General features: G+C 71.2%; 44 protein-coding genes (2 of these 44 only partly in view). 35 read left to right on the plus strand and 9 right to left on the minus strand.

Annotation, left to right across the window (positions count from 1 at the left end):
• The 13 genes from DDE18_RS12130 to DDE18_RS12190 form a co-directional block, all read left to right on the plus strand.
• Window positions 1-808 carry the 3' portion of a sugar ABC transporter ATP-binding protein gene (locus DDE18_RS12130; RefSeq protein ID WP_245916648.1) on the plus strand. Its footprint begins 773 nt before the window's first position, so 808 of the gene's 1,581 nt are visible here — the last part of the coding sequence; the start codon falls outside the window, past its left edge; it ends in the stop codon at window positions 806-808.
• Window positions 801-1,823, plus strand: a complete 1,023-nt coding sequence (locus tag DDE18_RS12135; RefSeq protein ID WP_116572544.1) for an ABC transporter permease — start codon at window positions 801-803, stop codon at window positions 1,821-1,823. Before DDE18_RS12130 ends, DDE18_RS12135 begins: the two co-directional genes overlap by 8 nt.
• On the plus strand, window positions 1,820-2,830 hold the full coding sequence (gene yjfF, locus DDE18_RS12140; RefSeq protein ID WP_116572545.1) for a galactofuranose ABC transporter, permease protein YjfF: 1,011 nt from the start codon (window positions 1,820-1,822) through the stop codon (window positions 2,828-2,830). Before DDE18_RS12135 ends, yjfF begins: the two co-directional genes overlap by 4 nt.
• Window positions 2,827-3,858, plus strand: coding sequence for a LacI family DNA-binding transcriptional regulator (locus DDE18_RS12145; RefSeq protein WP_211754532.1), 1,032 nt, complete (start codon window positions 2,827-2,829; stop codon window positions 3,856-3,858). Before yjfF ends, DDE18_RS12145 begins: the two co-directional genes overlap by 4 nt.
• Before the next feature lie 4 nt (window positions 3,859-3,862).
• On the plus strand, window positions 3,863-5,569 hold the full coding sequence (gene araB / locus DDE18_RS12150; RefSeq protein WP_116572547.1) for a ribulokinase: 1,707 nt from the start codon (window positions 3,863-3,865) through the stop codon (window positions 5,567-5,569).
• Between the two features lies 1 nt (window position 5,570).
• Complete coding sequence (locus tag DDE18_RS12155) at window positions 5,571-6,248, plus strand: L-ribulose-5-phosphate 4-epimerase (protein WP_116572548.1); 678 nt, start codon at window positions 5,571-5,573, stop codon at window positions 6,246-6,248.
• Window positions 6,249-6,309: 61 nt separating this feature from the next.
• Complete coding sequence (gene araA, locus DDE18_RS12160; RefSeq protein ID WP_425437566.1) at window positions 6,310-7,821, plus strand: L-arabinose isomerase; 1,512 nt, start codon at window positions 6,310-6,312, stop codon at window positions 7,819-7,821.
• A gap of 11 nt (window positions 7,822-7,832) precedes the next feature.
• A complete protein-coding gene (locus tag DDE18_RS12165; protein ID WP_116572550.1) occupies window positions 7,833-8,828 on the plus strand; it encodes an aldo/keto reductase in 996 nt (331 codons plus the stop codon).
• Window positions 8,829-9,007: 179 nt separating this feature from the next.
• Window positions 9,008-10,096 (plus strand): multiple monosaccharide ABC transporter substrate-binding protein, encoded by a 1,089-nt coding sequence (chvE, locus tag DDE18_RS12170; protein ID WP_116572551.1) that lies wholly within the window; start codon window positions 9,008-9,010, stop codon window positions 10,094-10,096.
• Between the two features lie 73 nt (window positions 10,097-10,169).
• On the plus strand, window positions 10,170-11,699 hold the full coding sequence (mmsA, locus tag DDE18_RS12175; protein ID WP_116572552.1) for a multiple monosaccharide ABC transporter ATP-binding protein: 1,530 nt from the start codon (window positions 10,170-10,172) through the stop codon (window positions 11,697-11,699).
• Window positions 11,700-11,702: 3 nt separating this feature from the next.
• Entirely contained in the window at window positions 11,703-12,992 is a 1,290-nt protein-coding gene (mmsB, locus tag DDE18_RS12180; protein WP_116572553.1) for a multiple monosaccharide ABC transporter permease, read from the plus strand.
• A gap of 137 nt (window positions 12,993-13,129) precedes the next feature.
• Window positions 13,130-13,591 carry a MerR family transcriptional regulator gene (locus DDE18_RS12185; RefSeq protein ID WP_116572554.1) on the plus strand — a complete coding sequence of 154 codons (462 nt, stop codon included), beginning with the start codon at window positions 13,130-13,132 and terminating at the stop codon, window positions 13,589-13,591.
• Window positions 13,592-13,683: 92 nt separating this feature from the next.
• The gene (locus DDE18_RS12190; RefSeq protein ID WP_116572555.1) at window positions 13,684-14,724 is read left to right on the plus strand and encodes an NAD(P)-dependent alcohol dehydrogenase; all 1,041 of its coding nucleotides are present in this window, start codon (window positions 13,684-13,686) and stop codon (window positions 14,722-14,724) included.
• 64 nt (window positions 14,725-14,788) lie between these two features.
• On the opposite strand, the gene DDE18_RS12195 is transcribed toward DDE18_RS12190, so the two are convergent.
• Complete coding sequence (locus DDE18_RS12195; protein WP_116572556.1) at window positions 14,789-19,921, minus strand: family 43 glycosylhydrolase; 5,133 nt, start codon at window positions 19,919-19,921, stop codon at window positions 14,789-14,791.
• Window positions 19,922-20,093: 172 nt separating this feature from the next.
• On the opposite strand from DDE18_RS12195, the gene DDE18_RS12200 reads away from it, so the two are divergent.
• The 3 genes from DDE18_RS12200 (at window position 20,094) to DDE18_RS12210 (ending at window position 29,572) form a co-directional block, all read left to right on the plus strand.
• On the plus strand, window positions 20,094-24,716 hold the full coding sequence (locus DDE18_RS12200) for an alpha-L-arabinofuranosidase C-terminal domain-containing protein (RefSeq protein WP_116572557.1): 4,623 nt from the start codon (window positions 20,094-20,096) through the stop codon (window positions 24,714-24,716).
• 32 nt (window positions 24,717-24,748) lie between these two features.
• Window positions 24,749-28,441: an immunoglobulin-like domain-containing protein gene (locus tag DDE18_RS12205; protein WP_165821137.1), complete on the plus strand. Its 3,693-nt coding sequence runs from the start codon at window positions 24,749-24,751 to the stop codon at window positions 28,439-28,441.
• Between the two features lie 84 nt (window positions 28,442-28,525).
• On the plus strand, window positions 28,526-29,572 hold the full coding sequence (locus DDE18_RS12210; RefSeq protein ID WP_116572559.1) for an aldose epimerase family protein: 1,047 nt from the start codon (window positions 28,526-28,528) through the stop codon (window positions 29,570-29,572).
• A gap of 44 nt (window positions 29,573-29,616) precedes the next feature.
• Here DDE18_RS12210 and DDE18_RS12215 read toward each other — a convergent pair whose 3' ends face one another.
• Window positions 29,617-30,243, minus strand: coding sequence for an SRPBCC family protein (locus tag DDE18_RS12215; RefSeq protein WP_116572560.1), 627 nt, complete (start codon window positions 30,241-30,243; stop codon window positions 29,617-29,619).
• A gap of 96 nt (window positions 30,244-30,339) precedes the next feature.
• The gene (locus DDE18_RS12220; RefSeq protein WP_116572561.1) at window positions 30,340-30,618 is read right to left on the minus strand and encodes a GNAT family N-acetyltransferase; all 279 of its coding nucleotides are present in this window, start codon (window positions 30,616-30,618) and stop codon (window positions 30,340-30,342) included.
• Between the two features lie 65 nt (window positions 30,619-30,683).
• Here DDE18_RS12220 and DDE18_RS12225 point away from each other — a divergent pair, with 65 nt between their 5' ends.
• Window positions 30,684-32,069, plus strand: a complete 1,386-nt coding sequence (locus DDE18_RS12225; protein WP_116572562.1) for an NAD-dependent malic enzyme — start codon at window positions 30,684-30,686, stop codon at window positions 32,067-32,069.
• A 3-nt stretch (window positions 32,070-32,072) separates the two neighbouring features.
• On the opposite strand, the gene ppgK is transcribed toward DDE18_RS12225, so the two are convergent.
• Entirely contained in the window at window positions 32,073-32,822 is a 750-nt protein-coding gene (gene ppgK, locus DDE18_RS12230; protein WP_116572563.1) for a polyphosphate--glucose phosphotransferase, read from the minus strand.
• A gap of 128 nt (window positions 32,823-32,950) precedes the next feature.
• Between ppgK and DDE18_RS12235 the strand changes: the two genes are divergently transcribed.
• The 9 genes from DDE18_RS12235 to DDE18_RS12275 all read left to right on the plus strand — a co-directional run bounded on the left by DDE18_RS12235 (window position 32,951) and on the right by DDE18_RS12275 (window position 41,620).
• On the plus strand, window positions 32,951-33,577 hold the full coding sequence (locus tag DDE18_RS12235; protein WP_245916650.1) for a PadR family transcriptional regulator: 627 nt from the start codon (window positions 32,951-32,953) through the stop codon (window positions 33,575-33,577).
• A gap of 17 nt (window positions 33,578-33,594) precedes the next feature.
• Window positions 33,595-34,374, plus strand: coding sequence for a maleylpyruvate isomerase family mycothiol-dependent enzyme (locus DDE18_RS12240; protein ID WP_116572565.1), 780 nt, complete (start codon window positions 33,595-33,597; stop codon window positions 34,372-34,374).
• Between the two features lie 145 nt (window positions 34,375-34,519).
• A complete protein-coding gene (locus DDE18_RS12245; RefSeq protein ID WP_116572566.1) occupies window positions 34,520-35,581 on the plus strand; it encodes an ATP-binding cassette domain-containing protein in 1,062 nt (353 codons plus the stop codon).
• The gene (locus DDE18_RS12250; RefSeq protein WP_116572567.1) at window positions 35,578-36,339 is read left to right on the plus strand and encodes an ABC transporter permease; all 762 of its coding nucleotides are present in this window, start codon (window positions 35,578-35,580) and stop codon (window positions 36,337-36,339) included. Before DDE18_RS12245 ends, DDE18_RS12250 begins: the two co-directional genes overlap by 4 nt.
• Window positions 36,340-36,600: 261 nt before the next feature.
• Window positions 36,601-38,109: a fatty acid desaturase gene (locus tag DDE18_RS12255; protein ID WP_116572568.1), complete on the plus strand. Its 1,509-nt coding sequence runs from the start codon at window positions 36,601-36,603 to the stop codon at window positions 38,107-38,109.
• Between the two features lies 1 nt (window position 38,110).
• Window positions 38,111-38,302 carry a ferredoxin gene (locus tag DDE18_RS12260; RefSeq protein ID WP_116572569.1) on the plus strand — a complete coding sequence of 64 codons (192 nt, stop codon included), beginning with the start codon at window positions 38,111-38,113 and terminating at the stop codon, window positions 38,300-38,302.
• A gap of 39 nt (window positions 38,303-38,341) precedes the next feature.
• Entirely contained in the window at window positions 38,342-38,911 is a 570-nt protein-coding gene (locus DDE18_RS12265; RefSeq protein ID WP_116572856.1) for a TetR/AcrR family transcriptional regulator, read from the plus strand.
• 36 nt (window positions 38,912-38,947) lie between these two features.
• Entirely contained in the window at window positions 38,948-40,315 is a 1,368-nt protein-coding gene (locus DDE18_RS12270) for an MFS transporter (RefSeq protein ID WP_116572570.1), read from the plus strand.
• Window positions 40,316-40,390: 75 nt separating this feature from the next.
• The gene (locus tag DDE18_RS12275; RefSeq protein ID WP_116572571.1) at window positions 40,391-41,620 is read left to right on the plus strand and encodes a M15 family metallopeptidase; all 1,230 of its coding nucleotides are present in this window, start codon (window positions 40,391-40,393) and stop codon (window positions 41,618-41,620) included.
• Between the two features lie 4 nt (window positions 41,621-41,624).
• On the opposite strand, the gene DDE18_RS12280 is transcribed toward DDE18_RS12275, so the two are convergent.
• On the minus strand, window positions 41,625-42,941 hold the full coding sequence (locus DDE18_RS12280) for an MFS transporter (RefSeq protein ID WP_116572572.1): 1,317 nt from the start codon (window positions 42,939-42,941) through the stop codon (window positions 41,625-41,627).
• Window positions 42,942-43,124: 183 nt separating this feature from the next.
• On the opposite strand from DDE18_RS12280, the gene DDE18_RS12285 reads away from it, so the two are divergent.
• Genes DDE18_RS12285 through DDE18_RS12300 form a run of 4 tightly spaced genes read left to right on the plus strand, consistent with a single transcriptional unit; the run spans window position 43,125 to window position 49,642 of the window.
• Complete coding sequence (locus tag DDE18_RS12285) at window positions 43,125-45,062, plus strand: M13 family metallopeptidase (RefSeq protein WP_116572573.1); 1,938 nt, start codon at window positions 43,125-43,127, stop codon at window positions 45,060-45,062.
• 9 nt (window positions 45,063-45,071) lie between these two features.
• Window positions 45,072-45,812: a 2-phosphosulfolactate phosphatase gene (locus DDE18_RS12290; RefSeq protein ID WP_116572574.1), complete on the plus strand. Its 741-nt coding sequence runs from the start codon at window positions 45,072-45,074 to the stop codon at window positions 45,810-45,812.
• A 9-nt stretch (window positions 45,813-45,821) separates the two neighbouring features.
• Window positions 45,822-47,486: an NAD(P)/FAD-dependent oxidoreductase gene (locus DDE18_RS12295; protein ID WP_116572575.1), complete on the plus strand. Its 1,665-nt coding sequence runs from the start codon at window positions 45,822-45,824 to the stop codon at window positions 47,484-47,486.
• 44 nt (window positions 47,487-47,530) lie between these two features.
• Entirely contained in the window at window positions 47,531-49,642 is a 2,112-nt protein-coding gene (locus DDE18_RS12300; protein ID WP_170313279.1) for a RecQ family ATP-dependent DNA helicase, read from the plus strand.
• 7 nt (window positions 49,643-49,649) lie between these two features.
• Here the strand turns inward: DDE18_RS12300 and DDE18_RS12305 are convergent, their stop codons facing one another.
• Complete coding sequence (locus tag DDE18_RS12305) at window positions 49,650-50,060, minus strand: hypothetical protein (RefSeq protein ID WP_116572577.1); 411 nt, start codon at window positions 50,058-50,060, stop codon at window positions 49,650-49,652.
• 53 nt (window positions 50,061-50,113) lie between these two features.
• On the opposite strand from DDE18_RS12305, the gene DDE18_RS12310 reads away from it, so the two are divergent.
• The 3 genes from DDE18_RS12310 to DDE18_RS12320 are packed head-to-tail and all read left to right on the plus strand — an operon-like array spanning window position 50,114 to window position 51,472.
• Window positions 50,114-50,449 carry a hypothetical protein gene (locus DDE18_RS12310; protein ID WP_116572578.1) on the plus strand — a complete coding sequence of 112 codons (336 nt, stop codon included), beginning with the start codon at window positions 50,114-50,116 and terminating at the stop codon, window positions 50,447-50,449.
• Between the two features lies 1 nt (window position 50,450).
• Window positions 50,451-51,167 carry a WXG100 family type VII secretion target gene (locus tag DDE18_RS12315; protein WP_116572579.1) on the plus strand — a complete coding sequence of 239 codons (717 nt, stop codon included), beginning with the start codon at window positions 50,451-50,453 and terminating at the stop codon, window positions 51,165-51,167.
• A complete protein-coding gene (locus tag DDE18_RS12320) occupies window positions 51,167-51,472 on the plus strand; it encodes a hypothetical protein (RefSeq protein ID WP_116572580.1) in 306 nt (101 codons plus the stop codon). Before DDE18_RS12315 ends, DDE18_RS12320 begins: the two co-directional genes overlap by 1 nt.
• Window positions 51,473-51,580: 108 nt before the next feature.
• Here the strand turns inward: DDE18_RS12320 and DDE18_RS12325 are convergent, their stop codons facing one another.
• Together DDE18_RS12325 and DDE18_RS12330 are read right to left on the minus strand one after the other, a co-directional pair.
• The gene (locus DDE18_RS12325; protein ID WP_116572857.1) at window positions 51,581-53,167 is read right to left on the minus strand and encodes a DHA2 family efflux MFS transporter permease subunit; all 1,587 of its coding nucleotides are present in this window, start codon (window positions 53,165-53,167) and stop codon (window positions 51,581-51,583) included.
• A 99-nt stretch (window positions 53,168-53,266) separates the two neighbouring features.
• Window positions 53,267-53,755: a glutathione peroxidase gene (locus DDE18_RS12330; protein ID WP_116572581.1), complete on the minus strand. Its 489-nt coding sequence runs from the start codon at window positions 53,753-53,755 to the stop codon at window positions 53,267-53,269.
• 82 nt (window positions 53,756-53,837) lie between these two features.
• Here DDE18_RS12330 and DDE18_RS12335 point away from each other — a divergent pair, with 82 nt between their 5' ends.
• Together DDE18_RS12335 and DDE18_RS12340 are read left to right on the plus strand one after the other, a co-directional pair.
• Entirely contained in the window at window positions 53,838-56,579 is a 2,742-nt protein-coding gene (locus tag DDE18_RS12335) for a DEAD/DEAH box helicase (RefSeq protein WP_116572582.1), read from the plus strand.
• Complete coding sequence (locus DDE18_RS12340; RefSeq protein WP_116572583.1) at window positions 56,576-57,253, plus strand: SWIM zinc finger family protein; 678 nt, start codon at window positions 56,576-56,578, stop codon at window positions 57,251-57,253. Before DDE18_RS12335 ends, DDE18_RS12340 begins: the two co-directional genes overlap by 4 nt.
• On the opposite strand, the gene DDE18_RS12345 is transcribed toward DDE18_RS12340, so the two are convergent.
• On the minus strand, window positions 57,250-57,671 hold the 3' portion of the coding sequence (locus DDE18_RS12345) for a ferritin (protein ID WP_116572584.1). Its footprint extends 91 nt past the window's final position; 422 of the gene's 513 nt are visible here — the last part of the coding sequence; the start codon falls outside the window, past its right edge; its stop codon occupies window positions 57,250-57,252. The two genes, DDE18_RS12340 and DDE18_RS12345, sit on opposite strands and share 4 nt — an antisense overlap.

Raw genomic sequence — 57,671 nt, forward strand, 5'->3', positions numbered from 1 at the left:
CGAGGTGCTCGAGCGGATCGACCGTGAGGTGGCGGCCACCGAGGCGATCAAGTCGGGGCAGCCGGTGATGAAGGCCCTCGGCCTGAGCCGCAAGGGCGCGTTGCAGGCGGTGGACCTCGAGCTCTACGAGGGCGAGGTCATCGGGCTCGCCGGCCTCCTCGGCTCCGGTCGCACCGAGCTCGCCCGACTGCTCTTCGGTGCGGACACCGCCGACGCCGGCGAGCTGCAGGTCGGCTCGAAGACCCGGCGCCTGCGCAGCCCCCGCCATGCCATCGACCGCCGGATCGCGTTCTCCAGCGAGAACCGGCGCTCCGAGGGGGTGATCGAGGACCTCACCGTCGCCGACAACATGCTGCTGGCGCTGCAGGCCTCCCGCGGCTGGCTGCGGCCGATCCCGCGGGCCGAGCGGAGCAGGCTCGTCAGCAAGTACATCGAGACCCTCGACATCCGCCCGGCCAACCCGCAGGCGCTGATGCGCAACCTCTCCGGGGGCAACCAGCAGAAGGTCCTGCTCGCCAGGTGGCTCATCACCCAGCCGAGGATCCTGATCCTCGACGAGCCGACGCGAGGCATCGACATCGGCGCCAAGGCCCAGATCCAGCAGGTCGTCGCAGACCTGGCTCGCGACGGCATGTCCGTCGTCTTCATCTCCTCAGAGCTCGAGGAGGTGCTGCGCCTCAGCGACCGGCTCGTCGTGATGCGCGACCGCCGGAAGATCGACGAACGCCCCAACCAGGACGTGAGCGTGAGCGACGTCCTCGAGATCATCGCGGGCTCGGCTCGCGCCGAGGAGGCAACCCGTGCGTAAGGTCCTCGCCCACCAGCTCGTCTGGCCGACCACCGCGCTCGCCGTCCTGCTGTTGGTCAACGTCATCGCCACACCGACCTTCTTCGACATCCGGATGCAGGACGGCCACCTCTACGGCAGCCTCATCGACATCCTGCGCAACGGTGCTCCCGTGCTCCTCGTCGCCCTCGGCATGACGTTGGTCATTGCGACGCGAGGCATCGACCTGTCGGTCGGAGCGGTTGCTGCGATCTCCGGAGCGGTCGCCTGTGTCTACATCGCCGGCAGCCCGGAGCAGGGCGCTGCCTCGACCGCGATCGTCGCCTGCTCGATCGCCCTCGCCGTCTGCGTGGGCCTCGGTCTCTGGAACGGGTTCCTCGTCAGCGTCCTCGGCATCCAGCCGATCATCGCCACCCTGGTCCTGATGACCGCGGGCCGCGGCCTGGCGATGCTCGTCACCGACGGCCAGATCACGACGGTCAACAACGACGCGTTCAAGCGGATCGGCGCCGGGTTCGTCCTGACGGTGCCGCTGTCGATCGTCATCGCGCTTGGTGTCTTCTGCCTGGCGGCCCTCGTCACGCGTCGTACGGCGCTCGGGATGCTCATCGAGTCGGTGGGCATCAACCCGGAGGCCAGCCGCCTCGCCGGCGTGCGCTCGCGGACGATCATCTGGACCGTCTACGTCTTCGGGGCCTTCTGCGCTGGCGTCGCGGGGCTCATGATCGCCTCCAACACGAGCGCCGCGGACGCCAACAGCGCCGGACTGTGGATCGAGCTCGACGCGATCCTGGCCGTCGTCATCGGCGGGACCTCGCTGGCTGGCGGCCGCTTCTCCCTCAGCGGGATGCTCGTCGGCGCGCTCTTCATCACCACCCTCGCGACGACCATCCCGACCATCGGCATCCCCGCCGAGACCAACTATCTCTTCAAGGCCGTCGTCGTCATCGTCGTGTGCCTGATCCAGTCACCCAAGGCCCGCGCCGCCCTGTGGGTCCGGCGGACCGCACCGCTCGCAGGAAGGGCCACAGCATGACCGCCACCACTGCCACCCCCGGCGACCTCTCGGTCTGGGACCGTGTCAGGGGCTACTCCCCGTCCTCGCGCCACCTCCCCGTCCTCGCCACCCTCGCCCTGTTCGTAGGCATGTTCGGCGCCGGTGGGATCCGCTACGAGGGCTTCGCCGACCCCCAGGTCGTGCTCACCCTGTTCGTCGACAACGCGTTCCTCATCGTGCTGGCCGTCGGGATGACCTTCGTGATCCTGACCGGCGGGATCGACCTCTCGGTTGGGTCGGTGGTCGCGCTCTCCACGATGATCGCCGCCTCCACGCTCGAGGCCGGCTGGCCGCCGGCGGCCGCCATGGCCGCCGTGCTGCTGGCCGGAACAGCCCTCGGCACGCTGATGGGCCTGGTGATCCACTACTTCGACATCCAGCCCTTCATCGCGACGCTCGCGGGCATGTTCCTCGCCAGAGGGCTCTGCTACCTCATCAGCGTCGACTCGATCCCGATCCGCGACGACACGTTCTTCGCCATCGCGGCGCACCAGTTCACCCTTCCGGGCGGCTACTTCATCACCCCGACGGTCCTCGTGGCGCTGGCGGCCGTCGCGCTGGCGGCCTACGTGCTGCACCGCACGCGCTTCGGCCGCACCGTCTACGCCATCGGCGGCAGCGAGAGCTCCGCCATGCTGATGGGGCTGCGCGTCGCGCGCACCAAGGTCGGGGTCTACGCGATCAGCGGCTTCTGCGCCGCGCTCGCGGGCCTGCTGTTCTCCCTCTACACGTTGTCGGGATACAGCCTGCACGCCCTCGGCATGGAGCTGGACGCGATCGCCGCGGTGGTGATCGGCGGGACGCTGCTCACCGGAGGCCGGGGGCTCGTGGTCGGCTCCATGCTGGGAGTGCTGGTGCTCGGCACCATCCAGACGTTCATCTCGTTCGACGGCACGCTCAGCTCCTGGTGGACCAAGATCGTCATCGGGTCGCTGGTCCTCGTCTTTGTCGTCATCCAGCGCGTGATGACCAGGCGGCAGCCGTGACCACGAGCAGTCCACGACCACCCGAGCGCACCCCGGTGATGGCCGACGTCGCCAGGCTCGCCGGGGTGTCGCACCAGACGGTGTCCCGGGTCATCAACGGGCAGAACAACCTGAGGCCCGCCACCCGCGAGAAGGTGGAGCAGGCGATCCGCCAGCTGGGCTACCGCCCGAACTCTGCAGCCCGGGCGCTGGTGACCCGACGTTCGGGGACGATCGGCGTGATCGGCTCCAAGAGCGGCTACTGGGGACCCTCCACCGTGCACCGCACGATCCAGGCCGCCGGTCGCGACGCCGGCTACTTCGTCAGCTCGGTCAACCTGCAGAGCCTCACGCGCGAGGAGCTGCTCGACGCGATCGACCACCTCCGCGACCAGAGCGTCGAGGGGATCGTGCTGATCTCCGCGACCGACGACGCGCTCGAGGTGGCCCGGGCCCAGGAGCACCTCGGTGTCCCTGTCGTGGTCGTCGAGGGCGACCCGGACAAGACTCGCTGGACCGTCGGCGTCGACCAGGTCGCCGGTGCCGAGCTCGGCACCCGGCACCTCATCGAGCTGGGCCACACCGACATCGTCCACCTCGCCGGGCCGCCGTCCTGGACCGAGGCACGCGCCCGTCATCGCGGCTGGCAGAACGCCATGTACGACGCGGGATTGCGTCCGTCGCAGCAGGTCACCGGTGACTGGTCGGCTGCCAGCGGCTTCGAGGCCGGTCGGGAGATCGCCGCCCGGGATGACGTCACCGCGGTCTTCTGCGCCAACGACCAGATGGCGCTCGGCCTGCTCCGTGCGCTGACCGAGGCCGGGCGGTCGGTGCCGGGCGAGGTGAGCGTCGTCGGCTTCGACGACATCCCCGAGGCGGCGTACCTCATCCCGCCGCTGACCACCGTGAGCCAGGACTTCCAGGCTGTCGGCCGCCGGGCGATCGAGATCCTCCAGGCCGCGCTTGCGGACCAGACCCCGCCCGACCGACTGATCGGTCCCGAGCTCGTGGTGCGCGCCAGCAGTGCCGCACCTGTCGAAAGGAACTAGCTAGATGCCCCAGCAGGAGACCGACGAGCAGTACGTCGTCGGCGTCGACTACGGCACGCTCTCCGGACGCGCGGTCGTCGTCCGCGTCCGGGACGGGGCGGAGGTGGGCACCGCGGTGCACGCCTACCCGCACGCCGTCCTGGAAGCCTCCCTGCCGGCCTCCCTCGCCGGCAGCGAGCGTCCGCTTCCACCGGAGTGGGCGCTGCAGGTGCCCGAGGACTACCGCGAGGTGCTGCGGGTCGCCGTGCCCGCCGCCGTCGCCGCCGCGGGCATCGAGCCGTCGCAGGTGATCGGGATCGCCACGGACTTCACGGCCTGCACCATGGTGCCGACGCTGGCGGACGGGACGCCGCTCAACGAGGTCGACGGCCTCGCGGACCGGCCCCACGCCTACGTCAAGTTGTGGAAGCACCACGCGGCGCAGGGGCAGGCCGACCGGATCAACGAGCTCGCGCGGCAGCGCGGCGAGTCCTGGCTGCCGCGGTACGGCGGTCTGATCTCGTCGGAGTGGGAGTTCGCCAAGGGGCTGCAGCTGTTCGAGGAGGACCGCGAGGTCTATGACCGCATGGACCACTGGGTCGAGGCGGCCGACTGGATCGTCTGGCAGCTCTGCGGCAGCTACGTCCGCAACGCGTGCACCGCCGGTTACAAGGGCATCCGCCAGGACGGTGAGTATCCGAGCCCCGGCTTCCTGGCCGAGCTGGCCCCCGGGTTCGGGTCCTTCGTCTCCGACAAGGTCGACCACCCCATCGGCGAGCTGGGTGACCTGGCCGGCGTGCTGAGCGCCGAGGCTGCCGGCTGGACCGGCCTTCCCGAGGGCATCGCCGTCGCGGTCGGCAATGTCGACGCGCACGTCACCGCGCCGGCCGCACAGGCTGTCGGTGCCGGCCAGATGGTCGCGATCATGGGCACCTCGACGTGTCACGTGATGAGCGCGGACGTGCTCCGCGAGGTGCCCGGGATGTGCGGCGTCGTCGACGGCGGCATCGTGTCCGGGCTCTGGGGCTACGAGGCAGGGCAGAGCGGGGTGGGCGACATCTTCGGGTGGTTCACCCGGACCGGCGTGCCCGCGGCGTACACGGAGGCCGCCGTCGCGGCCGGCGAGTCGGTGCACGAGCACCTGACCCGGCTGGCGTCCCGGCAGGAGGTCGGCGAGCACGGCCTGGTGGCGCTCGACTGGCACTCGGGCAACCGCTCGGTGCTCGTCGACCACGAGCTGTCCGGCGTCCTGGTCGGCCAGACCCTCGCAACCCGCCCCGAGGACATCTACCGGGCGCTGCTGGAGGCCACCGCCTTCGGGACCCGGGTCATCGTGGAGACCTTCCGTGACAGTGGCGTGCCGGTGGAGGAGTTCATCGTGGCCGGCGGACTGGCGAAGAACGCGCTGCTGATGCAGATCTATGCCGACGTGACCCGCCTGCCCCTGTCGATCATCGACTCCGAGCAGGGACCGGCCCTCGGCTCCGCCATCCATGCGGCCGTGGCGGCCGGCGCATACCCCGACGTCCCGACCGCGGCCAAGCAGATGGGCAAGCTGCGGCGCAACGTCTTCCTGCCCGACGAGGCCAGGGCCCAGGCGTACGACGCGTTGTTCGAGCACTACGTCGCGCTGCACGACCACTTCGGGCGCAGCACCACGACGTTGCGGCGGCTCAAGGCGATCCGCCGGGAAGCGATCGGCCGTCGCCTGGCCGCGAAGGAGGTCGACTGACATGACCGTCGTCACCGAGGTGCACGAGACGATCCGCACCCTGCGCCGCGAGGTGTGCCTGCTCCACGAGCAGCTCACCCGCTACCAGCTGGTGGTGTGGACAGCAGGCAACGTGAGCGCCCGGGTGCCCGGGCATGACCTCCTGGTCATCAAGCCCAGCGGGGTCTCCTACGACGAGCTCACACCGGAGAACATGGTCGTCTGCGACCTCGACGGCCGGGTGGTCGAGGGCGAGCACGCTCCCTCGTCCGACACCGAGGCCCAGGCCTACGTCTACCGCGAGATGCCCGAGGTCGGCGGGGTCGTGCACACCCACTCGACGTATGCCACCGCCTGGGCCGCCCGCGGCGAGCCGGTGCCGTGCGTGCTCACGATGGGGGCCGACGAGTTCGGGGGCGAGATCCCGGTGGGCCCCTTCGCGATCATCGGCGACGACTCGATCGGCCGCGGCATCGTCGAGACGCTGCGTGGCAGCCGCTCCCCGGCCGTCCTGATGCGCAACCACGGCGTGTTCACGATCGGCGCGACCGCGAAGGCGGCTGTGAAGGCAGCGGTGATGTGTGAGGACGTCGCCCGCACGGTGCACATCTCCCGTCAGCTCGGCGAGCCCCTCAGGATCGACCAGCACCACGTCGATGCCCTCTTCGACCGCTACCAGAATGTCTACGGCCAGCGCTGAGCCGCCGGCCACCACCCACAAGTGCGGCCCGCCTCGGGCGGTCCGTGATCCCGGAGGAAGCATGAGCATGACGTCCACCCCCGTTCCGCAGGTCTGGTTCCTCACCGGGAGCCAGGGGCTCTACGGCCCGGAGACGCTGGACCAGGTCGCGTCGCAGTCGCAGGGGATCGTCACACGCCTGGTCGAGCTGGCGGACCTGCCCGTCGACGTGGTGTGGAAGCCGGTACTGCTCGACGCCGCCTCGATCCACCGGCAGATGCTGGAGGCCAACTCCGATCCCTCCTGCGTCGGCATCATCGCCTGGATGCACACCTTCTCCCCGGCGAAGATGTGGATCGCCGGCCTCGACGCGCTGCAGAAGCCGCTGCTGCACCTGCACACCCAGGCCGGCATGGCGCTGCCGTGGTCCACGATCGACATGGACTTCATGAACCTCAACCAGGCCGCCCACGGCGACCGCGAGTTCGGCTACATCCAGTCCCGGCTCGGTGTGCTGCGCAAGACGGTGGCCGGCCACGTGGAGTCGCCGGTGGTCGCCGAGCGGATCTCCCAATGGACCCGCGCGGCGCTGGGACGGCACGAGCTGCGGCACCTCAGGCTGGCGCGCTTCGGCGACAACATGCGCGACGTCGCGGTGACCGAGGGTGACAAGGTCGAGGCCCAGCTGAGGTTCGGCGTCTCGGTGAACACCTACGGCGTCAACGACCTCGTCGCCGTCGTCGACGAGGTCGCCGAGCACGAGGTCGACAAGCTCGTGACCGAGTACGCCGACACCTACCGGGTGGCCCCCGAGCTCCTGCCGACCGGGGACCGGCACGCCTCCCTGCGCGACGGCGCCCGCATCGAGCTGGGCATGCGCGCCTTCCTCTCCGACGGGGGTTTCCACGCCTTCACCACGAACTTCGAGGACCTGGGCGGGCTCCGCCAGCTCCCCGGCCTGGCCGTGCAGCGGCTGATGGCCGACGGCTACGGCTTCGGCGGTGAGGGCGACTGGAAGACATCGGTGCTGCTGCGCGCGACCAAGGTCATGGGCGCCGGGCTGCCGGGAGGCACGTCCTTCATGGAGGACTACACCTACCACCTGGTCCCCGGCGAGGAGAAGATCCTCGGCGCGCACATGCTCGAGGTCTGTCCCACGATCACCACGCAGCAGCCCTCGCTCGAGGTCCACCCGCTCTCGATCGGTGGACGCGAGGACCCGGTGCGTCTCCGGTTCACGGCCGACCCGGGCCCCGCGGTGGTCGCCGGCCTGTCCGACCTCGGCGACCGGTTCCGGCTCACGGTCAACGAGATCGACGTCGTCGAGCCGGACGAGGCGTTGCCCCGCCTGCCCGTGGCCTGCGCGGTGTGGGAGCCGCGCCCGTCCCTGTCGACCTCGGCCGAGGCGTGGCTGATGGCCGGTGCGCCGCACCACACGGTGCTGTCCAAGGCCGTCGGCGTCGAGGTGCTGGCGGACTTCGCCGAGATGACCGGCACCGAGATCGTGATCATCGACGCCGAGACCACGACGCGCTCCTTCCAGCGCGAGCTGCGCTGGAGCGCCGCCTACCATCGGCTCGCCGAGGGCCTGTGAGAGGGCCGGGCATGGAGCAGCGCATCCTGGGCCGGACCGGCCGCTCGGTCTCGGTCGTGGGTCTCGGCACCTGGCAGCTGGGTGCCGACTGGGGGGAGGTGTCGGAGCACGACGCACGCGCGGTGCTCGAGGCGTCCGCCGAGGCCGGAGTCACGTTCTACGACACCGCCGACGTCTACGGCGACGGCCGCAGCGAGCAGATCATCGGCCGCTTCGTCGCGGCCCATCCCGACGACGGCCTCATCGTCGCCACCAAGATGGGTCGACGCGCGGCGCAGGTGCCGGACAGCTACGTCGAGGCGAGCTTCCGGGCCTGGATCGACCGGTCCCGCACCAACCTCGGCACCGACCGGCTCGACCTGGTGCAGCTGCACTGCCCGCCCAGCGAGGTGATCCGGAGCGACGCGACGTACGACGTCCTGGACGCCCTCGTCGAGGAGGGGCTGGTCGCCGCCTACGGCGTCAGCGTCGAGACGGTCGACCAGGCGCTCAGCGCGATCGCCCGGCCGCACGTCGCGTCGGTGCAGATCATCCTCAACGCGTTCCGGTTGAAACCGCTCGACGAGGTGCTCCCGGCCGCTGCCGCGGCAGGCGTGGGGATCATCGCGCGCGTCCCGCTCGCCTCGGGCCTCCTGTCGGGGAAGTACGACCTGGACACGACGTTCGCGCCGGACGACCACCGCACCTACAACCGCGACGGCAGTGCCTTCGACGTCGGCGAGACCTTCTCCGGCGTGGACTACCCGACCGGGGTCGTGGCGGCGCGCGAGCTCGCCGAGCTCGTCGCGACGATCGGGCCGGCCGGGCTCACGCCGGCGCAGGTGGCGATCGCCTGGGCGTGGCAGCAACCCGGCGTGACGACGGTGATCCCGGGCGCCCGCAACCTCGCCCAGGCGCGCGCCAACGCCGCGGCCGGGGTCGCCGGGCGGTTGAGCCCGGACCTCCTGGCCGGATTCCGGAGCATCTACGACCGGCACGTCCGCGACGCGGTCCATGGTCGCTGGTGATCTGACGGGCGGGTGGACGGACACTTGACACCAAAAATGTGAACGCTCACAGTTCTGTGGCCGCCGTGATAGGCGTCACCACAGTGCAGGGGGAACGACCGGGCCCGAGTGGAGCCAGGGGCCGGTCACCGCAGGGCACGGGACGGACCCGGCCCGCATGGAGTGAATGGAGAAGGTTCTTGCGCAAGCTACTCATCACCGTCGCTGCAGGAGGTCTTGCCCTGAGCCTGGCGGCGTGCGGAGGCGACGACGACAGCGCCGCCGCCGCCAGCGAGTCGGGCGGCGGCGGCACCATCGGCGTCGCGATGCCGACCAAGTCCTCGGAGCGCTGGATCGCCGACGGCAACAACATCAAGTCCCAGCTGGAGGAGGCCGGCTACGAGGTCGACCTCCAGTACGCCGAGGACGACATCCCCACCCAGGTCTCGCAGGTCGAGAACATGGTGACCAAGGGCGTCGACGTCCTCGTCATCGCCGCCATCGACGGCACGGCCCTCGGTGAGGTCCTCGACACCGCGGAGAGCCAGGAGATCGAGGTCATCGCCTACGACCGGCTGATCCGGGACTCCGAGGCGGTCGACTACTACTCCACCTTCGACAACTTCCAGGTCGGCGTCCAGCAGGCCGAGTCCCTCGTCAAGGGGCTGGAGGAGCGCGGCAAGGCGCCGTACAACGTGGAGCTGTTCGCCGGCTCGCCCGACGACAACAACGCGACGTTCTTCTGGGAAGGCGCCATGTCGGTGCTGCAGCCGATGATCGACTCCGGCGACATCGTGGTGCCCTCGAAGCAGACCGACTTCGACCAGGCCGCGATCCTGCGCTGGGACCCGGCCACCGCGCAGAAGCGGATGGAGGACATCCTGACCGGCACCTACGCCAGCGAGACGGTCGAGGGCGTCCTCTCGCCGTACGACGGGCTCTCGCTCGGCATCATCGCCGCCCTGCAGGGCAACGGCTACGGCGGCGGCGGCAAGGACCTTCCGGTCGTCACCGGGCAGGACGCCGAGGTGCAGTCCGTCAAGTCGATCCTCGCGGACGAGCAGTACTCCACGATCTTCAAGGACACGCGCGAGCTGGCCGCGGTCACCGTGGACATGATCAAGGCCGTCGAGGCCGGCGAGGAGCCCGAGGTCAACGACACCGAGACCTACGACAACGGCGTCAAGGTCGTGCCGTCCTACCTCCTCGAGCCGGTGCCGGTGGAGAAGGCCGACGTCCAGAAGGTGCTCGTCGACTCGGGCTACTACACCGAGGACGAGCTCAAGTGACCCCGGGGCGGGCCCGGCGATCCCGGGCCCGCCCCCACACCGGCCCGGACTCCGGGCCCGAGAGGCAGGGACGATGGCGCAGCCCATCCTCGAGATGCGTTCGATCACCAAGCGATTCCCCGGCGTGCTGGCGCTCTCGGACGTCAACCTCACCGTCGAGCGGGGCGAGATCCACGCCATCTGCGGTGAGAACGGCGCGGGCAAGTCGACGCTGATGAAGGTGCTCAGCGGCGTCTACCCACACGGCTCCTACGAGGGTGACATCGTCTTCGAGGGGGAGCCGGTCTCGTTCAAGGACATCCGGCACAGCGAGCAGCTGGGCATCGTGATCATCCACCAGGAGCTCGCGCTGATCCCCGAGCTGTCGATCGCGGAGAACATCTTCCTCGGCAACGAGACCGCCACCCGTGGCGTCATCAACTGGGACGAGGCCAACCACCGGGCCATCGAGCTGATGGCCCGGGTGGGCCTCCGGGAGAACCCGCTCACGCCCGTCAAGCACCTCGGCATCGGCAAGCAGCAGCTGGTCGAGATCGCCAAGGCGTTGAGCAAGGACGTCAAGCTCCTCATCCTCGACGAGCCCACGGCGGCCCTCAACGACGACGACTCCACCCACCTCCTCGACCTGCTCAAGGGACTGCAGGGCAAGGGCATCACCTCGATCATGATCAGCCACAAGCTCAACGAGATCGAGCGCGTCGCGGACTCGATCACCATCATCCGCGACGGCCGGACCATCGAGACGCTGCACGTCAGCGAGGGCGCCGTCGACGAGGACCGGATCATCCGGGGCATGGTCGGCCGCGACCTCGCACACCGCTTCCCCGACCACATCCCGCAGATCGGCGAGGTGCTGTTCGAGGTCCGCGACTGGAGCGTCGGACATCCGCACGACCACAGCCGCCTCGTCATCCAGGGCGCCAACCTGAAGGTCCGCCGGGGCGAGATCGTCGGCATCGCCGGACTGATGGGGGCGGGCCGGACCGAGCTGGCACGCAGCATCTTCGGACGCTCCTACGGCAGCAACCACTCGGGCGCCATGTTCCTCGACGGCCGCGAGATCCACCTCCGGTCGGTGCACCACGCGATCCGGGCCGGCATCGCCTACGTCAGCGAGGACCGCAAGGGCCTCGGCCTCAACCTGCTCGACGACATCAAGACCTCGATCAGCTCGGCGGCGCTGCACAAGCTCCGGCGGGGCTTCACAGTCGACGAGCAGGAAGAGGTCGTGGTCGCCGAGCAGTACCGCAGGAGCTTCAACATCAAGGCCCCCAGCATCGCCGCCGGCGTCCGCAAGCTGTCGGGCGGCAACCAGCAGAAGGTCGTCCTCAGCAAGTGGATGTTCACCGACCCGCAGCTGCTCATCCTCGACGAGCCGACGCGGGGCATCGACGTCGGCGCCAAGTTCGAGATCTACGGGATCATCCAGGCCCTCGCCCGCGAGGGGAAGGGCGTGCTCGTGATCTCCTCCGAGCTGCCCGAGCTGCTCGGGCTGTGCGACCGGATCTACACCCTCGCCGAGGGCGGGATCACCCATGAGTTCGACAAGGACGACGCAGACCAGGAGTCCCTGATGCGGTACATGACCGTGGACGCGAGGTAACCCATGACCACCCTCACCACCATCCTGCGCGGCAACGTGCGCCAGTACGGCATGATCATCGCCCTCGCGGCGATCGTCCTGCTCTTCCAGCGGACGACCGAGGGCGTGCTGCTCAAGCCCATCAACGTGTCCAACCTGGTCGTGCAGAACGCGCAGATCCTGATCCTGGCCATCGGCATGGTCATCGTCATCGTGGCCCGCCACATCGACCTCTCGGTCGGCTCGGTGGCGGCCTTCGTCGGGGCCACCGGCGCGATCCTGATGACCAACTACGACGTCCCGTGGTTCCTCGCCGTGGTCATCTGCCTGGCGGTCGGGGCGCTGATCGGCGCCTGGCACGGGTTCTGGGTCGCCTACGTCGGCATCCCGGCCTTCATCGTCACGCTGGCCAGCATGCTGCTGTTCCGCGGGCTGACCCTGGTCATCCTCGAGGGCAAGACCGTCGGGGGCCTGCCCGAGAACTTCAAGAAGATGGGCAACGGCTTCCTGCCGGAGGTCGGGCCGGACACCGACCTCCACAACCTGACCATGCTGCTGGGCGTCGTGGTGGTGGCAGTCCTCGTGGTGCTGGACCTCCGCCGTCGGGCTGCCGCGAAGCGGTACAACTTCGAGGTCCTGCCGTTCCCGCTGTTCGCGCTGAAGCAGGTCGTCATCGGCGCCGTCGTGATGGAGTTCGCCTACCTCCTGGCGGACGCCCGAGGCCTGCCGATCGTCGGGCTGATCCTCTTCGCCCTGATCGGCATCTACACGTTCGTCATGACGCGCACGGTGTTCGGCCGCCACGTCTACGCCATCGGCGGCAACGTCGACGCGGCCACCATGTCCGGCGTCAACACCCGGCGGGTGGACTTCCTGGTCATGACCAACATGGGCCTCCTGGCTGGTCTCGCGGGGCTGGTGACGACCGCCCGCCTCACTGCGGCCAACCCCAAGGCCGGCGTCAACTTCGAGCTGGACGCCATCGCGGCGGCGTTCATCGGCGGTGCCGCCGTCACCGGAGGCGTCGGCACGGTGGTGGGCGCGATCATCGGTGGCCTCGTGATGGGTGTGCTCAACAACGGCATGTCCCTGATGGGCGTCTCCATCGACTGGCAGCAGGCGATCAAGGGCCTGGTGCTGCTCGCCGCCGTCGCCTTCGACGTCTGGAACAAGCGGCGCACGGCCGGGTCCGGCGGCGCAGGTGCGGAGAAGAGCGAAGCGACCCCGCCACCTCCCGCCGAGCTCGTCGAGGAGATCGAGCAGCTCGAGCATGAGTCATCGGCCGAGTCGGGCGTCGGCCGGCGCGGCTCCTGAGACCTGTCACCCCTCTCTGCGGACACCGCGACGGCCGAGCCGTCGCGGTGTCTTCGCGTCTGCGGGCCCTGCCGGTTGCCCTATGTGACACGCGCGACCTTTGACTTCAAGTACTTGAAGTTCCTACCGTCGATGACGTGAGCGCACCGACGACCCAGCACACCTACACGATCAAGGAAGCCGCGGCCCTGACCGGGCTTCCGGCCAGCACGTTGCGCTACTACGAATCGATCGGCGTGATCGCGCCGATCAGCCGCGGTGCGACCAGCAAGCACCGGGTCTACGACGAGGACGACCTCGACCAGCTCATGTGGGTCGCCTGCCTGGCCTCGACCGGCATGTCCGTGGAAGACATGCGCCAGTACATGGCGAACGCGCAGCGCGGACCTGCGGCAGCCGGCGAGCAGGTCGGGCTGCTCTCCGAGCAGGAGCGCCGGTTGGCGTATGAAGCAGGGCAGATCGCCCTGCGCCAGCGCTACGTCCGGCTGAAGATCGACTACTGGCGCGCGATCGAGGCAGACGACGCTCCACGCGCCGAGCTCTTGTCCGCCGAAGCGCGCACGCTGGCCGACCAGCTCAAGCGGCCCAGGAAGCACTAACCCGCACCGACTGTGCCCCGGCGGACCGCCCGGTCCGCAGGACAGGTGCGCCCACGTCACGCGCTAACGCGTCCAGAGAAAAGGAACACACCATGCACGTCAACGCCTACGCCGCTCCGGCGTCCGGCCAGCCGCTGGCCCCGATCACCATCGAGCGCCGCGATGTCGGTCCCCACGACGTCCTCATCGAGATCGAGTACGCCGGCATCTGCCACTCCGACATCCACACCGTCAACGGCGACTGGGGGCCTCAGCCGTTCCCGGTCGTGCCCGGGCACGAGATCGTCGGCACCGTCACCGAGGTCGGCCCCGACGTCACCAGGCACCAGGTCGGCGACCGCGTCGGGGTCGGGTGCATGGTCAACTCCTGCGGCGAGTGCGCCAACTGCCGCAACGGCGACGAGCAGTACTGCCTCGACGGCATGGTCCCCACCTACGCCGGCACCGACCGTGACGGCACCACCACCCAGGGCGGCTACTCCTCCCACGTGGTCGTGGACGCCGACTACGTCCTCTCCGTCCCCGACGGGATCGACTCGGCTGCGGCAGCACCCTTGCTGTGCGCGGGCATCACCACCTACGCACCGCTCCGTCGCTGGGGTGCCGGTCCAGGCAAGAAGGTCGCGATCGTCGGGCTCGGCGGACTGGGACACCTGGCGGTCAAGATCGCCCATGCACTCGGGGCCGAGGTCACTGTCCTCTCCCAGTCGCTGAAGAAGCAGGAGGACGGTCTCCGCCTCGGCGCGGAGGAGTACTACGCCACCTCAGACCCCGCCACGTTCGAGCAGCTCGCCGGTCGCTTCGACCTGATCGTCAACACGGTCAGCGCCAGCATCGAGCTCGACGCCTACCTCGGCCTGCTCGCCGTCGACGGCACGCTCGTCAACGTCGGAGCACCGGCCGAGCCGCTGAGCGTGCACGTCATGTCGCTCATCGGCGCCCGCCGGTCCTTCGCCGGATCCATGATCGGCGGCATCGCCCTGACCCAGGAGATGCTCGACTTCTGCGCCGACCACGGCATCGGCGCCGAGATCGAGATCATTGCCGCGGACCAGGTCAACGAGGCGTACGAGCGTGTCCTCGCCTCCGACGTCCGCTACCGCTTCGTCATCGACACCGGCACCCTCGGCTGAAGAACACGCGCGAACGCCCCGGGCGGCCAGTGGGGAGCGGCCGGCCGCCCGGGGCGTCGGCAGGTCAACGCCGGGCGCGCACCCGGCGCTCCGCCAAGGCCTGGGAGACCGTCGGCGAGCCCGTGTACTTCACCACGACCTTGTGCGTCCCGGCGGCGAAGGTGAGCGTCAGGGTCGCCGTGCCGTCGGTGGTCACGCGGACCCTGCCGACCAGCTCGCCGTCCACCAGCACCTTCACCCGACCGGTGGGGTCGACGGTCGACGGGGTGGTGGTCACGCGGACGGTGACCCGGGTCCGCGCCCCCGCCTCCGGTGTCGGGTCGGAGATCCCCAGCTTGACCCGTGCTGCTGCCTTGGCCACCGGGGATGTGGCCGCGGACCGTGCCGTGGCCGGGGCTGCGCCGTCCCGGGTCGCCGTGACCTGGATCGACATGCGATGCCCGATGTCGGCGGCCTCCAGCAGGAGACTCGACTTCGTGGCACCGGTGACGGGGATCCCGTCGCGCAGCCACTGGTAGGCGAAGGAGAGACCTGGCTGGTCCCAGCCGCCCGCCGTGGTGCTCAGCGTCCCACCGACGACCGCCTTGCCGCTGACCTGCGGCGCGGACGTGGAGACCGGCGACGGGGCGGGGCCGCTGGGGGCCGCCTCCACACGCAGGGTGCCCGGGAGGGACTGGTTGCCCGCGACGTCCGTCGCCCGGTAGTCGACGTCGTGCCGCGCGCCGTCGACCTGGAACGGGGCGGTGTAGGCAAGCCAGCTTCCGCCGTCGATGCGGTATTCGACCACGGCCACACCGGAGTCGGCGTCGCTCGCCGTGAGGGTCACCTGGCGCTGGCTCTGCGCACCCGTGACCGCCGGCAGCGTGGGATCGACCTTGACCGGGAGGACCTGGTCCGGGCTCCACTGCAGGTTCGTGCCCCGGGCGCGGTAGCGGACGTCGTACGAGCCGCCCGGCAGCGGCACCGGCGTGGCGTACGCCGTCCACTCGCCCGCCCCGAGCCGGTACTGCACCGTCTCCACCGTGTCCTCCGCGGTCAGGGTGAGGGTGGCGTCGGCGCCGTACCAGCCCGCGGATCCCGCGTCGGACACCACGGCGGTCGGGACCGAGCCCTCGAAGCCGAGCGGCTCGATCGACTCCAGGGTCGGGACGACCTTCTGCATGAGGCCGTCGGCGCCGAAGGACAGCCGGTCGAGGGTGGTCTCCCGGTGGGTCCCGTCACCGCCGGGCATGCCGAACCGGTGATAGGCGATGTACCACTCGTCCGTGCCCGGGACCTGGACGATCGAGCTGTGCCCGGTGCCGAGGATCCCCTGTGACGCGTCCTTCTCCAGGATGACGCCCCGGTAGGTCCACGGCCCGTCGACGCTCGTGCTGGTCGCGTAGCCGACCCGGTAGTCGGGCGAGCCGGTGTCGTCGATCGAGTACGTCAGGTGGTAGAGGCCGTCGCGGAAGTTGAGGAACGTGCCCTCCCGGAAGTCGGTCAGCCCGGAGATCCGCTTGATGGTGCCGGGCTTGATGGAGACCATGTCGTCTGCCAGCTCGGCGTACACGGGCGAGCCGTTGCCCCAGAAGAGGTAGTGCTTGCCGGTCTGCGGGTCCTTGAACGCAGCCGGGTCGATCGCCTGGCCGGACGTGACCGCCTCGTTGTTGAGGATCATCGCGTTCGGCTGTGCGGTGAACGGGCCCTCGGGGCTGTCGGCCACGGCGACGCCGATCGTCTTGCGGTTGACCGACGGGTTGTGCCCGGAGAAGTAGAAGTAGTACTTCCCGCCGCGCTCGATGATCGTCGGCGCCCACGCGTTGCCGGTGGCCCACGGGACGTTGCCGTTGGCGCCGTCGAGGGTCAGGAACGGCTCCGCCGACCTCTCCCAGTCGACCAGGTTGGAGGACTTCCAGACGTAGAAGTCCTTGCCGCCCCAGCCGGGGTAGCCGTCGGTGGTCGCGTAGAGGTAGTAGGTGCCGTCGAACTCGGCGATGTTCGGATCGGCGTAGAACCCCGGCAGGAGCGGCGACTTCATCTCGACCGCCCGCACCGTCCAGGCCCGGGTGGCACCGGCCGCCGTGGTGACCGTCACCGTGCGCGGCGAGCTGTAGTCGGCCGGTCCGTCGGCGTCGACGCTCGAGCCCGTCACCACGTCGTACGCCGGGTCCAGGCTCGTCAGGTCGGTGCCGGGCTCCACCGGCAGGGTGACGGTCGAGATGGCGGCGTCGATGATCGCCGGCACCTTGAGGCTGTCGAGCTCCACGCCGAGGATGGCGCTCTTGTCCGCGGCCATCTCCCTGACCTCGGCGGCCGTCAGGGCCCGGTTGTAGATGCTGAAGTCGCGGACCTTGCCCTTGAGGTACTTGTCCCCGGAGTAGACGGAGCGACCGATGTAGTTGGCGGTGGTGCGACCGTCCCCGATGTCTCCGGGCTTGATCGTGACGCCGGTCTTCTCGCCGACCTTGATGCTGTCGAGGTAGATCCTGGCCGTCTGGTCCGCCAGCGTGTAGGTCAGCGTCTTCCAGGCTCCACGAGCCAGGTTGGCCCCCGAGGTGGCGGTCTGCTCCGTGGTCCAGTTGCCGGTGGCGATCGAGGATCTGTAGGCGTTGCCGGTGGTGAACAGATAGCCGTTGCCGGTGCCACCACCGTCGGTGTTGCCCATGCCCCAGATGAAGTACGGCGTCGGCTGGCTCGGGTCGACCCACACCTCGGTCGAGACGGTGATCGCCTCGAGGCCGGTCATCATGTTGTCGGGCAGCTCCACGTGGCCGTTGGTGCCGCCGAGCGTGAGCCCGCCGTCGGCCCAGGTCGCGTCACCGCTGACGGTCCCGTCGTAGCCGTGGCCCGAGCTGTCGGTCGCCGTGGTGCCGGACGTCTCATCGAGCTCGTAGTGGGCGACCAGCCCGTTCTCGTCGGCCTCGACCGGCGTGGGCGGCTCGGGGACGACGATCCCCTCGCGGAGCACGTCGAGCTCTGCCTTGGTGACCGGGATGACCGTGCCGTGGCGGGGGCTGGCGGGCAGGTTGTAGTCGTCGGCCACCTGCCAGTCCGGGGCCTCGAGGTCGTCGGTGCCCAGCGGGATGTAGCCGCGGCCGCCGTACTCGTCGACGAACAGGTAGTAGGGCGAGCCCGAGGTGTCGCCCGGGTTGGCCTCGAAGACGGTCGGGCCCTCCACGGCCGACGTGCCGGCCTCGCGGCCGATGCAGCCGACCATGAACTCCCACGCCGGGTTGCCCGGCCGGTCGACGGCGGTCAACGAGGTCGACTTCTCCTGGATGATGTCGGAGCAGCCGGTGCCGCCGCCGCCCTCGTCCTTGGTGAAGCGGTAGTAGGTGCCGTTCTCCTTGATCACGGTGGAGTCGATGCGCGACTCGCCGCGGTCCTGCCAGACCTTCGCCTCGCTGAAGGTGACGAAGTCACGGGTCGTGGCGTAGAGCATCCGGTTGTACGTGCTGCCGGTGTGGTTGGGGTCGTTCTCGGCGTACAGCTTGGAAGCCCAGAACACGACGTACTGCTGGAGCGTCTCGTCCCAGTAGGCCTCCGGGGCCCAGGTGTTGCCCGCGGTCGGCGGCGACACCAGGACATGACGCTGCTCGGACCAGTTCACCAGGTCGGTGGACTCCCAGACCTCGAGGTAGCGGCTGCCAGTGCGCTGGGAGCGGTCCCAGTCGCCGTTGCGGCCGATGGAGAGGTCGGTGGCGATCAGGAAGAACCGGTCACCCTCGGGGGAGCGGATGAGGAACGGGTCGCGAAGGCCCAGCTCACCCATCGTCGACTCGAGGACGGGCCTTCCGTCGTTGAGCTCGTCCCACTCGAGTGCGTCGTTGCCGCGGCTGGCCGCGAAGTAGATCTTCTCGCCGGCGACGGAGTTGCCGGTGAAGTAGCTGAAGGCGTAGCCCTCGTAGGCAGCGGCCTCGGGCAGCTCGCGGACCGTCAGCTGGAAGTTGCGGGTGGCGGTCGCCCCGCCCACGGCCACGGTGGCGGTCAGCGTCACCTGGGTGTCCCCGGCGCCGTCAGGGGGTCGGGTCACGATGCCGTCGGTCGTGACGGTTGTGGGCGCGGAGGAGACCCAGGTGACCGTCGCGCCGTGGCGGCCGGAGTCCGGCAGCGTCAGGTGGCCGCGCACGTCGTCCGGGTGGACCAGGGACAGGGCAGCCGCCGCGTCATCGGCCTTGGCCTCGTCGTCCTCCTCGGGGAGCACGGTGGCCTCGAAGGATCGCGTCCCGGTCGCCCCGCCGCGGCTCACGGTGGCGGTGAGGGTGACCTCGACCGGGTCCTCCAGTGCTGAGGGACGGGTGACGGCGCCGGAAGAGGCGATGACGTCGGGGTGGCTCGAGGTCCAGGCGATCGTGGAGCCGTTCTCACCGGCGGTGGGCAGCGTGAGGTTGCTCGTCACGGCCGAGAGGTCTCCGAGGTCCAGCGCGGCGGTGTCGGCTGTGACGCGAGAGGCGTCGCTGGGCGTCAGGTCGGCGACCTCGGCGGCGTCGAGTGCCCGGTTGTAGACGCGGAAGTCGCGGACCGTGCCCTTGAGGGTCGTGTCGGGCACGTACGGCGAGTTGCCGATGTAGTTGGCCGTGGTGGTGCCTCCGCCGATGCTGCCGGGAGTGATGGTGATGCCTGTGTTGCGCCCGACCTCGACGCCGTCCTCGTAGAGCACTCCGGTGGAGCCGGTCTGGGTGTAGGTCACGGTCTTCCACACACCACGCGCGAGGTTGCGGTCCGTGGCCGGCTGGGTGTTCTGCTCGGTGGTCCAGTTGCCGCTCGCGATCGTGTTGCGGAAGCGGTTGGCGAGGGCGCCCAGGTAGCCGTTGCCGTCGTTGCCGGAGGTGTTGCCGAAGCTGTAGAGGAAGAACGCGCCCTGCTGCGTCTTGTCGATCTTGACGTCGAAGGAGACGGTGATCGAGGTCAGCCCGGCGATGGCGTTGTTGGGCAGCTTCACGTAGTCGTCGACGCCGTCGAGGACCAGCCCCCCGGCCCCTTGGGCGGCCCCACCGACGATCGCGGCGTCGCGGTTGGTGGAGGACACGTCGTCGGCGGTGGCCCCGGATCCGGTCAGGGGGTAGTGGAGGACGAGCCCGGCGGTCGACGGCGCAGCGGCGGCTGCCGGGGGGAGCGCGAGCAACAGGCCGGCCAGCACGGCGAGCACCAGGCTGGTGACGAGGGCACGCCGGGTCGGGGGACAGGGGGGCACGGTCGGGGGCACGACGGGCATCGGGAGTCCTCAGGTATGTGAGCGCTAACACCGAGAGTGTGACCGCCATCACCTTTCCCGTCAACAGTCCGCTCCAAGGTCTTGACTCCCGAGGTGTTAGCGCTAACACTCGCGTGTGGTGGCCGTCACACGGACGGAGACCACACCTGGACCCCCGACCCAGAGGACCACCATGAAGATCGCCCCCCGCACGTCAGCCGCCATGACCGCGGTCGCCGTCCTGGCCGCCGGACTCGCCACCGTGGCGAGCACCGCCGGCCCGGTCGCCGCAGCTGACGACCTGGTCACCTGGACCGACACGTTCGAGGGCAGCGCGCTCGACGCGCGCTGGACGCTGGTCAACCCCGACCCGGGCAAGGTGGCCGTCTCCGACGGCGCCCTGCGGATCGCGGGACAGCCCGGTGACACCTACCAGACGGTCAACACAGCCAGGAACGTCGCCGTGCTCGACGTCCCCGAGGGGGACTTCAGCGCGACCGTCGAGGTCTCCGCCGCCGTCGCGAAGGTCTACCAGGGAGCCGGCCTGATCGCCTGGCAGGACATGGACAACTACGTCCGGTCCGGGCTGACCTTCGTCGGCGGGCTCTCCCCGTCCGGCACCGCGATCGAGACCGACGTCGAGACCGGCGGGTCGTTCCGGGCAGTGAGCTTCGCCGACCGCCCGGGCTCCACGGCCGAGAGGCTCCGTCTCCAGCGGGTGGGCGACACGATCACCTCGAGCTACTGGAGCGGGTCCGCGTGGGTGACGGCCGGCACGACCGACGTCTCCTTCGACACCACGCAGGTCGGTCTCTACGCCCTGGCGGCCCAGGACGGCACCGTCCTGCCCGCGGCGTTCGACAACTTCACCCTCGAGCACACCCCCGGGGCCGACGTCGCGCCGCAGGGCGCCTTCGTGCTCCAGGGCGCCGGCGAGGCGCCGTACCTCGTGGTCGACGGGAGCGCGCTGGCGCTGACGGCCGACCAGCCCACCGCCAGCCTGCGCCTGCACGCCACGGACCTCGGCGACGGTGCGGTCGCGATCCGCACCGACGACGCCCCGCTCGTGCTGCAGGGCGGTGCCCTCGTCCTGGGTGCGGCCGACGCCGTGCCCACGCCCCTGCGCATCACCGACGCGGGAGGCGGGAAGGTCGTGCTCCGCGACGCGGCCGCCCGGGCGTCGTACGTCACGCGCGGCGCCGACGGTGCCCTCGTGACCGGCGCGGAGGCCGACGCGGTCCGCTTCCTGCTCTCCGAGGTCGACGACAGCCTCGCCACCCTCGACATCGACGGAGAGGGCACGGGCGCGTCCATCAGCGACACGATGTTCGGCATCTTCTACGAGGACATCAACTACGCCGCGGACGGCGGCCTGTACGCCGAGCTTGTCCGCAACCGGTCCTTCGAGTTCAACAGCTCCGACAACGGCTCCTTCACCGGGATGACCGCGTGGCAGGTGCTGGACCGCAGCGGCGCCGGCACCACGGGGGCCGTGGTGAACGACGCGGCCCGCCTCAACGCGATGAACCGCAACTACATGCGGCTCACCGCCGCAGCTGCCGGCGACGGCCTGCGCAACATCGGCTACAACAACGGGTTCGCGGTCAAGGCCGGCACCTCGTACGACGGGTACCTCTGGGCCCGGAGCGCGACTGCCCAGCAGCTGACCGTGAAGATCGAGAACGCCGCCGGTGACGCCACCCTGGCCTCGGCGAGCGTCGCGCTGGACGGCACCGACACCTGGAAGAAGTACCCGTTCACGCTGACCCCCGGCTCCACCACCGACGCCGGCCGGCTCACCGTGCTCGCCGGCGCCCAGTCCGTCATCGGGCTGGACATGATCTCGCTGATGCCGCACGACACGTGGGTCGGTCCGGTCAACGGCCGCTCCGTGCTGCGCAAGGACCTCGCCGAGAAGATCGCGGCGATGAAGCCGTCGTTCGTCCGGTTCCCCGGCGGCTGCGTCACCAACGTCGGCACCTTCCGCACCTACGAGGAGAGCGGCTACACCGACCGTCGCCGGACCTACCAGTGGAAGGAGACCATCGGCCCGGTCGAGGAGCGTCCGGCCAACTGGAACTTCTGGGGCTACAACCAGTCCTACGGCATCGGCTACCTCGAATACTTCGAACTCGCCGAGGACCTCGGCGCGGAGCCGCTGCCGGTCGTCTCCGTCGGCGCCAACGGCTGCGGGAGCAACATCCCCGAGATGCACGACCCCGCGATGATCGACCGGTGGGTCGACGACACGGTCGACCTGATCGAGTTCGCCAACGGCGGCACCGACACCGAGTGGGGCGCCAGGCGCGCGGCGCTCGGACACCCCGAGCCGTTCGGGCTGGAGATGATCGGCCTCGGCAACGAGGAGAACACCACCACGTTCGAGCAGAACTTCCCGGAGTTCCGGGACGCGATCGAGGCGAAGTACCCCGACATCACGATCATCTCCAACTCCGGTCCGGACGACGCCGGCGCCCGTTTCGACACGCTCTGGGACTACAACCGGGCGCAGCAGGTCGACATGGTCGACGAGCACTACTACAACGACCCGCAGTGGTTCCTCGAGAACCACCACCGCTACGACAGCTACGACCGCGAGGGCCCGAAGGTGTTCCTCGGTGAGTACGCCTCCCGGGGCAACACGTGGGGCAACGCGCTGGCCGAGGCGTCGTACATGACCGCCCTCCAGCGCAACGCCGACGTGGTCCGGCTCGCCTCCTACGCGCCGCTGCTCTCCAACGAGTCCCACGTCCAGTGGAGCCCGGACGCGATCTGGTTCGACAACGACGAGTCCTGGGAGACCCCCAACTGGGAGGTCCAGAAGCTCTTCGGCAACAACGTGGGCGACGAGGTCGCGCCGAGCACGTTCGACGGCCCGGTGAACGCGGCCGAGGACATCTCCGGAGGCGTCTTCCTCTCGACGTGGTCGACGTCGGCGGCCTACGACAACGTCACGGTGACCTCGAACGACACCGGGGAGACCCTGTTCTCCGACCAGTTCGACAACGCCTCCCAGTGGTCGCCGCAGCGCGGCTCGTGGGCAGCCGCCGGCGGTCGCTACGTGCAGTCGTCCACGACCGTGAACGACGCCCGCAGCATCGTCACCGGCGCCTACGCCAAGGACTGGAGCAACTACACCCTCGAGCTCGACGCGACCAAGCTCGCCGGCAGCGAGGGCTTCCTGGTCGGCTTCGGCGCCACGGGCGCCAACAACTTCTACTGGTGGAACCTCGGCGGCTGGAACAACACCCGTTCCGTCCTCCAGCGGGCCACGGGTGGCAGTGCGAACGAGGTCAAGGCCATCGAGGGCCACAGCCTCACGACCGGCCAGACCTACCGCGTGAAGGTCGTCGTCGAGGGCACGCACATCGAGCTCTACCTCGACGGTCAGCTGCAGATGAGCTACGACCAGCCGGCGCCCCCGGCCAAGGTGTTCCAGGTCGTCACCCGGGACGAGCGGACCGGTGACCTGGTGGCCAAGGTGGTCAACACGTCCACCAGCCCGGTCCGCACCCGGGTCGAGATCGCCGGTGCGGAGATCCAGCCGACCGCCACGGTCACCACGCTGGCGGCACCCTCGACCACGGCCACCAACACCAAGGCCGCTCCGGACCTCATCAAGCCGCGGACCCGTGAGGTCCAGGGGATCTCGAGCTCGTTCGAGTACGAGTTCCCGGCCGCGTCGGTCACCTTCCTGCGCATGCACACCGCGGACGGCGTCGCGCCGGTCGTGGACGAGCTGTCGGTGGTCGGTGACGGCGTGAACGGCTGGTACGGCGACCCCGCGACCGTGCACGTGGCCGCCTCCGACGACCGGAGGGTCGAGCGCCTCGAGGTGGCGGTCGACGACGGCCCGTGGACCAGGATCCCGGGCGACTCGGGCGAGGTGTCGGTGGCGGGCGACGGCACGCACACGGTGAAGGTGCGCGCGGTGGACCCGGCCGGCAACGTCGGGGAGATCCGCCCGCTGGTCGTGGGCATCGACGCCACGGCGCCGGTGACCCGCGCCGCCTTCAACCAGGGGTCCCGCGTCATCTCACTGACGGCGGCGGACTCCGGCTCCGGGGTCGAGCGCGTCGACTACCGCCTCGGCGGCGGTGCGTGGGCGTCCTACGACCAGCCCTTCCAGGTCGGTGCGGGGGCGACCACGGTCGACTTCCGCGCCGTGGACCGGCTCGGGCGGATGGAGCAGCCGGGCACGCTGGACGTCCCGGCCGCCGGGGCGCAGCTCGCCACCACCGTGACGGCGGCGGTCCCGGTCGAGGACCCCGTGCCCCTGGGCCGCCCGGTCCGGGTCGAGGTCTCGGTCAGCACCGAGGGCGCCACCCCGACCGGTGCGGTGACCCTCGCGGCCGCGTCGGGCACCGTCGCCACGGCCACGCTCGTCGACGGCCGGGCGGTCCTCGCCGTGCCGTCGGTCGAGCTGGGCGTCGGCAGCCACGCGCTGACCGTGCGGTACGGCGGCGACAGCGCCCGGGCGGCGTCCCAGGACACCGTCTCCCTGATCGTCACCAAGGCCACCTCGACCACCAGGGTGACCGTGCGGCCCCGCACGGTGCCGCCCCGGAAGAAGGCAACCGCCACGGTCACCGTGGCCGCCCCGGTCGAGCCCGAGGGCGTGGTCAGGGTGAAGATCCGCAAGGACGGCCGGGTCGTCGGCACACGTGTCGTCCGGCTCGCGGAGGGCAAGGGCAGGGCTGTCCTGCCCCGCCTGCCCCTGGGCCGTTACCACCTCACCGCGACCTACTCGGGCTCGTCGACGGTCGCGTCCTCGTCGGACAAGACCGTCCTGCGAGTGACCGGAGCCGGCCGATGAGCCGCGCGAGCACGACGAAGGAGAACCGGACCATGATGAGGACGAGGCTGAGCGGCGTCGCGCGCGCGTGGGCGGTCGGGGCGCTGGCCCTGGCAGCGTCGATGGGCGGTGTCGTCCCGGGCGCCGGTCCGGCGGCGGGCGCCGAGGGAGACCTGACCTCCGACCTGGTGGGCTGGTGGAAGCTCGACGAGTCCTCCGGGACCGTCGCCACCGACTCCTCCGGCAACGGCCGCCACGGCGCCGTCGTGGGGGCGGCCACGTGGAACTCCGGTGACGGGTTCACCTTCAGCGGCGGCGGCAACAGCAGCGGCAACGCGATCACCCTCCCGAACAACCTGCTGGCCGGCCTCCAGGAGGTCACTGTCGACTTCGACGTGTGGGTCGACACCACGCCGTCGGGCAACAACTTCATCTTCAACCTCGGCAACTCCGCGGCCTGGCCGAACGGCACCGGCTACCTGTTCGTCACCGACAGCGACGACGGCGGCCGGCTGCGCGCCACCGTCGCCGAGAACGGGCACGGCACCGAGCAGAGCGCGAGCCGCGTGGGCGGGCTGACCCGTGGCGTGTGGAAGCACGTGACGTTCAGCATCGACGGCGGCACCCCGGCCGCTCCCGGCGCCTCCCGGCTCTACGAGGACGGCGTGCTGGTCGCGTCGAACACCAACCTCACCACCAACCCCGGGCTCATGGGCACGCCGGACGGCACCACCACGCGCAACGTGCTGGGCCGCTCGGCGTATGCCGAGGACTTCTCGTTCAAGGGCCGGCTGCGTGACTTCCGGATCTACTCCCGGGCGCTGACCGCCGAGGAGGCGTCCGCCAGCGCCCAGGACACCAACGTGGCGGCGGCCGAGGCCGATGCCGCGGCGCTGACCCTGGGCGACACCACGGCGGTCACCAGCGACCTGGCACTGCCCGGCACCGGACCGCGCGGCACCAGCGTGTCCTGGGCGACGAGCGACGCCGCGGTGGTCGAGGCCGACGGCACGGTCCACCGCCCGCCGTACGGCCAGCCCGACGGCCGGGCAACGCTCACGGCCACCGTCACCCGAGGCGACGTGAGCCGACCGGCAGGACCGTTCTCCGTGACGGTGCTGGCCGAGGAGCTCGACGACGCCGGCAAGGCGCAGGAGGCGGTCGACGCCGTCGCCCTGGTCCACCCCGACGACGTGCGCGGCAACCTCACCCTGCCGGGCTCCGGCCTGCACGGGACCACCCTGACCTGGTCCTCCGGCAACCCCGCCGTGGTCACCGACTCAGGCGAGGTCACCCGGCCCGCCCACGGCAGCGACCCCGTGGACGTGCCCCTCACCGTGACCGGCACGCTGGACGGCTCGACCGCCACCCGGACGATCACGGTCAGGGTCCGGCCGCTGCCGGCGCCCGCCGACCACGAGGCCTACGCCTTCGCCTACTTCGCCGGTGAGAGCACCGACGACGCGGAGAAGATCTACTTCGGCGCCAGCCGGGGCAACGACCCCCTCGACTACGACGTGCTCAACGACGGCCGGCCGGTGCTCGCCTCCGAGCACGGTGAGCGCGGGTTGCGTGACCCGTTCCTGATCCGCTCCCCCGAGGGAGACCGGTTCTACCTGCTCGCCACCGACCTCAAGGCATACCCGTCCGTCGACTTCGGCCAGGCCCAGGAGACCGGCAGCAAGTACATCGAGGTCTGGGAGTCCACCGACCTGGTGAACTGGTCGGACCAGCGGCACATCAAGGTCTCCTCGGACTTCGCCGGCAACACCTGGGCGCCGGAGGCGTTCTACGACGAGGAGGCAGGGGAGTACGTCGTCTACTGGGCGTCCGCCCTCTACCCGACGACCGACCAGGCGGGTCGCGACATCGCGACGTCGTACCAGCGGATGATGTATGCGACGACGCGCGACTTCGTGACCTTCAGCGAGCCGAAGCCGTGGATCGACGTCAAGCGCGGCACCGGTCGCGGCATGATCGACGCCACCGTCGTCAAGGACGGGGACACCTACTACCGAGTGGTGAAGGACGAGGCGTCCATGACACCGCGGCAGGAGCGCTCGACCGACCTGCGGGCGACGGTGACGGGCTCGCTCCCCACCACGACGTCAGCCCCTGGCTGGCAGCTGGTCAAGGAGCGGGTCGGCGTGGGCCAGCCCAACCCGTGGGGTGGCACCTTCACCCAGGGTGAGGGGCCGACCGTCTTCCCCGACAACGAGATCGAGGACCGCTGGTACATGTTCATCGACCAGCCGAGCTACCACGGTGGTCGGGGCTACCTCGCCTTCCGCACCGACGACATCGCGAGCGGCGCCTGGCAGTCCGTCCCCGCCGCCGACCTGCCCAGCAGCCCACGGCACGGCACGGTCATCCCGGTCACCCAGGCCGAGCTCGACCGGATGCGGGCGGCCTACCAGCCCGAGCTGCTGGTCGCCTCCGTCGACGACGTGACGGCCACGACGCGGCAGGGCGCCGCGCCGCAGCTGCCGTCGACGGTGATGGCCGAGCTCGGCGACGGCTCGACCGGGAAGGTGGAGGTGCGCTGGGACGACGTCGACCCCACGTCGTACGCAGCCCCGGGGACGTTCACGGTGCGCGGCACCGTCGCCCGCGGCTCGGCGGACCATCCGGTGGCCACGGTCACCGTCACCGACGCAGCGGACCCCGTGGTCACGCTGTCGACGGGCGCAGCCGACGCGGACGACGGCTGGTGGGCCACGGACCCGGTCCGCGTCAGCGCGCACGCCACCGACGCGTCCGGCATCGACTCCGTGGAGACGTCGGTCGACGGCGCTCCGTGGTCGGCCACCCCCGGTGCCACTGGCTCGGCGCTGGTCTCCGGCGACGGCACCCACACCGTGACCGCCCGCGCCCTCGACACGACCGGGAACCGGTCGGCGGTGGCGACGACCGAGGTGCGGATCGACGCGACGGACCCCGTCAGCCGGGCGACGCTCGACGCCGGCCGACAGGTCACCGTGCGGGCAGGAGACGCGACCTCGGGCGTGCACCGGATCGAGACCCGCGTCGGCTCGGGCAGCTGGACGGCGTACGCCGGTCCCTTCCAGGTCGGCGACGCAGCCACGACCGTCGAATACCGCGCGGTGGACCGGGCCGGCAACGTCGAGCCCGCGAGCTCGCTGGCCGTGCCGGGGATCGGCAGGGAGCTCTCACTGTCGTCCGTAGCAGCCTCCACCACCACCCCGGTGGCGCGGTACGGCGCGACGGTGCCGGTCTCGGTCCGCGTCTCCGGTGCCGGGACTGCCCCTGTCGGGACCGTCCGCGTCGTCGCCGGTGACCGGCTGATCGCGTCCGGGGAGCTGGTCGACGGCCGAGTGCGGCTCGCGATCGACACCGCCGGCCTCGGTGTCGGCGAGCACGCGCTCCACGTGCGGTACGACGGCAGCGCCACGCACCGGGCCTCGGTGACGACGGTGGCAGTGACGGTGGAGAGGGCGACGTCCGACACGGACGTCCGCGTGGCCCGCTCGAAGGACGCAGAGCGGGTCACGGCCCGGGTGCTCGTGTCGACGGATCCCTCGGGTCAGGTGCCCGACCGAGTGCGCGCCGCGCTGGTCCGTCGGGGCAAGGTGCTCCGGTCCGGGTGGCTCGACCTCTCGGACAACGGCCGGGCGCGGTGGAGCCTCTCGACGAACCGCGCCGGCCTCTACACCGTGCGCATCGTGACCCCCGACTCCGAGACCCTCGCCGGCTCCATGGACGCCGCCCGCGTCCGGATCCGGTGACAGACCTGGTGTCCCGGGAGGAGCTGCGCCTCCCGGGGCACCAGTGCCAGACCCTCGAGCCACGACACCCGACAGGATGGGGCCATGACCACAGACCGCGTTTTCGGTCAGCTGCCCGATGGGCGCGTAGTACGGCTGCTGTCCATCGGCTCGGCCCCAGGGCCGGTCGTCGAGGTGCTGGCGCTCGGGGCCACGGTGCACCGGCTGGAGGTGGCCTGCGGAGACGGTGTGCGACGCAACGTGGTCCTCGGGCACCCCGACGTCGCGGAGCGCCTGGCCAGCGGCGACTACATCGGTGGGACGATCGGGCGCTACGCCAACCGGATCGCGGCTGGGCGCTTCCCGCTCGACGGTCGCGAGGTGCAGGTCGGCACCCACGACCGCGGCAACAGCCTGCACGGCGGACCGGAGGGCTTCGACAGCCACCTCTGGGACGTCGTCGAGCACCGGCCGGACGAGGTGCTCCTCTCGATGACCAGCCCCGACGGGGACCAGGGCTTCCCGGGTGCGGTGAGTGCGAGCGTCCGCTACCGGGTGGACGACGACACCGTGGCGGTCACGATGGAGGCCACGACGGATGCCACCACGGTCCTCAACATGACCAACCACGCCTACCTCAACCTCGACGGTGAGGGCGCGGGCACGATCGACGGCCACGTCCTGCTGCTGGAAGCCGACGCCTACACCCCGGTCGACGCCACCGGGATCCCGCTCGGTGAGCACGCCCCGGTCGACGGCACCCCCTTCGACTTCCGCCAGGCCGCGAGGGTCGGACCGGCGCTGCGGGCCGAGCACCCCCAGGTGGCCGACGCGCGCGGCATCGACCACAACTACGTGGTGCGCGGCACGGGCTTCCGCCGGGCCGCCGTGCTGGACTCCCGGCGTACCGGAACCCGCCTCGAGCTGTGGAGCGACCAGCCGGGCCTGCAGGTCTACACCGGCAACTTCCTCGACGGAACGCGCCGGTCCACCGGTGGTGCGCGGTACAGGCAGGGAGACGGGATCGCCCTGGAGCCCCAGCTCTACCCGGACTCTCCGAACCGGCCGGCCTGGCCATCCGCGGTGCTGCGCCCGGGCGAGGTCTACCGCACCGCCATGGAGTGGCGGTTCAGCCCCGTGGGACCGACGTGACGAAGGCCCCGGGAGATCCCGGGGCCTTCGGCGTTGCTCGACGATCAGGAGATCGGCGTGCCGCCGGTGGGGCCGGTGGTGCCGGGGGTTCCGGTCGTGCCGGTCGTGCCCGTGGTGCCACCCATGGTTCCGCCGCTGGTGCCGGTGGTGCCACCCATTGTTCCGCCGGTGGTGCCACCCATTGTTCCGCCGGTGGTGCCCGGCTCGTTGACCTCGCCGGTCGGCTTGATGTCACCACGCCAGGCGCCGGTCTCGGTGCCGCGGTGCTCGATGAACTCCTTGAACCGCTCGAGGTCACCCTCGACGCGGCGGTCGACCACGTTGAGCATGTCGCCGGCCTTCTCCATCATCCCCTCGGGCTCGAAGTCGAGCCGCAGGGTCACCCGGGTGTGGTCGGCGCCGGCAGGAGCGAACGAGACGGTGCCGTCGTTCTTGCTGCCCGAGACGGCACGCCAGGTCACCCGCTCGTCGGGGGTCTGGTCGACGATCTCGGCGTCCCACTCGCGCTTCACGCCGGCGATCTCCGCCTTCCAGTGGAGGTGCTTGTCGTCGAGCTGCTTCACCTCTTCGACGCCTTCCATAAACTGCGGGAAGGTCTCGAACTGGGTCCACTGGTCGTACGCCGTGCGCACGGGTACGTCGACCTCGCAGGACTTCTCGATGACGCTCATCTGGGTCTCTCCTCCTGTTCCGTGCGGGATTCTGCGGTCCCGGGTGCGGTACCCGATCGGCGCCCGGTCACACGGTCGGAGGAGGAGCCGCGCGTGTCAGGCGACGAGATCGCCGTAGTCCGGGTGGTCGCGGATGTACGCCGCGACGAAGGAGCACAGCGGCCGGACCCGCAGGCCGCGATCCCGGGCCTCCTCGAGGGCGACGCGCACCAGCTCGGTGCCCAGGCCGCGGCCGCCGTACGCCGGGTCGACCACCGTGTGCGGCATCGTCATCACGCCGTCGCGGACCGTGTAGTCGGCGAAGCCGACCACCTGCCCGTCGAGTGAGATCTCGAAGCGGCCGGCTCCCGGGTTGTCCTGGACTCGGATCTGCATGCGTGTGACGGTAGCGGGGGGCAGGTGACTTGCCGGTAGGGCCTCCACGGGAGGAAGGTGACGCCATGGCCGCCACCACCTCGTCGTACTCCATCACCATGCGCCTCCACACCGACCCCGACCACGGGGTCGTGGGGCAGGTCGCGACCACGATCGCGGAGGGCGGTGGCATCGTCACGGCCATCGACGTCGCCGAGTCGCGGCACGACCGGCTGGTCCTCGACGTGACCTGCTCGGCGGCCGACGGCAAGCACTCCGAGGAGATCGTCGCGGCGGTCGAGGCGATGGAGGGCGTCGACGTCTACAAGGTCAGCGACCGGACGTTCCTGCTGCACATCGGCGGCAAGATCGAAGTCACCTCGAAGGTGCCGCTCAGGACCCGCGACGACCTGTCGCTGGCCTACACGCCGGGCGTGGGCCGGGTCTCGATGGCGATCCACGAGAACCCCGAGGACGTGCGCCGGCTGACGATCAAGGGCAACACCGTCGCCGTCGTCACCGACGGGTCGGCCGTGCTCGGCCTGGGCAACATCGGCCCCGGTGCCGCCCTGCCGGTGATGGAGGGCAAGGCCGCGCTGTTCAAGCGGTTCGCCGACATCGACGCGTGGCCGATCTGCCTGGCGACCCAGGACACCGACGAGATCGTCAAGGCGGTCGAGATGATCGCGCCGGGCTTCGGCGGCATCAACCTCGAGGACATCGCGGCGCCGCGGTGCTTCGAGATCGAGCGCCGGCTGCGGGAGTCGCTCGACATCCCCGTCTTCCACGACGACCAGCACGGCACGGCGATCGTGGTGCTCGCCGCGCTGACCAACGCGCTGCGCTGCGTGTCCAAGTCACTGCCCGACGTCCGGATCGTGGTGTCGGGCGCGGGTGCGGCCGGCACGGCGATCGTCACCCTGCTGCTCGCCGCCGGCGCCGTCGACGTCGTGGTGGTCGACCGCCAGGGTGCGCTCTCCGCCGACGACTCCAGCCTGCCGCCCGCGCAGCTCACCCTCGCCCAGTCCACCAACCCGCGCCGCGTCACCGGCTCGCTCCACGACGTGCTCGCCGGCGCCGACGTCTTCATCGGCGTCTCCGCGCCCGGCGTGCTCAAGCCCGAGTGGATCGACGAGATGGCCGACGACGCCGTGGTCTTCGCGCTGGCCAACCCCGACCCCGAGGTCGACCCGGCGGAAGCCGGCAAGCGGGCGGCCGTGGTGGCCTCGGGCCGGTCCGACTACCCCAACCAGATCAACAACGTGCTCGCCTTCCCCGGTGTCTTCCGCGGCCTGCTCGACGCGAAGGCCGACGAGATCACCGTCGACCAGCTGCTCGCCGCCGCCGACGCCATCGCCCGGGTCGTGACCGACGAGGAGCTGAACGCCTCGTTCATCATCCCGAGCGTCTTCCACCCCGACGTCACCAAGCGGGTCGCCGCCGCCATCAGCGGCAAGCACCACGAGATCTGAGGGTCAGGCGCGGGCAGCCACCAGCGCTGCGCCGACGATGCCGGCCTTGTTGAGCAGGGTGGCCGGCACGATCTCGGTGTCGATCCTGATCAGCGGAGCGTACTCCTCGAAGTGCTTGCTGACCCCGCCGCCGACGACGAGGAGGTCGGGGGAGAAGAGCTTCTCGACGGTCCGGTAGTAGGTCGTCAGCCGCTCGGCCCACTCCTCCCACGACAGGTCCTCCGCTTCGCGGGCGCTGTTCGCCGCCCGCGACTCGGCGTCGTGGCCGTCGATCTCGAGGTGGCCGAGCTCGCTGTTGGGCACCAGCACCCCGTCGTGGATCAGCGCGGAGCCGATGCCCGTGCCGAGCGTGGTCACGATGACCAGGCCGTTGACGCCGCGGGCCGCGCCGTACGTCGCCTCGGCCAGCCCGGCTGCGTCCGCGTCGTTGACGACGTGCACGTCCCGGCCCAGCGCCTCGGTGAAGAGCGCGTCGGCGTCGGTGCCGACCCAGGACTCGTCGATGTTGGCGGCCGACTGGACCACCCCGTGGCGTACGACGGCTGGCACCGTCACGCCCACGGCGGCCGGGGAGACGGGGAAGCGCTCGATGAGCTCGCGGAAGACGTCCGCCACGGCGGCCGGCGTGGCGGGCTGCGGAGTCTTGATCTTCTCGCGCTGCCCGGCGAAGTCGCCGGCCTCGAGGTCGACGGGCGCCCCCTTGATGCCGGTGCCGCCGAAGTCGATGCCGAAGGGATGCTCGGAGCCGCTCATGGCCCCAACCTGCCGCACGCCCCCGACCGCGGCAACCGCCGCGGGTCTCGACTTCGCTCGACCCAGCCGGGTCTCGACTTCGCTCGACCAGCCGGGCGGGTCCCACGGGCGCTCCTACACTGCCCGCCATGGCCGCGCACACGACCCGCATGCTGCTCCTCGGTGCCGTGGCCCTGTTCGAGCCGGTCAACGGCTACCAGATCCGCCGCGAGCTCGGCTCCTGGCAGGTCGACGAGTGGGCCAACCTCGGCCCGGGGTCGATCTACAGCGGCCTCAACACCCTGGTGAAGCTCGGCCAGGTCGTCCGCCACGACCTCGAGGACGACGGCCGCCAGGTCGCGGTCTACGAGATCACCGGGGACGGCCGCGAGGAGCTGGGCCGGCTCCTCGCCGAGTCGCTGGAGCGGGTCACGCTGTTCGACCGGGTGGGCTTCCATGCCGCCTTCGGCCTGATCGCCCTGCTCGACCGGACGGCGGCGATCCGCCACCTCGAGGTGCGGCTCGAGGAGCTCGACCGCATGCTCGCGAGGGAGCCCGACGACCGCTACGCACCCCCGCACGCCCTCTGGGGACTGGCCTTGGAGCTGCAGCAGCTGGGGGTCGAGCGCACCTGGGTCATGGAGACGGTCGAGCGGCTCGGGCGGGGTGATTTCACGCTCGCCGGGGACGAGTGGACGTGGGTGCCACCGGCCGACGACCCGGGCCACCAGATCCAGGCGGACCGGGAGAAATATCGCGGGCTTCTGGGTCGCTGACCTGCCACGCTCTGCTCATGACGAGCGACCTGGCCGCCCACCTCGAGGGGTTGCGCACGGCGCTGGCGGCGATGGTGCGGTACGCCGATCGCGCGGGCCTGTCGGCGCCGGTGCCGACCACGCCCGACTGGACCGTGAGGCGGCTGGTCGCCCACCAGGGGATGGTGCACCGCTGGGCGGCGGCGATCATCCGCGGCGACGACGTGGACCAGGCCGGCGCGGCGGCGGCCTTCGAGGCCGAGGGCCGGAGCACTCCCGACCCGCTGGAGTGGCTGCGCGACGGCGCGATCGAGCTGGTCACCGCGATCTGCCGGGCCCCCGACGACCTCGATGCGCTGGTCTTCCTCGCCGACGCGCCGCCACCGAAGCGGTTCTGGGCGCGCCGGCAGTGTCACGAGACGACGATCCACGCCGTCGACGCGTTGTCCGCGCAGCTGGGCCGCTACCCGGTCGCCGCCGACGCCGGCTGGATCCCCCCCGAGCTGGCCCTGGACGGCATCGACGAGCTGCTCAGCGGCTTCCTGCCCCGCCCCGTGTCGCGGCTTCGGTCGGAGGATCCCCAGCGCATCGTCGTACTCCCCGAGGAGGGCGACACCGCCTGGCAGGTGGACGTGAGCACGGCGCCTCCGGTGACCACCCGGCTCCCGCGCCGGGACGCGCCTTCCGATGCCGACACGCTGCTCGCGGGCGGGGCGGTCGGGCTCTACCTGACGCTGTGGAACCGCAGCGACGAGGTCGCGCCCACCGGGGACTGGGATCTCTGGCGCGACAGCGCCCAGGTCCGCTGGACCCGGTGACCGGTCTCGGCTGGGCATAGCGGACCGATCCCGTCCGCCCGGGGTGCGAGCGTGGGGACGTCCGGGCAATCCGGTTGTCCGGAGGTCCGGCACCGGGCACACTGACCGACGCTGTTCAAGTTTGAATACACGACGAGGGGGCTGGATGATCACCGCACGGGGACTCGTGCAGACGTTCCACACCAGGCAGGGCAAGACGAAGACGGAGGTCCGCGCCGTGGACGGCGTGGACCTCGACGTGGCCGAGGGCGAGGTCGTCGGCTTCCTCGGTCCCAACGGGGCCGGCAAGACCACGACGCTGCGGATGCTCACCACGCTGCTCAGGCCGACGGCCGGCACTGCGACGGTCGCGGGGTACGACGTGGTGCGCGAGGCCGAGCAGGTGCGCCGCTCGATCGGCTACGTCTCCCAGGTCGGCGCCACCTTCTCCGGCGCGCTCGCCGGCGACGAGGTGAGCGACCACGGCCAGCTCTACGGCATGTCGCGGGCCGACGCCGTACGCCGCGGGCAGGAGCTCTTCGAGCAGCTCGACCTCGAGGGGCTGTGGCGCCGCAAGTGCGGGAAGATGTCGGGCGGCCAGAAGCGCCGGCTCGACATCGTGATGGGGCTGATCCACGACCCGACGCTCGTCTTCCTCGACGAGCCGACCACCGGCCTCGACCCGCAGGCGCGGGCCAACCTCTGGCAGCACATCCGCGGGCTGCGCGAGCGGCACGGGGCGACGGTCTTCCTGACGACGCACTACCTCGACGAGGCCGACGCGCTCGCCGACCGGATCGTCATCATCGACAAGGGCCGCATCGTCGCGAGCGACACCGCGGACAACCTCAAGGCCCAGGTCGCCGGCGACCTGGTGTCGCTGGAGATCGCCGACACCGCGCTCGTGACGAGCGCGGCCGAGCGGCTCGGAGCGCTGGCCGGCGACGTGGCCATCGACGGCCGGCATGTCTCGGGCCGCGTGCAGCGCGCGGGCCGCGCCGTACCCGGCCTGATGCGCGACCTCGACGCCGCGGGCATCGCGCTGGACGCGATCGAGGTCCACCGGCCGACGCTCGACGACGTGTTCCTGACGCTGACCGGCCGCTCGCTGCGCGACGCCGAGGCCGACGCTCAGGCTGACGCCGAGGCCGCCGAGGTGGCGGACTCCGAGGCCGGTCGAACCGATGCGGGCGAGCAGGCCCCCGAGCTCGAAGGAGCCACCCGATGACGTTCTTCCACGACTCCATGGTCGTCTTCCGCCGCCAGCTGCGGATGAACCTGCGCAACCCCGCGTGGGTGCTGATCGGCGTGATGCAGCCGGTGCTCTACCTCGTGCTCTTCGGCCCGCTGCTCAAGCCGCTGGTCGCGTCCTTCCCCGGCGGGGCGGACAACGCCTACACGTTCCTGGTGCCCGGCCTGCTGGTGCAGCTCGGCATGTTCGGCGCGTTCTTCGCCGGCTTCGGGCTGATCGGCGAGTGGCGCGAGGGCGTCATCGAGGCGGAGCGGGTCACGCCGGCCTCGCGGGCGGCGCTGCTCTTCGGCCGGCTCTACCGCGACCTGCTCCAGCTGCTCGTCCAGGCGCTGATCCTGGTCGGCCTCGGCTTGGCGATGGGCATGCGCGCGCCGATCGGCGGCGTCGCCGTCGGGATCCTGCTGACGTTGCTCATCGGCGGGGCCTGCGCCGCGGCGTCCAACGCCCTCGCGCTCACCACCAAGAGCGAGGAGGTGATGGCGCCGGTCATCAACATGGTGATGATGCCGGTGCTGCTGCTCAGCGGGATCATGCTGCCGATGACGCTCGGCCCGGGCTGGCTGAGCCGGATGAGCGACTTCATGCCGTTCCGCTGGATCGTCGACGCCGTCCGCGACAGCTTCACGGGCGAGCTCGCCACCAGCCACCTCGCCTGGGGCACCGGCTGGGCTGTCGTGCTGAGCGCGCTCGGCGTCTGGTGGGGCACCGCGGTGTTCCGCCGGGAGAACGCCTGAGAGTCCGGTCGGTCGAGCGAAGTCCGGTCGGTCGAGCGAAGTCCGGTCGGTCGAGCGAAGTCCGGTCGGTCGAGCGAAGTCGAGACCGGGGCCGGGGGCACTGCGCACGCCGCAGCGCCCCCGGCCCCGCGCCGTACCTCCTCCCGGTCCTCCTCCCGGTCCTCCTGGCCGCACCCTTGACACGCCCGCTTTACAAATGCCACTCTCTTGTCAACTTTACAAGAGGTGGTCTTTTGTAAAGCAACGCGAGGAGGACTCGACATGGCTGATCTGGCCAGCGGCACCGTGGCGGAGGGGACCACGGAGGCCTGGAAGGACAGGAAGCGGTATCTGTGGCTGCTCGGCCTGATGGTGCCCGGGCTCGGGATCATGGCGGTGATCGGCTACCTCTACACCGGCTGGTGGTGGCTGCTGCTGGCCGGGCCGATCCTGGTCAACGGGATCATCCCGCTGCTGGACCTGGCCTTCGGCCTGGACCCCTCGAACCCGCCGGACGACATCATCGACCAGCTGGAGAACGACAAGTACTACCGCTGGGTGGTCTACGCCTACCTGCCGCTGCAGTTCGTCATCCTCTACGCCGCCTCGGCCTTCATCGCCGACATCAACCCCATCGCCTGGCTCACCGACCTCGTCGGAGCCACGAGCTGGGTCTCCGAGACCCTGGGCGCCAGCCTCGTGCGGGACGTGGACCTGACCTGGTGGGAGAAGTGCTTCCTGGCCTTCTCGATGGCCGGGATCATGGGCATCGGCATCAACACCGCGCACGAGCTCGGCCACAAGAAGGAGTCCGTCGAGCGCTGGCTGTCCAAGATCGCGCTCGCGCCGACCTGCTACGGCCACTTCTACATCGAGCACAACCGCGGCCACCACGTCCGCGTCGCCACCCCCGAGGACCCGGCGTCGTCGCGCCTCGGCGAGAGCTTCTACCGCTTCTGGCCGCGCACCGTCACCGGCTCCCTCAAGAGCGCCTGGCAGCTCGAGGCCAGGCGCTACCAGCGCAAGGGCACCCACCCGTTCCACTGGGGCAACGACGTGCTCAACGCCTGGCTGATGTCGGTGGTCCTCTACGGCTCGATCGTGGCCCTGTTCGGCTGGGAGGTCATGCCCTACCTGCTCATCACCATCGTTGCCGGCTTCTCGCTGCTGGAGATCATCAACTACCTCGAGCACTACGGCATGCTGCGCCAGAAGGTCGGCCCGGAGGGCAGGCAGCGCTACGAGCGGGTGCTGCCGCAGCACAGCTGGAACAGCAACAACATCGTCACCAACGTCTTCCTCTACCACCTGCAGCGGCACAGCGACCACCACGCCAACCCGACCCGTCGCTACCAGGCGCTGCGCGACTTCAAGGAGTCCCCGGCCCTGCCGACCGGCTACGCAGGCAGCCTGACCATCGCGCTCTTCCCGCCGCTGTGGCGGTGGGTGATGGACAAGCGCGTGGTCGCACACCTCGACGGTGACGTGACGCTGGCCAACATCCAGCCCGGCAAGGAGCAGAAGTACCTCGCCAAGTTTCCGCCGGCGGTCGACCACCAGGTGCACGTCGACGACAGGTTCGCGCAGAAGTTCGAGGGCGAGGTGCTCGCGGCGAAGTGCCCGGGTTGCGCCTACGTCTACGAGGTCGCGGCGGGTGACGAGCACGAGGGCTTCCCGGCCGGTACGGCGTGGAGCGAGATCCCCGACGGCTGGTGCTGCCCCGACTGTGGTGTGCGCGAGAAGATCGACTTCATCCAGATCGACCCCGCGACCCTGAAGGTGAGGGCCTGACATGAAGATCGTCGTGGACCGCGACAAGTGCGAGGGACTCGGCATGTGCGAGTCGATGGCGCACGAGTTCTTCGAGGTGGACGACGACGACGTGATGCACGTCCTCGACGAGCACCCCGACGAGAAGCACCGCAAGCTGGTGACCGCAGCGATCAGCGCGTGCCCCATGCTGGCGCTCACCCTCGAGGGCTAGGGTCTGGGGATGGTTGCCGCGAGTCCGGAGGGTGCCGAGATGGCACCCACCGGCAGCATCCGGGACCGGCTGGTCGTGGCCGCCACCGAGCTCACCACGAAGGAGGGCTGGGCGGCGGTCACGATGAGCCGCCTCGCCGACATGGTCGGCGTGAGCCGCCAGACCGTCTACAACGAGATCGGCACCAAGCCGGCGCTCGCCGAGGCGATGATCCTGGAGGAGCTCTCCCGCTTTCTCGCCAAGGTCGACCAGGCCTTCCTCGACCATCCGGGCGACCTGTCCGGCGCGATCGAGGCGGCCGTCGTGGGCGTCCTGCGGTTCGCGGAGGGCAACGCCCTCCTGCACGCCGTCGTCAGCGCCACCCACGGCGCCGACACCGAGCTGCTGCCGCTGCTGACCACCCACGCTGGCATGCTGATGGGCACCGCGAAGGCGGTCATCGCCGAGCGCCTGACCGCATACGAGCTCCCGCTGACCCAGGAGGAGCTCGCCCCGGTCATCGACGCGATCGTGCGGATCGCGCTCAGCCACGTGATGCAGCCGTCCGGCACCCCCGAGGAGACCGCCGCCGGCATCTCGTGGATCGCGCGCCGGGTCCTGGGCTCCTGAGCCGCCGCTGCGAGCGCCGACCCCTAGGCTCGGCCCATGGCCGTCGAGTGGGGTACGCCGAGGGCGCGCGCGGTGGTCGCGGCGGCCACCCTCGGCTCCGGCATGACGTTCCTCGACGGCACCGTCGTCAACGTCGCCCTGCCGAGCATCGGCCGGGATCTGGACGCCACCTTCGCCGAGCTGCAGTGGATCAACAACGGCTACTTGCTGGCGCTCTCCGCCCTGATCCTCCTCGGCGGCGCGCTCGGTGACCGGCTCGGCCGGCGCCGGGTCTTCGTGCTCGGCACGATCGCCTTCGCGGCGGCCTCGCTGCTGTGCGGCCTCGCGCCCAACGCGCCGAGCCTGATCGTCGCTCGGATCCTCCAGGGCGTCGGAGCCGCCCTGCTCACCCCCGGCAGCCTGGCGATGATCCAGGGGGCGTTCGCGCCGCGCGACCGCGCCCACGCCATCGGCGCCTGGTCGGGACTCGGCGGCATCGCCGCGGCGCTCGGCCCGTTCCTCGGCGGCGTTCTCATCGACCATGCCTCCTGGCGGTGGATCTTCCTCATCAACCTCCCGGTCGCCGTGCTCACCGTGGTGATCGCCCGGTGGGTGCCGGAGAGCAGCGCCCCCCGCGGCCGGACGGCGTTCGACTGGACGGGCGCCGCGCTGGCCTCCCTCGCGCTCGGCGGCGTCACCTTCACCCTCATCGAGTGGGGCCGGCCCGGTGTGGGTTGGGCGCTCGCCTCCGGCCTGATCGCCGGCGCCGCCTTCCTGATGGTGGAGCGCCGCACCCACGCGCCGATGGTGCCGTTGCGGCTCTTCCGCGACCGCGTGTTCAGCGCCGCCAACGCGATGACCCTGCTCGTCTACGCGGCGCTGGGCGCCGTGCTGTTCTTCCTGGTGATCCAGCTCCAGACGGTGGGCGGCTACAGCGCCCTCGCCGCCGGGGTCGCGACCCTGCCGATCACGCTGTGCATGCTCTTCCTCGCCGCGCGAGCCGGCGCGCTCGGCCAGCGGATCGGGCCGCGGATCCCGATGACCGTCGGCCCGATCGTGATGGCCGGCGGCACGCTGCTGCTGCTCCGCGTGGACGACTCGGTGTCGTACGTCGTGGACGTGCTGCCGGGTCTCACGGTCTTCGGCCTCGGCCTCGCCCTCATGGTCGCGCCGCTGACCGCCACCGTGCTGGCGGCGGCGCCTGACGAGTCGGCGGGCATCGCCAGCGGCATCAACAACGCCGTGGCGCGCGCCGGCTCGCTGCTGGCCATCGCGGCGCTGCCCGTCGCCGTGGGTCTGTCGGGAGACGACTACGCCGACCCGGGCGCCTTCGGAGCGGCGTACACCTCGGCGACCGTGGCCTGCGCGGCGCTGCTGGCGCTCGGCGGTCTCGTCTCCTGGGTCCTGGTGCCCCGCAAGATCTGACACAGGCTCACGATCCGGTCGCAACCGGGATCCGCTCCGGGTTCGCCGCCTACCCTTGCCGACGGGGAGGTGTCGATGTCCGGAGTACGACGCGCGCGCAGGGCGGCGGTCGCCGCGCTCGCGCTGCTGGCCACCGCGTCGTGCGGGGGCGGCGAGCAGCCGAAGGCCGGCGACGACGAGCCCTCGCCGGCCGCGTCCTCGGGCACGCTCACGAAGTCCCCGGCGCCGTCGGAGTCCTCCAGCACGGAGGTGCCCGTCGCCGACCCCGAGCACGCCGTCGAGCCGCCCGGGCCCCGCAAGGAGCGGCTCTGGAGCGCCGACCTGCTGGTCTACAGCCAGGAGCCGCTCGAGGACGGAATGGTCGAGGCCATCCGCAGCATCACGGGCGTCCAGCGCACCGAGAGCCTGTCCCTGGCCGCCGCCAGCATCGAGAACCGCGTGATCACCGTCGGCGCCGTGGACCCGGCCACCTACCGCCTCTTCGCTCCCCAGGCCTCCGCCGACCTCCTCGAGGCCTGGCAGCGGGTGGCCGGCGGCGAGCTGGCCATCGACCTGGAGGTCGGCAAGAAGCTCGTCGACGAGCAGGGCTTCCTCAAGCTCGGCAACGACAAGGACGCGCCCGAGGTGCACATCGGCGCCTTCGCCCCGCAGGTCCCGCGCATCGATGCGGTCATCAACGAGAAGTGGGGCCAGGACCTCGGCATGCCGCAGGGCAACGCCCTGCTCATCAGCACCGACTTCATCTCCCCGCAGAGCGTCACCAGGCCGATCCAGAAGATCGTCGGCAACGCCGCCTCCGTCCAGATCCTCGGCCCGGACCTCGACGTCGGCGCCGTCCAGACCGCCGTACTCACCGGAGGCTCGGTCGCCGACGCCGTCGGCACCTTCCGCTACACCGTCCTCGGCGGTGGCCGGATCGCGCCCGAGAGCTCCTGGGTCGAGGCGAACATCCGCACCGAGCAGGTGCCGATCATCGGCAGCATGACCTGCCACAAGGTGATGTTCCCGCAGCTCCGGGCCGCCCTCCTGGAGATCCAGCAGCGGGGGCTCGCCGACAAGATCCACCCGGGGGAGTACGCCGGCTGCTACTACCCGCGCTACATCGCCAACACCCAGCGGCTGTCGCTGCACTCGTTCGGCATCGCCTTCGACATCAACGTGCCCGGCAACCAGCGCGGCACCGTGGGCGAGATCGACCGCGACGTGGTGGCGATCTTCAAGCGCTGGGGCTTCGGCTGGGGTGGCGACTGGTCGTGGACCGACCCGATGCACTTCGAGATGAACCAGCTCGTCGACCCTCAGTAGAGCGTCAGTCGCGCAGCGGGTGGGCGATCTCGTCGGCCGGCAGCCGGGCCCACAGGATCGCCACGATCGCGGCGACGCCCGGCACGATGCCGGCGATGAGGAAGGTGGCGCGGAGCCCGATCGCCTCCGACACCGGGCCGGCGAGCGCCATCGAGACCGGCATCAGCGAGACCGAGACGAAGAAGTCGAGGCTCGCCACCCGACCGAGCAGCTCGGGCGGCACCCGCCGCTGGAGGAGCGTGCCCCAGATGACCATCGGCGCCGAGAACATCGCGCCCATCACGAAGGCCGCGGCGATGACCGTCCACACCGACCCGGCGTAGCCGATCACCACGAACGGCAGCGAGCCGAGCCCCCAGCCGAGGTTCATCAGCGTGAGGTAGCGGCGCGGCATCCGCACCGACGCCACCGCCAGCGAGCCGAGCGCTCCACCGATGCCGAACGCGGCCAGCACGTAGGAGTGGTCGTCCGGCCCGCCGCCGAGCCGGTCCTTGATGAGGAAGGGGATGAGCACCTCGAGCGGGCCCATCATCGCCAGGATCATCAGCGAGGCGAACAGCAGCGTCGCGAGCAGCCACGGCGTGGCCACCATGTAGACGAAGCCCTCGCGCATGTCACGGAACGCCGAGCGGACCGGGTGGGCCGCGTGCTCCGGGTCGAGGGTGCGGCGGATCGGCGTCTGCGGCACCTTGAGCAGCGCCAGCACGCCGAGCGCGGACGCGACCGCAGCGACGGAGAACGCCGTGCCCGGGCTCCACACGCCGACCACGGCACCGGCGACCGCCGGCCCGATGGCCTGCCCGATCGTCGGGCGGACCATCCCCTCGAAGCCGTTGACGGCCTGCAGGTCGCTCTCGGGGATCAGCGCGGGCAGCCACGCGGAGTAGGCCGGGTAGTAGAACGCCATGCCCATGCCGGTCACGAAGCTGACCGACGCGAGCAGCCAGACCGCGTCGAGGTCCGTCGACGACGCGAACGCGATCAGCCCCATGCCGAGCGTCTCGACGACGGCCACGACGAGGAGGATCAGCTTCTGCGGGATGCGGTCCGCGACGACACCGGCGAGCAGCGCGGGCACCAGCACGCCGACGGCGCTCGCGGTCGAGACCACCGACAGCTGGGCCGGGCCGCCGCCCATCCGGATGACCTCCCAGACCAGGCCGACGATCCACACTCCGCTCGCGAACGAGCTCAGCGAGAGGGCCACCGCGAGCCAGCGGTAGGCGGGTGTGCGGAACGGCGTCAGCGCCCGGGGGAGGGACCGGCCCGCGTGCTGGTCGCCGACCGTGTCGTGGACCTGGTCGGTGAGCGGGTCGGTCATGGATCCAGCATGCCCCTGACCACCGACACCGGCACCTGAGTTTTGGTTGAGCTCGCTGCGCTCGCATCTCGACCACCGATCGCGTCCGGGTCCGCTGAGCCCGCACCATGAGGCGCGGCGTACTCCCGGGCGACTGTCCATTTCCGTGTGGCGCGCTGGGGCGTGCGGGTTAGGGTCGACCGCGTGACGATCCTCGACGCAGCCCGCGACGGCATGAACCCCGACATCCGGCCCCAGGACGACCTCTTCGGCCACGTCAACGGACGCTGGCTCGACGAGACCGAGATCCCCAGCGACCGCTCCGCGTGGGGCCCGTTCGTCCAGCTCTCCGATGCTGCCGAGCAGCAGGTCAGGGAGATCATCGAGGCCTGTGGCGACGGCACCATCGAGGGGGAGGACGCCCGCAAGATCGGCGACCTGTTCACCTCCTTCATGGACACCGAGTCGATCGACCGCAAGGGCCTGCGGCCGATCCATCCGCTGCTCAGCGCGGTCGACGGGCTGCGCGACGTGCGCGACTTCGCGGCGTTCCTCGGCGAGTTCGAGCGCATCGGCGGCGCCGGCCTGTTCGGGTCCTACATCGACACCGACGACAGGGACTCCGACCGCTACCTCTTCAACATCACCCAGGGCGGCCTGGGCCTGCCGGACGAGTCCTACTACCGCGAGGACAAGTTCGCCGAGATCCGGGAGAAGTACGTCGACTACCTGACCCGCCTGCTCACCCTCGGCGAGCACCCCGACCCCGCCGGCGCGGCCGCGACGATCCTCGACCTCGACACCCGGCTGGCCCAGGGCCACTGGGAGCGCGCCGAGACCCGCGACGTGCAGAAGACCTACAACCTCACCACGGCCGACGAGCTGAAGAAGCTCGCACCGGACTTCGACTGGGACGCCTACGTCCGCAACCTCGGCGGCTCCGCGGCGACGATCGCCGAGTCCTGCGTGCGCCAGCCGTCCTACCTCTCCCACATCTCGGGCGTGCTCGCCGAGGTGCCGATCGAGTCGTGGAAGGCCTGGCTCTGGTCGCGCGTCCTGCGCAGCGCCGCGCCGTACCTCACCGACGACTTCGTCGAGACCAACTTCGACTTCTACGGCCGCACCCTCAACGGCACCCCCGAGCTGCGGGAGCGTTGGAAGCGCGGTGTCGCGCTGGTCGAGGGGGCGATCGGCGAGGCCGTCGGCAAGATCTACGTCGAGCGCCACTTCCCGCCGGAGGCGAAGGCGCAGATGGACGACCTGGTCGACAACCTGCTGAAGGCCTACCGGGTCTCCATCGAGGCGCTCGACTGGATGGGCGAGGAGACCAAGCAGCGGGCCTACGAGAAGCTCGAGACCTTCCGCCCGAAGATCGGCTACCCCGAGAAGTTCCGCGACTACTCCAAGCTCGAGGTGCGGGCCGACGACCTCCTCGGCAACGTGGCTGCCTCGGCGCAGTTCGAGACCGACCGCGAGCTCGCCAAGATCGGGTCGCCGGTCGACCGCGACGAGTGGTTCATGCTCCCGCAGACGGTCAACGCCTACTACAACCCCGGCACCAACGAGATCTGCTTCCCCGCCGGCATCCTGCAGCCGCCGTTCTTCAGCCCCGATGCCGACCCGGCCGAGAACTACGGCGGCATCGGCGCCGTCATCGGCCACGAGATCGGCCACGGCTTCGACGACCAGGGCGCGCAGTACGACGGCCTCGGCAACCTCAACGACTGGTGGACCGCCGAGGACAAGGCCGCGTTCGAGGTGAAGTCGAAGGCGCTCATCGAGCAGTACGACGGCTTCGAGCCGCGCACCCTGCCCGGCGAGCGGGTCAACGGTGCCCTCACGGTCGGCGAGAACATCGGCGACCTCGGCGGCCTCACCATCGCGCACAAGGCGTTCGTGATCAGCCAGGGCGGCGAGGTGACGCCCGAGCAGCGGCGTGCGCTGTTCCTCAACTGGGCGCACTGCTGGCGCACCAAGCGGCGCAAGGAGCAGGAGCTGCAGCTCCTGACGATCGACCCGCACAGCCCGGCGGAGTTCCGCGCCAACATCGTGCGCAACCTCGACGAGTTCCACGAGGTCTTCGGGACCGCTCCCGGTGACGGCCTCTGGCTGGAGCCGGAGGACCGCGTCCGCATCTGGTAGGCACCGTCCGTGCAGCAGCCCGGCCACGACCAGTCGTCGTACGGCGTCCGCTTCGACTGGGGGCCTACCGGCGCATCGGCGGTGACCGCGGACGTCGCCGTGGTCGTCGACGTGCTGTCCTTCACCACGACCCTGACGGTCGCGGTGGAGAAGGGCATCGAGGTCTTCCCCTTCCGCTGGCGTGACGGGCGGGCGGCCGAGCACGCGCTGCGGCACCGCGCGACCCTCGCGGTGGGCCGCTTCGAGGCGCTGGCCCGCTCGGACGCGCGCCACGTCTCGCTCTCGCCCGCGACCCTGGCGAAGGCCGAGGACGTCGAGCGGCTTGTGCTGCCCAGCCCCAACGGCTCCACGATCGCGTTCCAGCTCGCCGAGGCTGGCGCGACCGTCGTCGGCGCGTGCCTGCGCAACGCCTCGGCAGTGGGCCGGTACGTCGCCGGGCTGGGCGGGTCCGTCGTCGTGATCGCGGCCGGTGAGCGCTGGGATGACGACACCCTGCGGCCGTGCGCCGAGGACCTGTGGGGCGCCGGTGCGGTTCTCGCCGCTCTGGAGCCCGCCTCCCGGCTCAGTCCCGAGGCTCGTCTCGCGGTGGCCGCCTATCGGGACGCCGACCTGCCCGACGACCTCCACGCCTGCGCCTCCGGGCGCGAGCTGATCGACGCCGGCTTCGTCGACGACGTGACCGTGGCCGCCGAGCTGGACAGCTCCGACGTGGTGCCGGTGCTGCGCGGGGAGTCCTTCACCGCCGCGTAGCCTCGGACCGTGACGAGCGCCCCTGGACTGCCGACGATCGTGATCTGCGCCCCCGAGCACGCGGACGTGCTCGGCAGCGAGTTCGGCCGCTACGCCCGCGACTACGACCTGCAGGTCACCTCCACCGCCGAGGAGACCACGCAGGCCCTCCAGCGGCTCCGGGCGGCCGGCACCCAGGTGCCCCTGGTCGTCACCGAGTCGAGGCTCCCCGACCAGCACGTGCTGCGGGCGATGTCGCAGTGGCGGTCCGTCGTCCCCACGATGCGGCGGATCGTGGCCGCGCACTGGGACCTCTTTCTCGCCGACGCCGACGAGCTCAGGCCGGGCCTGAGCAAGGGCACGTACGACGCCTACCTGCTGATGCCCCGCGGGGTGCGCGACGAGGAGTTCCACTCGGCCGTCACCGAGCTGCTCTCCGACTGGGGTGCCACCGTGCCCGCCCCCGAGGTGGCCACGATGCGGATCGTCGCGCCGCAGCCGACCGCCCTGACCGCCGCGATCGGGGACTTCCTCGACCGGATGGGGATGCCCCACCACCTGCTGGCCCCCGACTCCGAGGAGGGCCGGGCGCTGGTCGCCGAAGCCGGTGACACCGGCTTCCCCGTGGTCTCCGCCCTGGGTCGCGGCACGTTCGTGCCCACGGCGGTGCGCGACGTCGCCGTCCGGATCTACGGACGCCCGGCGGACATCGACGTCGGCAGCGTCGTCGACCTCGCCGTCGTCGGCGCCGGCCCGGCCGGCCTCGCGACCGCGGTCTACGGCGCCTCCGAGGGCCTCACGACGGTCGTCGTCGAAGCGGAGGCCGTCGGCGGCCAGGCGGGCCAGAGCTCGATGATCCGCAACTACCTCGGCTTCCCGCGCGGCATCTCCGGGATGCGGCTGGCCCAGCGCGCGCGCAACCAGGCGATCCGGTTCGGCACCCGCTTCTTCACCGGCTGGCCGGTCACCGAGCTGGTCCCTGGAAGCGACGGGCAGCCACACCGGCTGCTCACCGAGGGTGGCGAGGTGCGCGCCCGGACCGTCGTGCTCGCCTCCGGGGTGGCCTACCGCCGCCTCGGGGTGCCCGCGCTCGAGGACCTCGTCGGCATGGGCGTGCACTACGGCACGGTCGTCAGCGTGGCCCGCGAGACCGAGGGCAGCGACGTCGTCGTGGTCGGCGGCGGCAACTCCGCGGGCCAGGCGGCGCTGCACCTGGCGCGCTACGCCCGCTCGGTGACGATCGTGGCCCGCCGGCCGCTCGCCCAGACGATGTCCAGCTACCTGATCGGCGAGATCCGCTACAACGACGTCGTCCGGGTGTGCGAGGGCGGATCGGTCGTCGACGGCGGCGGTGACGACCGGCTGGAGTGGCTGGTCGTCCGTGACGCGGCCGGCGTCGAGACCCGGCACCCGGCCGCCGGGCTGTTCCTGCTGCTCGGCGCCGACCCGCAGTGCGACTGGCTCCCCGAGACGATCTGTCGCGACGACAACGGCTTCCTGCTCACCGGCCGCGACATCCCGAAGCACCTGTGGCGCGACGGCCTGCCGCCGGCCAACCTCGAGACCGCAGTCCCGGGCGTCTACGCCGTGGGCGACGTCCGCGCCGGCTCGATGAAGCGGGTGGCCGCCGCCTCGGGCGAGGGCGCCTCGGTCGTGCCCCTCGTGCACGCACACCTGGCCACGCTCGGCGACTGATCCACACGGCGCGGCTGTCGGGGCCGTGGGGTAGACAGGGGCCCATGACCACAGCCGTGAGTGACGACGTACGCCGCGACGCCAGGGCGTCGGCCGAGCGACACCTGCGCGAGCTGGTCGGCAGGGATGACGCCGCGCTCCGGGAGGACCAGTGGCGGGCGATCGAGGCGCTGGCCGTCGACCGGCGGCGGTCGCTGGTCGTGCAGCGCACCGGGTGGGGCAAGTCGGCGGTCTACTTCGTGGCGACGCTGCTGCTGCGGGAGGCCGGCGCCGGGCCGACCGTCATCGTGAGCCCGCTGCTGGCGCTGATGCGCAACCAGATCGCCGCGGCCGAGCGGGCCGGCATCCGGGCGGTCACGATCAACTCCACCAACATCGAGCAGTGGCAGCCGATCAACGACGCGATCAACGCCGGCGGGGTCGACGTGCTGCTGGTGAGCCCCGAGCGGCTCAACAACCCAGGCTTCCGCGACGAGGTGCTGCCCCGGCTGGCCGCCACCTGCGGCCTGCTCGTGGTCGACGAGGCGCACTGCATCTCCGACTGGGGCCACGACTTCCGCCCCGACTACCGCCGCATCCGCACCCTGCTCGACGACCTCCCGGGCGGGATCCCGGTCCTCGCGACCACGGCCACGGCCAACGCCCGCGTGACGGCCGACGTCGCGGAGCAGCTGGGCGAGGACGTGCTGGTGCTCCGCGGCTCGCTCGACCGCGAGTCGCTGCGCCTCGGCGTCGTGCGGCTCAAGACCCCCGAGCAGCGGCTGGCGTGGCTCGCCGACCACCTGGCCGAGCAGCCGGGCTCCGGCATCGTCTACTGCCTGACGGTCGCCGCGACCCAGGAGGTGGCGGCGTTCCTGCGCGAGCGCGGGCACGCCGTGGCGGCCTACTCCGGCCAGACCGAGACGACCGAGCGGCAGGCGCTCGAGCAGGACCTCGTCGAGGGCCGGGTCAAGGCGCTGGTGGCGACGAGCGCGCTCGGGATGGGCTTCGACGCCAGCCTGGGGTTCGTGGTCAACCTCGGGGCGCCGAGCTCACCGGTGGCCTACTACCAGCAGGTCGGCCGCGCCGGCCGCGGCACCGACGAGGCCTCGGTGGTGCTGCTGCCGCAGATCGAGGACCGCGACATCTGGGCCTACTTCGCGTCCCTGGCCTTCCCGCGGGAGGAGCTCGTGCGCCAGACCCTCGACGTGCTCGCCGGCGCCGGCCGGCCGATGAGCACCGCGGCCCTCGAGCCGCACGTCGAGCTGACCCGCACCCGCCTCGAGACGATGCTCAAGGTGCTCGACGTCGACGGCGCGGTCCGGCGCGTCCAGGGCGGCTGGGCGGCCACCGGCCAGGAGTGGGCCTACGACGCGGAGCGTTACGCCCGCGTCGCCCAGGCCCGGGCCCGGGAGCAGGCCGCGATGCTGGCCTACCTCGACACCACCGAGTGCCGGATGCGCTACCTGCGCGAGCAGCTCGACGACCCCGAGGCGCAGGACTGCGGGCGCTGCGACAACTGCGGCGGGCTGGCGCTGCCGACCGAGGTGTCGGCGGAGTCCGTCGCGCAGGCGGGCGAGCGGCTCGCGCGGCCGGGTGTCGTGGTGGAGCCCCGGAAGATGTGGCCGACCGCGCTGGCCAGCCGGGGCATCGACCTCAAGGGCAAGATCGCCGAGGGACCCGAGGAGGGACGGGCGGTCGCCCGGCTCACCGACCTGGGCCACGGGCAGGCGCTGCGCGAGCTGTTCCGGGCCGGCGAGGTCGTCGACGGCCCCGTGCCACCCGGTCTCGCGAGGGCCGTGCTCGAGGTGATGAAGGACTGGTCGGCCTCCTGGCCGGCGCGTCCGGTCGCGATCGTGTACGTCGAGTCCACCCGGCGGCCGACGCTGGTGCGCGACCTCGCCGAGGGCATCAGCCGGGTCATGCAGATCCCGGTCGTCGGGCGCTGGGCCATCGTCGACCCCGACGTCGCTCCCGACCAGGGCGCGATGAACTCCGCCCAGCGGGTCGTGGCAGTCCGCCGCCGGTTCGACCTCGACGCCCAGGTGCCCGCCGGACCCGTCCTCCTGGTCGACGACCTGGTCGTCACCGGCTGGACGATGACCATGGCCGCGCGAGCGCTCCGCGGCGCCGGCGCGGCCGCCGTACTGCCCCTCGCCCTCGGCCTCCAGGGCTGAGCCGGCGTCAGTCGCCTCGTGCCTTGCGGGCCAGCCGCATGCTGTCCTTGGCCAGCGCGGCGCACGCGAGGAGCGGCACCAGGCCGAAGGCGATCCACGGCAGCTCGCCCCGGGCCACGCCGGCGGCGGTCACGGCGATGCCGAGGAGCGCGAGCCCCCGGAACGCCCAGGCCACCACGCCCGCGGTGCTCGGCGTGTCGCCGAGTCGCAGGGGGAGGAGCGCGATGGCGCCCAGGCCCAGCGTCACGAGTCCTGCCGCGAGCGGCAGGAACACGCCGAGGACGTCCGTGTCGGCTTCGAGGCGGACGAGGAAGAACAGGGACAGGGCGAGCAGCGCCACCCCGATCCCGGCCCCGACCAGTCCACCTCGGGCGACCTTGCCTCGGTCGACCTGCGTATCCTCCGGTGGGTTTCCCATGATGGCTCCGAGGGTAGAGGAGCCCCGAAAGAATCATGGAAAGGGGTGAACACGTGGGCTTCAGAGCGCGCCCCTCGCGGATCAAGCAGTTCGCGCGGGAGTTCATCATGCTCGAGTCGGCCTGCCAGACCGCTGAGTCCTACGCCGCGCACACCAAGCCCCAGGCGTCCGGGGGCTCGGCGTTCGTGCGGCTGCTCAACTCGACCACGGAGGTACGGCCGTCGGTGGAGGAGTTCTTCCGACACCTGGGCAAGCTCAGCGACATGTCGGCGGACGAGCTGATCGCAACGGCCCGACACTACGAGATGACCGACGCCGAGCAGGCGGCGAAGGCGGACCAGCACTATCAGCAGGTCGCCAGCACGCCCCTGCCGAAGACGGGAGGCTGACGTGGAGAGCCCGGCCGGAGTGCTGACCCCGCCCAAGGCGGATCCGCTGATCCCCGCGGCACTCGACACCTACCTGCACATCGGCGACCTGATCTCACTCGGGCACTGGGCGATGGTCGCGATCGACAAGATGGGCGGCCCCAACATCCCCGAGGAGGTCGGCGAGTGGTTCGCCGGCGACTGGAGCGAGGTGGCCCGCTCCGCGGACGCGCTTCGCAAGCTGGGCGAGTTCTGCGACCAGACCGCCGAGGGCATCGCGGCCGACCTGGGGGTGCTCCGCGCCACCTGGGACGGGAAGGCGGCCACCGCCGCGTCGACCTACTTCACGGACCTGGCGGAGGAGCTGAAGACCCAGAAGGACAACTTCGACGACATCGCGAGTCAGTTCGACAGCACGGCCTTCGGGGTCAAGGAGATGGCCAACGCCGTGGGCAGTCTGGTCGAGAGCCTCGCCGACTACGCCATCGCCGCCGGCATCTCGCTGGCCGCTGCGGCGGCGAGCTCATGGACCGTCGTGGGCGGCATCGTCGGGGCGAGCGGCGCCGCCTACTCGATCTACAAGGGCGCCACGGTCATCAAGGAGCTCCTCGACATCCGCGCCAAGGTGTGGGTCGCCTGCGAGGCGCTGATGGGGCTGATCGCCGGCTCGCTCTCGTCCATCCAGGGATTCAGCACGGTGCAGCTGCCTGGCGCCTACAACAACTCGCAGGTGCGCTGATGACCGAGGAACGGGACGAGGTGCCCCTCCTGCCGAGCCTTGCGACGGACCGACGGCTCGACGCCCAGCTGCGTGACTCGCTCCGAATCCTCCGCGACCAGGCCGAGGACGCGGAGCTGCGTGAGCGAATCGCCGACGTTCTCGCCGGGCGCACCTCGCTCCGCGCGCTGGCCCGCTCGCCGGAGTTCGAGGCGTTCGTGACCCCGCTGGCGAGGCGAGGCTGGCAGGCCTGGGAGCAGATGGCCGAGGACGAGCGAGAGCAGCTCACCGAGGACGCGAGGACACATCTCGACCCCTGGGGCTGAGGGCCTGAACGGCTGAGGACCCGGGCTCAGCCGCGCGGGCGGTGGGAAAGCAACCGCGGCCCCGCGAGCGGGTGCTCGCTGGGGCCGCGGTGCGGTGTCGGACCGGTCTCAGTGACCCATCATCGCCGTCTGGTCGACGGGCAACTCCTGCTTGGTGCGCGGGAGGAACGCCGCCGGGATGAGGCAGCAGCCGACGAGGACCGTCGCGACGATGAAGACGGTCGCGAAGGCGCCCGCCAGCTCGCTGGGAGCACCGGCCAGGACGGACTGGAGCTGGTCGGGCGAGAGGCCGAACCGCTGGAGGATCGCGCCGATCTTCGACTCGTCCCCACCGGCCGCCTGGACGGAGCCGGCCAGCTGGAGCGCCTCGGAGTCCTTGATCTCGTTGGTCAGGATCACCGAGAAGAGTGCCGTGCCGGCCGAGGCCGCCACCTGCTGCTGGATGTTGAGCAGCGTGGAGCCGCGGGCGATGTTGTGGGCCGTGAGCGTGGCGAGGGCCGCGCTCATGATCGGCATCATCGTGCTGCCCATGCCCAGGCCCATCACGAACAGGGCCGCGAGGAGGTAGGCGTAGGAGGTGTCGGCGTCGACCTGGGTGAACATCGCCATCCCGACGGTGATCACGGTGATGCCGACGAGCACGATCTTGCCGGGGCCGATCTTGTCGGCGAGCACGCCGGCGACCGGCATCGTCAGCATCGCGCCGAGGCCCTGCGGGGCCAGCAGCAGGCCGGCGCCCAGGGCGTCCTCGGCGCGGACCTGGATGAAGTAGAGCGGGAAGAGCAGCGAGGCGCCGAAGAACGCGATCGCGAAGAGCGACATCGCCAGCAGCGCGACCGTCATGTCGCGGTTCTTCAGCAGGCGCAGCTCGACGAGCGGGTGCTTGTTGCGGCGGGCGAGCGCCCACGGCACGAACGCCACGATGAGCAGCAGCCCGATGAGCGCGGGCAGCCAGACCTCACGGGCGCCGATGCCGCCGTGCTCGGGGATCGAGGAGACGCCGTAGAGGAACGCGGCGAGACCGGGCGACAGGAGCAGCATGCCCAGCCAGTCGAAGGACTCAGACGGCTCCACGTCGTCCTGCGGCAGCACGACCGCGGCGTACACGAGGGCGGCGATGCCGATCGGCAGGTTGATCAGGAAGATCCAGTGCCACGAGGCGGAGTCGATCAGCCAGCCCCCGAGGATCGGGCCGAAGATCGGGCCGAGCAGCATCGGGATGCCGAGCACGGCCATCACGCGGCCGACCCGGTCGGGGCCGGCGGCGTGGGTCAGGATCGTCATGCCGAGCGGCATCAGCATGCCGCCGCCGAGGCCCTGCAGCACGCGGTAGAGCACGAGCTGCTCGAGGCCGCCCGCGGTCGCGCACAGCACGGAGCCGGCGGTGAAGAGGAGTACGGCAAGCAGGTAGAGCCGCTTGGTCCCGAACCGGTCGGCGGCCCAGCCGGTCAGCGGGATGACGCTGGCCAGCGCCAGCGTGTAGCCGGTCATGGTCCAGGCGACCTGGGCGGCGGTGGCGTCGAACTCGCGCTGGAAGGTCTCGAGCGCGACCGAGACGACGGTGATGTCGAGGATGGACATGATGGCGCCCAGGACGACCACGCCGGCGATGATCAGGGTGCCCTTGTCGAGCTTGTCTGCGTCCGCGGCCGACGGGGTGCTGTCGGGCGCGGGCTGCTGGAGGTCTGTGGTCACCCGGCGAGGGTATTGGTTGTCGTCGACAACCACCCAATCATTTACGCGGTGCCCTCGGTCACGCCCGTGCCCCGCCCGCGACAAGGCGGCGTACGGCGGTCAGCCGAGGAGGCTCCTGACCTGCTCGACCAGCCGGGCGTCGTCGGGCTCGATGCCGGGGTTGAACCGCGCGACGACCCGGCCGTCCTCGTCGATGAGGAACTTCTCGAAGTTCCACTGGACGTCGCCGGTCTCGCCCTTCTCGTTGGGCGTGGCGACCAGCTCGCGGTAGATCTCGTGCCGGTCCTCGCCGTTGACGTCGACCTTCTCGCTCATCGGGAAGGTGACCCCGTAGGTGGCGGAGCAGAACTCGGCGATCTCCTCCGAGGTGCCCGGCTCCTGGCCGCCGAACTGGTTGCACGGGATGCCGACGACGGTGAAGCCCTGCGCGGCGTGGTCCTCGTGCAGCTGCTCGAGCTTGCCGTACTGCGGGGTGAGGCCGCACCTGCTCGCCACGTTGACCAGCAGCGCCGGCTGGCCGCCGGTGAGGTCGCGGAGCGTGCCGGGGGTGCCGTCGAGGCGGGCGATCTTGGCGTCGAGGATGCTCATGGCGACCGAGGTTAGCGCGGGGGAACTCCGTGTCGGTGCGGGGCGTTAGCGTCTCGTCTGTCCCTCGATCGGAAGGCACTGCGTGAGCTTCGTCCCCGTCACCGGACCGGCGACCTTCCGGGCCGGCGAGCTGCCCCGTGACGGGACGGTCGAGTTCACCGACGAGCGGCGCACCGTCAGCCTGCCCCTGCGCGGCGCCCTCCCGGTGCTCACCAGGGCCCACCAGCGCGACGACGTGCACCCCAGCGTCGCCCTGCTCGGTGGCGCCGCCCTGCTCGGCATGCGGCTGGTGGCAGCGGGCCGTTTCGAGCCCGACCCGACCGGCACCGGCTGGCGCGGCGCCCTGCGTCCGGAGGACGAGGACCGGGTGGTGCGGCTCGCCCGTGCCCGCGCCGTGGACGGCTTCGACGAGGCCACGGCCGAGGGGGTCGTGCGGGCCGTCATCGATGCCGTCGCCGACACGATGCCGCGCACTGCCCCGGTGGCGTCCCGGCGTACGACGTCGCGGCCGGCCGCCGGATCGCGCTGGTCGAGCGGAGTCGAGACCCCGGCCTGGACCGCCCCCGGCGACGACTTCGCCCAGCGGCTGCAGGAGCGGGTGGCCCGGGCGCGGGCCCGGCTGCGCGACGACCGGCCCCAGCTGGTGACCATCTCCCTGCGCGTCGAGGCAGACGAGGAGGAGCTGGTCGGTGGGTGCGTGCGGCTGGTGCTGCAGGTGCACGCCGCCGACAACGCCGCCCACGTCTGCGACGCCGCGGTGCTGTGGACCGAGTCCGGCGAGAGCCACGGGTTCGGCGACCGGGCGCGCACCCACGCCTCCATCGCGCTGCGGGCGGCGGCCGACGCGTGGCCGGTGCTCGACCGGCTCCTCGAGCTGCGCGTGCCCGACCAGATCACCCTCGACTCCGACGAGCTGCTCTCGCTGCTCGACCACGGCGTGACCGCGCTCGACCAGGCCGGCGTGCAGGTGCTCTGGCCGCGCTACCTCGACCGCGACATGACCTCCCGTGTCGAGCTCACCGCGGGCGGCAGCCGCGAGGAGCCGCTGGTCGAGGGGCTGTTCGGTCCCGACTCGATGCTCGCCTTCTCCTGGCAGCTCGCCCTCCACGGCGACCCCCTCACCGAGGCGGAGATGGACGAGCTGGCCCGCGCGACCGCGCCCGTCATCAAGCTGCGCGACAATTGGACGGTCGTCGACTCCGCCGTCCTCAAGCGCGCCCGCAAGCGGCTGATCCGGAGGGTCCCGCCGGCGACCGCGCTGGCCGCGACCCTCACCGAGGTCGTCCAGGTCGACGACGTCGAGCACGAGGCTGTCGTCGGGGCGTCCCTGCTGAAGGTGCGCGAGCTGATCCGCACCGCCGCGAGCCGGACGCCCATCGAGGTGCCGGCCGGGCTGGCCGCCACGCTCCGCGACTACCAGCGCCACGGACTCACCTGGCTGGCCCAGCTCACCGAGCTCGGGCTCGGCGCCTGCCTGGCCGACGACATGGGACTGGGCAAGACGATCACGCTGATAGCGCTGCACCTGCACCGGCAGGAGGCGGTCGGGCGGGGCCCCACGCTCGTCGTGTGTCCTGCCTCGCTGCTCGGCAACTGGGAGGCGGAGATCGAGAGGTTCGCGCCCGGCGTTCCGGTGCGCAGGTTCCACGGCGCGGGGCGCGACCTCGACGGCGTGGACGGCGGCTTCGTGCTCACCACTTACGGCACGATGCGCAACGACGCCGCGGTGCTGGCCGAGGTGCCGTGGGACCTGGTCGTCGCCGACGAGGCGCAGCACGTCAAGAACGCCCAGTCGTCGACGGCGAAGGCGCTGCGCACCATCCCGAGCGCGGCCCGGGTCGCGCTGACCGGCACCCCGGTGGAGAACAACCTCACCGAGCTCTGGGCGATCCTCGACTGGGCGATCCCGGGGCTGCTCGGCAGCCGCAACGCCTTCCGCAAGGTCTGGGCCGGACCGATCGAGTCGGGGCTGGAGCCGACCAAGGCGCGGCAGTTCGCCGACCTCGTGGAGCCGTTCCTCCTCCGCCGGCGCAAGTCCGACCCCGGCATCGCGCCGGAGCTGCCGGCGAAGACCGAGACCGACCACCTGCTCGGGCTCACGCGCGAGCAGACGGTCCTCTACGAGACCTACGTCCGCGACTGCCTGCGCCGCATCCAGGAGGCCGACGAAGACTCGCGCCGCGGTCTCGTGCTCAAGCTCCTCACCGGGCTCAAGCAGATCTGCAACCACCCGGCGCAGTTCCTCAAGCAGGCCGACCCGCGGCCGGGCGGACGCTCAGAGAAGCTCGACCTCCTCGACGAGCTGCTCGGCACGGTGCTCGCCGAGGACGGCGCCGCGCTGGTCTTCACGCAGTACGTCGCGATGGGGCGCCTGCTCGAGCGCCACCTCTCCCGGGCCGGTGTGCCCCACCAGTTCCTGCACGGCGGCACTCCCGTCCGTGAGCGGGAGGCGATGGTGGCGCGCTTCCAGGCTGCCGAGGGTGATGAGCACAGTCCGCCCGTCTTCCTGCTCTCGCTCAAGGCCGGCGGCACCGGGCTCAACCTCACCCGGGCCGACCACGTGATCCACGTCGACCGCTGGTGGAACCCCGCCGTCGAGGAGCAGGCCACCGACCGCGCCTACCGGATCGGCCAGACCCGGCCCGTGCAGGTGCACCGGTTCGTCACCCAGGGCACGATCGAGGAGCGCATCGCCGAGCTCCTCACCCGCAAGCGGGCCCTCGCCGACGCCGTACTCACCAAGGGCGAGACCGCGCTCACCGAGCTCTCCGACGACGAGCTGCGCGACCTCGTGGAGCTGCGCCACCCGGGCGGGCGTCCGTGACCGCGGTGACCCATCCCCGGCTGGCGCCGCAGCGGGGCAGCGTGGCCGGCACGTGGTGGAGCCGCGCGTTCGTGCGCGCGGTCGAGGAGGCGGCCTTCTCGGTCGAGGATCTGAGGTTGGGCCGGTCGCTGGCCCGCGCCGGGGCGGTCGGTTCGATCACCGTCGACTCCGGCTCCGTCGTGGCGGCGGTCGACGACCGCGACGACACCTTCACGGTCACGGTGTCGGTGCCGGTGCTCGACGAGCGGGGCCGCGCGGCGCTGGCCGAGGTCGTCGCCTCCGAGGCCGGCCGGGTCGCCGCCCTGATGTCCGGCGACCTGCCCCACTCGCTCGTGGAGGCGGCCGAGGAGAGCGGCGTCGAGCTCCTCCCGTACGGCGCGGAGCTGGGCGCCGCGTGCGGCTGCGACGCCTGGCTGGACCCGTGTCCGCACGCCCTCGCGGTGCTCACCCAGGTCGGCTGGCTGGTGAAGGCCGACCCCTTCGTGCTGCTGCTCCTGCGCGGGCTCGGCCGCGACGACCTGCTCGCGCGGGTGCACGCGCTGACGTCGTCGGCCGGCGGGTCGACCGCGGACGACGACCCGGCCTACGCCGTGGCCGAGGAGGCCGCCGCCCGCGCTCAGCGGCTGCTCGCGGCGATCGACGAGCCGGGCGAGGACCTGGGCCGCTGGCTCTAGCGCGCCTCGGTGGTGGTCGCCGGGCGTGCGCCGAGCTCCTCGTCGAGGCGGAGCAGGCCCGGGCCGTCGTCCTTGATCATCTCCAGGCGGCCGAGGATCTCGCGCACGGTGGCCTCCTCCTCGACCTGCTCCTCGATGAACCAGTTGAGGAGCGGGCGGGAGTCGAGGTCGCCCTCGGCCTCGGCGGCGCGGTAGAGGTTGCGGATCGACTCCGAGACCCGCTGCTCGTGGTAGCTGGCGGCCTCGAAGGCGTCGAGGACGGAGTTGACCTCCACCGAGCCCGGGCTGATGGAGCCGATCCGTGGGTGGTTGTCGCGAGCCGCGAGGTGGTCGATCCACTTGTTGGCGTGGACGATCTCCTCGTCCGCCTGGTGGCGCAGCCACGAGGCCATGCCGGACAGGTCGCGCAGCTCGAGCT

It is taken from the genome of Nocardioides gansuensis (genome assembly GCF_003076135.1).
Lineage (GTDB): Bacteria > Actinomycetota > Actinomycetes > Propionibacteriales > Nocardioidaceae > Nocardioides > Nocardioides gansuensis.

What these genes read in the sequence shown, in the direction of transcription:
- DDE18_RS12280 (WP_116572572.1), bottom strand. Translation starts at nt 42,941, where the DNA reads ATGACCGACCCGCTCACCGACCAGGTCCACGACACGGTCGGCGACCAG.
- DDE18_RS12255 (WP_116572568.1), top strand. Translation starts at nt 36,601, where the DNA reads ATGGCTGATCTGGCCAGCGGCACCGTGGCGGAGGGGACCACGGAGGCC.
- DDE18_RS12240 (WP_116572565.1), top strand. Translation starts at nt 33,595, where the DNA reads ATGACGAGCGACCTGGCCGCCCACCTCGAGGGGTTGCGCACGGCGCTG.
- araA (WP_425437566.1), top strand. Translation starts at nt 6,310, where the DNA reads ATGAGCATGACGTCCACCCCCGTTCCGCAGGTCTGGTTCCTCACCGGG.
- DDE18_RS12200 (WP_116572557.1), top strand. Translation starts at nt 20,094, where the DNA reads ATGAAGATCGCCCCCCGCACGTCAGCCGCCATGACCGCGGTCGCCGTC.
- DDE18_RS12220 (WP_116572561.1), bottom strand. Translation starts at nt 30,618, where the DNA reads ATGCAGATCCGAGTCCAGGACAACCCGGGAGCCGGCCGCTTCGAGATC.
- DDE18_RS12320 (WP_116572580.1), top strand. Translation starts at nt 51,167, where the DNA reads ATGACCGAGGAACGGGACGAGGTGCCCCTCCTGCCGAGCCTTGCGACG.
- yjfF (WP_116572545.1), top strand. Translation starts at nt 1,820, where the DNA reads ATGACCGCCACCACTGCCACCCCCGGCGACCTCTCGGTCTGGGACCGT.
- DDE18_RS12270 (WP_116572570.1), top strand. Translation starts at nt 38,948, where the DNA reads ATGGCCGTCGAGTGGGGTACGCCGAGGGCGCGCGCGGTGGTCGCGGCG.
- araB (WP_116572547.1), top strand. Translation starts at nt 3,863, where the DNA reads ATGCCCCAGCAGGAGACCGACGAGCAGTACGTCGTCGGCGTCGACTAC.
- DDE18_RS12305 (WP_116572577.1), bottom strand. Translation starts at nt 50,060, where the DNA reads ATGGGAAACCCACCGGAGGATACGCAGGTCGACCGAGGCAAGGTCGCC.
- DDE18_RS12215 (WP_116572560.1), bottom strand. Translation starts at nt 30,243, where the DNA reads ATGAGCGTCATCGAGAAGTCCTGCGAGGTCGACGTACCCGTGCGCACG.
- ppgK (WP_116572563.1), bottom strand. Translation starts at nt 32,822, where the DNA reads ATGAGCGGCTCCGAGCATCCCTTCGGCATCGACTTCGGCGGCACCGGC.
- DDE18_RS12190 (WP_116572555.1), top strand. Translation starts at nt 13,684, where the DNA reads ATGCACGTCAACGCCTACGCCGCTCCGGCGTCCGGCCAGCCGCTGGCC.
- DDE18_RS12330 (WP_116572581.1), bottom strand. Translation starts at nt 53,755, where the DNA reads ATGAGCATCCTCGACGCCAAGATCGCCCGCCTCGACGGCACCCCCGGC.
- DDE18_RS12300 (WP_170313279.1), top strand. Translation starts at nt 47,531, where the DNA reads ATGACCACAGCCGTGAGTGACGACGTACGCCGCGACGCCAGGGCGTCG.
- DDE18_RS12250 (WP_116572567.1), top strand. Translation starts at nt 35,578, where the DNA reads ATGACGTTCTTCCACGACTCCATGGTCGTCTTCCGCCGCCAGCTGCGG.
- mmsA (WP_116572552.1), top strand. Translation starts at nt 10,170, where the DNA reads ATGGCGCAGCCCATCCTCGAGATGCGTTCGATCACCAAGCGATTCCCC.
- DDE18_RS12225 (WP_116572562.1), top strand. Translation starts at nt 30,684, where the DNA reads ATGGCCGCCACCACCTCGTCGTACTCCATCACCATGCGCCTCCACACC.
- DDE18_RS12205 (WP_165821137.1), top strand. Translation starts at nt 24,749, where the DNA reads ATGATGAGGACGAGGCTGAGCGGCGTCGCGCGCGCGTGGGCGGTCGGG.
- DDE18_RS12165 (WP_116572550.1), top strand. Translation starts at nt 7,833, where the DNA reads ATGGAGCAGCGCATCCTGGGCCGGACCGGCCGCTCGGTCTCGGTCGTG.
- DDE18_RS12210 (WP_116572559.1), top strand. Translation starts at nt 28,526, where the DNA reads ATGACCACAGACCGCGTTTTCGGTCAGCTGCCCGATGGGCGCGTAGTA.
- mmsB (WP_116572553.1), top strand. Translation starts at nt 11,703, where the DNA reads ATGACCACCCTCACCACCATCCTGCGCGGCAACGTGCGCCAGTACGGC.
- DDE18_RS12245 (WP_116572566.1), top strand. Translation starts at nt 34,520, where the DNA reads ATGATCACCGCACGGGGACTCGTGCAGACGTTCCACACCAGGCAGGGC.
- DDE18_RS12195 (WP_116572556.1), bottom strand. Translation starts at nt 19,921, where the DNA reads ATGCCCGTCGTGCCCCCGACCGTGCCCCCCTGTCCCCCGACCCGGCGT.
- DDE18_RS12235 (WP_245916650.1), top strand. Translation starts at nt 32,951, where the DNA reads ATGGCCGCGCACACGACCCGCATGCTGCTCCTCGGTGCCGTGGCCCTG.
- DDE18_RS12155 (WP_116572548.1), top strand. Translation starts at nt 5,571, where the DNA reads ATGACCGTCGTCACCGAGGTGCACGAGACGATCCGCACCCTGCGCCGC.
- DDE18_RS12265 (WP_116572856.1), top strand. Translation starts at nt 38,342, where the DNA reads ATGGCACCCACCGGCAGCATCCGGGACCGGCTGGTCGTGGCCGCCACC.
- DDE18_RS12260 (WP_116572569.1), top strand. Translation starts at nt 38,111, where the DNA reads ATGAAGATCGTCGTGGACCGCGACAAGTGCGAGGGACTCGGCATGTGC.
- DDE18_RS12275 (WP_116572571.1), top strand. Translation starts at nt 40,391, where the DNA reads ATGTCCGGAGTACGACGCGCGCGCAGGGCGGCGGTCGCCGCGCTCGCG.